The 55,912-nt window shown below is 73.5% G+C and carries 51 protein-coding genes and 2 tRNA genes; 23 read left to right on the forward strand and 30 right to left on the reverse strand.

The window, feature by feature from the left end; translation table 11 throughout:
• Window positions 1-233 precede the first annotated feature (233 nt).
• Window positions 234-689, reverse strand: coding sequence for a MarR family winged helix-turn-helix transcriptional regulator (locus ACFVVA_RS21685; RefSeq protein ID WP_387691717.1), 456 nt, complete (start codon window positions 687-689; stop codon window positions 234-236).
• Window positions 690-877: 188 nt separating this feature from the next.
• Between ACFVVA_RS21685 and ACFVVA_RS21690 the strand changes: the two genes are divergently transcribed.
• Entirely contained in the window at window positions 878-2,344 is a 1,467-nt protein-coding gene (locus ACFVVA_RS21690) for an MFS transporter (protein WP_387691881.1), read from the forward strand.
• A gap of 121 nt (window positions 2,345-2,465) precedes the next feature.
• On the opposite strand, the gene ACFVVA_RS21695 is transcribed toward ACFVVA_RS21690, so the two are convergent.
• Window positions 2,466-3,311, reverse strand: coding sequence for an SDR family oxidoreductase (locus tag ACFVVA_RS21695; RefSeq protein ID WP_387691719.1), 846 nt, complete (start codon window positions 3,309-3,311; stop codon window positions 2,466-2,468).
• Between the two features lie 117 nt (window positions 3,312-3,428).
• Between ACFVVA_RS21695 and ACFVVA_RS21700 the strand changes: the two genes are divergently transcribed.
• A complete protein-coding gene (locus ACFVVA_RS21700) occupies window positions 3,429-4,019 on the forward strand; it encodes a TetR/AcrR family transcriptional regulator (protein ID WP_387691721.1) in 591 nt (196 codons plus the stop codon).
• Window positions 4,020-4,255: 236 nt separating this feature from the next.
• Complete coding sequence (locus tag ACFVVA_RS21705) at window positions 4,256-4,978, forward strand: hypothetical protein (RefSeq protein WP_359901929.1); 723 nt, start codon at window positions 4,256-4,258, stop codon at window positions 4,976-4,978.
• On the opposite strand, the gene ACFVVA_RS21710 is transcribed toward ACFVVA_RS21705, so the two are convergent.
• Genes ACFVVA_RS21710 through ACFVVA_RS21720 form a run of 3 tightly spaced genes read right to left on the reverse strand, consistent with a single transcriptional unit; the run spans window position 4,959 to window position 7,047 of the window.
• Complete coding sequence (locus ACFVVA_RS21710; RefSeq protein ID WP_387691723.1) at window positions 4,959-5,477, reverse strand: NmrA family NAD(P)-binding protein; 519 nt, start codon at window positions 5,475-5,477, stop codon at window positions 4,959-4,961. The two genes, ACFVVA_RS21705 and ACFVVA_RS21710, sit on opposite strands and share 20 nt — an antisense overlap.
• Window positions 5,420-6,001 carry a hypothetical protein gene (locus ACFVVA_RS21715; protein WP_387691725.1) on the reverse strand — a complete coding sequence of 194 codons (582 nt, stop codon included), beginning with the start codon at window positions 5,999-6,001 and terminating at the stop codon, window positions 5,420-5,422. Before ACFVVA_RS21715 ends, ACFVVA_RS21710 begins: the two co-directional genes overlap by 58 nt.
• Before the next feature lie 59 nt (window positions 6,002-6,060).
• Entirely contained in the window at window positions 6,061-7,047 is a 987-nt protein-coding gene (locus ACFVVA_RS21720; protein ID WP_387691726.1) for a zinc-binding alcohol dehydrogenase family protein, read from the reverse strand.
• Between the two features lie 109 nt (window positions 7,048-7,156).
• Between ACFVVA_RS21720 and ACFVVA_RS21725 the strand changes: the two genes are divergently transcribed.
• The gene (locus ACFVVA_RS21725) at window positions 7,157-7,492 is read left to right on the forward strand and encodes an ArsR/SmtB family transcription factor (RefSeq protein WP_387691728.1); all 336 of its coding nucleotides are present in this window, start codon (window positions 7,157-7,159) and stop codon (window positions 7,490-7,492) included.
• A gap of 39 nt (window positions 7,493-7,531) precedes the next feature.
• On the opposite strand, the gene ACFVVA_RS21730 is transcribed toward ACFVVA_RS21725, so the two are convergent.
• The 3 genes from ACFVVA_RS21730 to ACFVVA_RS21740 all read right to left on the reverse strand — a co-directional run bounded on the left by ACFVVA_RS21730 (window position 7,532) and on the right by ACFVVA_RS21740 (window position 10,375).
• Window positions 7,532-8,359: a hypothetical protein gene (locus tag ACFVVA_RS21730; protein ID WP_387691730.1), complete on the reverse strand. Its 828-nt coding sequence runs from the start codon at window positions 8,357-8,359 to the stop codon at window positions 7,532-7,534.
• A gap of 162 nt (window positions 8,360-8,521) precedes the next feature.
• Window positions 8,522-9,337 (reverse strand): hypothetical protein, encoded by an 816-nt coding sequence (locus ACFVVA_RS21735; RefSeq protein ID WP_387691731.1) that lies wholly within the window; start codon window positions 9,335-9,337, stop codon window positions 8,522-8,524.
• Window positions 9,338-9,607: 270 nt separating this feature from the next.
• Window positions 9,608-10,375 carry a CDP-alcohol phosphatidyltransferase family protein gene (locus ACFVVA_RS21740; protein ID WP_387691733.1) on the reverse strand — a complete coding sequence of 256 codons (768 nt, stop codon included), beginning with the start codon at window positions 10,373-10,375 and terminating at the stop codon, window positions 9,608-9,610.
• Between the two features lie 409 nt (window positions 10,376-10,784).
• On the opposite strand from ACFVVA_RS21740, the gene ACFVVA_RS21745 reads away from it, so the two are divergent.
• Window positions 10,785-11,360: an NUDIX hydrolase gene (locus tag ACFVVA_RS21745; RefSeq protein ID WP_387691735.1), complete on the forward strand. Its 576-nt coding sequence runs from the start codon at window positions 10,785-10,787 to the stop codon at window positions 11,358-11,360.
• Window positions 11,361-11,471: 111 nt separating this feature from the next.
• Window positions 11,472-12,161: an HAD family hydrolase gene (locus tag ACFVVA_RS21750; protein WP_387691737.1), complete on the forward strand. Its 690-nt coding sequence runs from the start codon at window positions 11,472-11,474 to the stop codon at window positions 12,159-12,161.
• 64 nt (window positions 12,162-12,225) lie between these two features.
• On the opposite strand, the gene ACFVVA_RS21755 is transcribed toward ACFVVA_RS21750, so the two are convergent.
• The 5 genes from ACFVVA_RS21755 to ACFVVA_RS21775 all read right to left on the reverse strand — a co-directional run bounded on the left by ACFVVA_RS21755 (window position 12,226) and on the right by ACFVVA_RS21775 (window position 15,749).
• On the reverse strand, window positions 12,226-12,933 hold the full coding sequence (locus tag ACFVVA_RS21755; protein ID WP_387691739.1) for a YidC/Oxa1 family membrane protein insertase: 708 nt from the start codon (window positions 12,931-12,933) through the stop codon (window positions 12,226-12,228).
• A gap of 82 nt (window positions 12,934-13,015) precedes the next feature.
• A complete protein-coding gene (locus tag ACFVVA_RS21760) occupies window positions 13,016-13,309 on the reverse strand; it encodes a DUF6412 domain-containing protein (RefSeq protein WP_380538978.1) in 294 nt (97 codons plus the stop codon).
• A 95-nt stretch (window positions 13,310-13,404) separates the two neighbouring features.
• The gene (locus ACFVVA_RS21765; RefSeq protein WP_387691741.1) at window positions 13,405-13,935 is read right to left on the reverse strand and encodes a hypothetical protein; all 531 of its coding nucleotides are present in this window, start codon (window positions 13,933-13,935) and stop codon (window positions 13,405-13,407) included.
• Window positions 13,932-15,332 (reverse strand): hypothetical protein, encoded by a 1,401-nt coding sequence (locus ACFVVA_RS21770; protein ID WP_387691743.1) that lies wholly within the window; start codon window positions 15,330-15,332, stop codon window positions 13,932-13,934. The genes ACFVVA_RS21765 and ACFVVA_RS21770 overlap by 4 nt, the downstream gene beginning before the upstream one ends.
• A gap of 3 nt (window positions 15,333-15,335) precedes the next feature.
• Window positions 15,336-15,749: a hypothetical protein gene (locus ACFVVA_RS21775; RefSeq protein ID WP_387691745.1), complete on the reverse strand. Its 414-nt coding sequence runs from the start codon at window positions 15,747-15,749 to the stop codon at window positions 15,336-15,338.
• 137 nt (window positions 15,750-15,886) lie between these two features.
• On the opposite strand from ACFVVA_RS21775, the gene ACFVVA_RS21780 reads away from it, so the two are divergent.
• Together ACFVVA_RS21780 and ACFVVA_RS21785 are read left to right on the forward strand one after the other, a co-directional pair.
• Complete coding sequence (locus tag ACFVVA_RS21780; RefSeq protein ID WP_063349249.1) at window positions 15,887-16,171, forward strand: type II toxin-antitoxin system Phd/YefM family antitoxin; 285 nt, start codon at window positions 15,887-15,889, stop codon at window positions 16,169-16,171.
• A complete protein-coding gene (locus ACFVVA_RS21785) occupies window positions 16,164-16,586 on the forward strand; it encodes a type II toxin-antitoxin system VapC family toxin (RefSeq protein ID WP_380701554.1) in 423 nt (140 codons plus the stop codon). The genes ACFVVA_RS21780 and ACFVVA_RS21785 overlap by 8 nt, the downstream gene beginning before the upstream one ends.
• On the opposite strand, the gene ACFVVA_RS21790 is transcribed toward ACFVVA_RS21785, so the two are convergent.
• Window positions 16,573-17,175 carry a hypothetical protein gene (locus ACFVVA_RS21790; protein ID WP_387691748.1) on the reverse strand — a complete coding sequence of 201 codons (603 nt, stop codon included), beginning with the start codon at window positions 17,173-17,175 and terminating at the stop codon, window positions 16,573-16,575. The genes ACFVVA_RS21785 and ACFVVA_RS21790 overlap by 14 nt on opposite strands.
• A gap of 55 nt (window positions 17,176-17,230) precedes the next feature.
• Entirely contained in the window at window positions 17,231-18,307 is a 1,077-nt protein-coding gene (locus tag ACFVVA_RS21795; protein WP_387691750.1) for a Gfo/Idh/MocA family oxidoreductase, read from the reverse strand.
• A gap of 312 nt (window positions 18,308-18,619) precedes the next feature.
• On the opposite strand from ACFVVA_RS21795, the gene ACFVVA_RS21800 reads away from it, so the two are divergent.
• The 3 genes from ACFVVA_RS21800 to ACFVVA_RS21810 all read left to right on the forward strand — a co-directional run bounded on the left by ACFVVA_RS21800 (window position 18,620) and on the right by ACFVVA_RS21810 (window position 21,615).
• Entirely contained in the window at window positions 18,620-19,399 is a 780-nt protein-coding gene (locus ACFVVA_RS21800; RefSeq protein WP_387691752.1) for an HAD-IIA family hydrolase, read from the forward strand.
• Window positions 19,400-19,640: 241 nt separating this feature from the next.
• Window positions 19,641-20,369 carry a uracil-DNA glycosylase gene (locus ACFVVA_RS21805; RefSeq protein ID WP_359901874.1) on the forward strand — a complete coding sequence of 243 codons (729 nt, stop codon included), beginning with the start codon at window positions 19,641-19,643 and terminating at the stop codon, window positions 20,367-20,369.
• A gap of 187 nt (window positions 20,370-20,556) precedes the next feature.
• The gene (locus tag ACFVVA_RS21810) at window positions 20,557-21,615 is read left to right on the forward strand and encodes a glycoside hydrolase family 6 protein (protein ID WP_387691754.1); all 1,059 of its coding nucleotides are present in this window, start codon (window positions 20,557-20,559) and stop codon (window positions 21,613-21,615) included.
• A gap of 53 nt (window positions 21,616-21,668) precedes the next feature.
• Here the strand turns inward: ACFVVA_RS21810 and ACFVVA_RS21815 are convergent, their stop codons facing one another.
• The 4 genes from ACFVVA_RS21815 to ACFVVA_RS21830 all read right to left on the reverse strand — a co-directional run bounded on the left by ACFVVA_RS21815 (window position 21,669) and on the right by ACFVVA_RS21830 (window position 27,856).
• Window positions 21,669-23,600, reverse strand: coding sequence for a galactose oxidase-like domain-containing protein (locus ACFVVA_RS21815; RefSeq protein WP_387691756.1), 1,932 nt, complete (start codon window positions 23,598-23,600; stop codon window positions 21,669-21,671).
• 91 nt (window positions 23,601-23,691) lie between these two features.
• Window positions 23,692-25,794, reverse strand: coding sequence for a glycosyltransferase family 2 protein (locus ACFVVA_RS21820; protein WP_387691758.1), 2,103 nt, complete (start codon window positions 25,792-25,794; stop codon window positions 23,692-23,694).
• Window positions 25,795-26,376: 582 nt separating this feature from the next.
• Window positions 26,377-27,090, reverse strand: a complete 714-nt coding sequence (locus ACFVVA_RS21825; protein WP_387691760.1) for a 3-oxoacid CoA-transferase subunit B — start codon at window positions 27,088-27,090, stop codon at window positions 26,377-26,379.
• A gap of 4 nt (window positions 27,091-27,094) precedes the next feature.
• Window positions 27,095-27,856: a CoA transferase subunit A gene (locus tag ACFVVA_RS21830; RefSeq protein ID WP_387691762.1), complete on the reverse strand. Its 762-nt coding sequence runs from the start codon at window positions 27,854-27,856 to the stop codon at window positions 27,095-27,097.
• Between the two features lie 483 nt (window positions 27,857-28,339).
• Between ACFVVA_RS21830 and ACFVVA_RS21835 the strand changes: the two genes are divergently transcribed.
• From ACFVVA_RS21835 to ACFVVA_RS21860, 6 genes are all read left to right on the forward strand, one after another.
• Complete coding sequence (locus ACFVVA_RS21835) at window positions 28,340-29,611, forward strand: substrate-binding domain-containing protein (RefSeq protein WP_387691764.1); 1,272 nt, start codon at window positions 28,340-28,342, stop codon at window positions 29,609-29,611.
• A 5-nt stretch (window positions 29,612-29,616) separates the two neighbouring features.
• A complete protein-coding gene (locus tag ACFVVA_RS21840) occupies window positions 29,617-30,441 on the forward strand; it encodes an ABC transporter ATP-binding protein (protein ID WP_387691766.1) in 825 nt (274 codons plus the stop codon).
• 95 nt (window positions 30,442-30,536) lie between these two features.
• Complete coding sequence (locus tag ACFVVA_RS21845; RefSeq protein WP_387691884.1) at window positions 30,537-31,307, forward strand: ABC transporter ATP-binding protein; 771 nt, start codon at window positions 30,537-30,539, stop codon at window positions 31,305-31,307.
• On the forward strand, window positions 31,307-32,173 hold the full coding sequence (locus ACFVVA_RS21850) for a branched-chain amino acid ABC transporter permease (RefSeq protein ID WP_380539014.1): 867 nt from the start codon (window positions 31,307-31,309) through the stop codon (window positions 32,171-32,173). Before ACFVVA_RS21845 ends, ACFVVA_RS21850 begins: the two co-directional genes overlap by 1 nt.
• Window positions 32,174-32,382: 209 nt before the next feature.
• Complete coding sequence (locus ACFVVA_RS21855; protein ID WP_387691887.1) at window positions 32,383-33,510, forward strand: branched-chain amino acid ABC transporter permease; 1,128 nt, start codon at window positions 32,383-32,385, stop codon at window positions 33,508-33,510.
• Complete coding sequence (locus ACFVVA_RS21860; RefSeq protein WP_387691769.1) at window positions 33,507-34,412, forward strand: alpha/beta fold hydrolase; 906 nt, start codon at window positions 33,507-33,509, stop codon at window positions 34,410-34,412. Before ACFVVA_RS21855 ends, ACFVVA_RS21860 begins: the two co-directional genes overlap by 4 nt.
• Before the next feature lie 82 nt (window positions 34,413-34,494).
• On the opposite strand, the gene ACFVVA_RS21865 is transcribed toward ACFVVA_RS21860, so the two are convergent.
• Window positions 34,495-35,769 carry a hypothetical protein gene (locus ACFVVA_RS21865; protein ID WP_387691771.1) on the reverse strand — a complete coding sequence of 425 codons (1,275 nt, stop codon included), beginning with the start codon at window positions 35,767-35,769 and terminating at the stop codon, window positions 34,495-34,497.
• A gap of 507 nt (window positions 35,770-36,276) precedes the next feature.
• Complete coding sequence (locus tag ACFVVA_RS21870; RefSeq protein WP_387691888.1) at window positions 36,277-36,864, reverse strand: DedA family protein; 588 nt, start codon at window positions 36,862-36,864, stop codon at window positions 36,277-36,279.
• 629 nt (window positions 36,865-37,493) lie between these two features.
• Here ACFVVA_RS21870 and ACFVVA_RS21875 point away from each other — a divergent pair.
• The gene (locus ACFVVA_RS21875; RefSeq protein WP_387691773.1) at window positions 37,494-38,606 is read left to right on the forward strand and encodes an LLM class flavin-dependent oxidoreductase; all 1,113 of its coding nucleotides are present in this window, start codon (window positions 37,494-37,496) and stop codon (window positions 38,604-38,606) included.
• 111 nt (window positions 38,607-38,717) lie between these two features.
• Here the strand turns inward: ACFVVA_RS21875 and ACFVVA_RS21880 are convergent, their stop codons facing one another.
• Window positions 38,718-40,799 (reverse strand): putative bifunctional diguanylate cyclase/phosphodiesterase, encoded by a 2,082-nt coding sequence (locus ACFVVA_RS21880; protein WP_387691775.1) that lies wholly within the window; start codon window positions 40,797-40,799, stop codon window positions 38,718-38,720.
• 490 nt (window positions 40,800-41,289) lie between these two features.
• A complete protein-coding gene (locus ACFVVA_RS21885) occupies window positions 41,290-41,715 on the reverse strand; it encodes an OsmC family protein (RefSeq protein ID WP_387691777.1) in 426 nt (141 codons plus the stop codon).
• A gap of 349 nt (window positions 41,716-42,064) precedes the next feature.
• On the opposite strand from ACFVVA_RS21885, the gene ACFVVA_RS21890 reads away from it, so the two are divergent.
• Window positions 42,065-42,400 (forward strand): chorismate mutase, encoded by a 336-nt coding sequence (locus ACFVVA_RS21890; protein ID WP_387691779.1) that lies wholly within the window; start codon window positions 42,065-42,067, stop codon window positions 42,398-42,400.
• A gap of 142 nt (window positions 42,401-42,542) precedes the next feature.
• The gene (gene lepB, locus ACFVVA_RS21895) at window positions 42,543-43,331 is read left to right on the forward strand and encodes a signal peptidase I (protein WP_387691781.1); all 789 of its coding nucleotides are present in this window, start codon (window positions 42,543-42,545) and stop codon (window positions 43,329-43,331) included.
• Here lepB and ACFVVA_RS21900 read toward each other — a convergent pair.
• The 3 genes from ACFVVA_RS21900 to ACFVVA_RS21910 form a co-directional block, all read right to left on the reverse strand.
• Window positions 43,294-44,445, reverse strand: a complete 1,152-nt coding sequence (locus tag ACFVVA_RS21900) for a DMT family transporter (RefSeq protein WP_387691783.1) — start codon at window positions 44,443-44,445, stop codon at window positions 43,294-43,296. The two genes, lepB and ACFVVA_RS21900, sit on opposite strands and share 38 nt — an antisense overlap.
• Before the next feature lie 205 nt (window positions 44,446-44,650).
• Window positions 44,651-47,065 (reverse strand): transglycosylase domain-containing protein, encoded by a 2,415-nt coding sequence (locus ACFVVA_RS21905; RefSeq protein WP_387691785.1) that lies wholly within the window; start codon window positions 47,063-47,065, stop codon window positions 44,651-44,653.
• Between the two features lie 224 nt (window positions 47,066-47,289).
• Window positions 47,290-47,363, reverse strand: a tRNA-Lys gene (locus tag ACFVVA_RS21910).
• A 144-nt stretch (window positions 47,364-47,507) separates the two neighbouring features.
• Between ACFVVA_RS21910 and ACFVVA_RS21915 the strand changes: the two genes are divergently transcribed.
• Window positions 47,508-48,296, forward strand: a complete 789-nt coding sequence (locus tag ACFVVA_RS21915) for a DUF998 domain-containing protein (protein ID WP_387691788.1) — start codon at window positions 47,508-47,510, stop codon at window positions 48,294-48,296.
• The gene (locus ACFVVA_RS21920; RefSeq protein WP_387691790.1) at window positions 48,293-49,177 is read left to right on the forward strand and encodes an alpha/beta fold hydrolase; all 885 of its coding nucleotides are present in this window, start codon (window positions 48,293-48,295) and stop codon (window positions 49,175-49,177) included. The genes ACFVVA_RS21915 and ACFVVA_RS21920 overlap by 4 nt, the downstream gene beginning before the upstream one ends.
• Window positions 49,178-49,244: 67 nt before the next feature.
• Here the strand turns inward: ACFVVA_RS21920 and ACFVVA_RS21925 are convergent.
• The 4 genes from ACFVVA_RS21925 to ACFVVA_RS21940 all read right to left on the reverse strand — a co-directional run bounded on the left by ACFVVA_RS21925 (window position 49,245) and on the right by ACFVVA_RS21940 (window position 53,401).
• Window positions 49,245-49,318 (reverse strand) — tRNA-Lys (locus ACFVVA_RS21925).
• A 60-nt stretch (window positions 49,319-49,378) separates the two neighbouring features.
• Window positions 49,379-51,460, reverse strand: a complete 2,082-nt coding sequence (locus tag ACFVVA_RS21930; RefSeq protein ID WP_387691793.1) for a dipeptide ABC transporter ATP-binding protein — start codon at window positions 51,458-51,460, stop codon at window positions 49,379-49,381.
• The gene (locus ACFVVA_RS21935; protein ID WP_387691795.1) at window positions 51,457-52,404 is read right to left on the reverse strand and encodes an ABC transporter permease; all 948 of its coding nucleotides are present in this window, start codon (window positions 52,402-52,404) and stop codon (window positions 51,457-51,459) included. The genes ACFVVA_RS21930 and ACFVVA_RS21935 overlap by 4 nt, the downstream gene beginning before the upstream one ends.
• Before the next feature lie 16 nt (window positions 52,405-52,420).
• Entirely contained in the window at window positions 52,421-53,401 is a 981-nt protein-coding gene (locus ACFVVA_RS21940) for an ABC transporter permease (RefSeq protein ID WP_387691797.1), read from the reverse strand.
• A gap of 327 nt (window positions 53,402-53,728) precedes the next feature.
• Here ACFVVA_RS21940 and ACFVVA_RS21945 point away from each other — a divergent pair, with 327 nt between their 5' ends.
• Complete coding sequence (locus ACFVVA_RS21945) at window positions 53,729-55,429, forward strand: ABC transporter family substrate-binding protein (RefSeq protein ID WP_387691799.1); 1,701 nt, start codon at window positions 53,729-53,731, stop codon at window positions 55,427-55,429.
• Window positions 55,430-55,912 lie beyond the last annotated feature (483 nt).

A 55,912-nucleotide genomic window follows, 5' to 3' on the forward strand; every position in this document is an offset into this window, starting at 1 on the left:
CCGACACCACCCCGCCCGCGCGCGGGCCGCCGCCCCCCCCGCGCGTGAGGCGGGCCGGGCCTATGCCCCCCGCGGCCCTTCGGCGTTCTGGGCCAGGGGTCGGACCAGTTGAAGCAACGGCTTGCCCAGTAGTGCCGTCAGTTCGTCGAGTGTTGCCATCCTCTCCCCGTGACGCGTGGAACCGGTCGCAGGCTACGACCTTCCACTGACACGGGAGGGGCGGCCCCGGCGTCTCAACTCCGGGGCCAGGGGCGCCCGTCGAGCCGCTCGATGCCGGTGTTGAAGCGGCGCAGGAAGCCGGCGAAGGAGGCTATGTCCTCCTCCGGCCAGTCCGTCATCACGAGGTTCAGCGCCCGTACGTGGGCCTCGCGTTCCGCTTCCAGCCGGTTCCGGCCCTCCTCGGTGAGGCGGAACTTGCGGGCGATGCCGCCGTCCGGGTCCGGGATGCGTTCGAGCAGTCCCGCGCTCTTCAGGGCCGCGGTCTGCCGGTTGAGGGTGGAGACGTCCAGGGCGAAGGCGTCGCTCAACTGCCCGATGGACATGGGCCCCTCGGCGTCGACCCGGCTGAGCAGGATGTAGGAACTGCGTTCGAGCTGGCTGCCCTCGGGGCGGGCGTTGACCTGGCTCAGGTCGCGGTGCCGGGCGAACACCAGGAATTCGAGGGCGACCTCGTGCGTGGGGCTGGTCATGTCGAAGTCCCTTCATCACCGCTTCGACCTGCGGGTTCTCCGTGGATCACCTTTCAGTATGCCAGAGGTATGCGTGGCCCACATGATGTGCATGATGCACATCATGTGTAAGCTGACCATTCTGTGTTCCATGCACATTGTGTGTTTTCTGCACACTCCTGCTCTTCGACTGCCCGAGGAGGCCCGTCATCAACGGCCCCGCCCCCACCCCCCGCACCGGTCCGATCGTGGCGGTGCTCGCCTTCACCGGCACCGTCGCCGCGATCATGCAGACCCTGGTCACCCCACTGATCAGCGAGCTCCCGCAACTCCTGCACACCAGCGCGTCCAACGCCTCCTGGGTCATCACCGCGACCCTGCTCTCCGCCGCCGTCTTCGTCCCGATCAGCGGCCGCCTCGGTGACCTGCTCGGCAAGCGGACGATGCTCATCGCCTCCTGCGTCCCGCTGCTGCTCGGCTCGGTCCTGTGCGCGGTGGCCGACTCCGTGGTGCCGATGATCGCCGGCCGGGCGCTGCAGGGCATGGGCATGGGCCTGGTGCCGATCGGCATCAGCCTGCTGCGCGACGTCCTGCCGCCCGAGCGGCTCGGCTCGGCGATCGCCCTGGTCAGCGCCTCCATGGGCATCGGCGGCGGCCTCGGCCTGCCGATCGCGGCCGGCGTCGCCGACTACGCCAGCTGGCGCGTGCTGTTCTGGGGCACCGCCGTGCTGACCGTCGGCATCATCGGCATGCTCTGGACCGTCATCCCGGCCCCCGCCGCGGACGGCCGCCCCGCCGGCGGACGCTTCGACTTCGTCGGCGCGATCGGCCTCAGCGTCGGCCTGGTCTGCCTGCTGCTGCCCGTCTCCAAGGGCGGGGACTGGGGCTGGGGCAGCACCCGCACCCTCGGCCTGTTCACCGCCTCCGCCGCGATCCTGATGCTCTGGGCCCGCTGGGAGCTGCGCGTCCCCGAGCCGCTGGTGGACCTGCGGGTCACCGCACGGCCGCGGGTGCTGCTGACCAACGCCGCCTCCGTCCTGGTCGGCTTCGGCATGTACGCCCAGGCGCTGATCGTGCCGCAGCTGCTCATGCTGCCGAAGCTCACCGGCTACGGGCTGGGGCAGTCGATGCTGGCGATGGGCCTGTGGATGGCGCCCGGCGGGCTGATGATGATGGTCGTCTCCCCGTTCGGCGGCAAGCTGTCCGCCGCGCGCGGACCGAAGTTCACCCTGGCCGCCGGGGCGCTGACGATCGCCGTCGGCTACGGGCTGGCGCTGCCGCTGATGGGCTCCACCTGGGGCGTGCTGATCGTGACGATCGTCTGCAACAGCGGTGTCGGCCTGGCCTACGGTGCGATGCCCGCACTGATCATGAGCGCGGTGCCGCTGTCCGCGACGGCCTCGGCGAACAGCTTCAACACCCTGATGCGCTCGCTGGGCACCTCGGTGTCCGCCGCCGTGATGGGTGTGGTGCTGTCGCAGATGACCGTCGACCTGGGTGGGCACGCCCTGCCCTCGGAGGGCGGCTTCCGGGTCGGCCTGGTGATCGGCTGCGGCGTCGCGCTGATCGCGGCCGCCGTCGCCGCCGTCATCCCCGCGCCGCCCGCTCCCCAGCTGCGCGCCGTTCCCGCCCCGGAGGCGGGGGACGCCGAGGCGGCCAAGCCGGCCACGGCCTGAGGCCCGGCCGGGTGGGGCACGCCCGTTGCCCGCACGGGCGGGCCCGCCTGCCTGGGCCCGCCTGCCTGCGGGCCGCCCCGGGCGCGCTGTGCTCGCGCGCCCGGGGCGGGCCGCGCGGGCGCTACCGGAAGGCCGGCAGGTTGCGCTCGACCCAGGCCCGGAAGGGCGCGGCCGGGCGGTGCAGCACGGCCGCCACGTCGGGGCTGACCGCCTGCTCGGCGGGGAGCGGGAGGCCGAGGACGTCCAGCGTCCCGGCGATCACCTGCTCCGGCATGAACCGCGCCAGGTGGGCGTGGGCCTGCTCCCGGGACAGCTCCACGAAGGCCACCTCCTCGCCCAGGGCCTCGGCGATGACCTCGGCCTGCCGGCGCGGTCCGATCGGCTCCGGTCCGGTCAGTTCGTAGGTGCGGCCGCCGTGCCCGTCCTCGCGCAGCACGGCGGCGGCGACCGCCGCGATGTCCGCCGGGTCGACCACGGGCAGCGCCACCTCGCCGAACGGCGCGAAGACCGTCCGCTCCGCCCGGACCGTCCCGGCCCAGGCGAAGGCGTTGGAGGCGAAGCCGCCGGGGCGCAGGACGGTGAAGTCCCGTCCGGAGGCGCGCACGGCGGCCTCGAACTCCCGCAGCCGGGCGTGCGAGGGTGCGTCCGGCCGGGTGGCGCCCACCTGCGAGGAGACCAGGACGATCCGCTCCACCCCGGCGGCCGCGACCGTCCTCAGCAGGGTTTCCGGGCGCTCGCCGTGGCTGTTGAGCTCGCCGCCCAGCAGGACGAACAGCGCGCGGGACCCTTCGAGGGCCGGGCGCAGGCCGGCGGCGTCGCCGAGGCCGCCCCGGGCCCAGCGGACCCCGGCCGCCGGGTGGGCGGGCTGGGGCTGCCGGGACACGGCGACCACCTGCTCGCCCGCCTCGGCCAGCAGCTCCACCAGCGTCCGGCCGATGTTGCCGGTCGCGCCCGTCACTGTGATCATTTCCGCCCCCAGGAGTGAGATGTCAGGAGTTGAGATGTGCGGTCGAGCCAGTGAGTTAGTTGGCTGACTGAGAATGACCGTAGTCGCCTTCCCGGGCGGCTGTCTATAGTCAGTCGGGTGACTGACTCAGTGAACCGGCGCACGGCGGCGTCGCAGAAGCGCCGACGGCTCACCGCGGCCGCGGCCAAGGTCCTGCACGAGCAGGGCGTCGAGCGGACCACCCTCGCCGACATCGCGCGCGAGGCCGACGTCCCGGTCGGGAACGTCTACTACTACTTCAAGACCAAGGACGAGCTGGTCCGCGCCGCGCTCTCCGAGCACAGCGCACACCTGGACGAACTCACCGAGAGGCTGGAGCGGTCGCCCGACCCGCTGGACCGCCTCAAGGCGCTGGTCGAGGCCTGGGTCGGCCGGCGCGACGACGCCGCCCGGCACGGCTGCCCGACCGGCACCCTGGCCGTCGAGCTCGACAAGCGCGCCGACGGGGACCTCGACGCGGAGGCCGGCGCGGTGATCCGGCGGCTGCTCGACTGGGTCGCGGGCCAGTTCCGCGAGCTGGGGCTGCCCGACCCGGACGGCCTCGCCCTCACCCTGGTCGCCGGCTACCAGGGCATGTCCCTGCTCGCCAACGCGCTGCGCGACCCGGAGGTCATGACGCGCGAAGGGGACCGCCTGCTGCGCTGGCTCGACTCCCTGCGGGCCGTGTAGGCCCGGGCAGGGCCGCTCGGCACCGGCCCGGCCGGTCCGTGCCTCGTGCCGGGTCCGCCGCACCCGACCCGTCCGGGGCCGCCCCACCCGACCTGTCCGGGGCCGCGACGCACCGCCCGTGCGCGGCCCGCCCACTCGGACGGGTCAGGAGCTGTCGCTGTGGAGCGCGATGTTGCCAAGCATGGGGACGTACGGGCCCCTCGGCCGCCGAACACCGACCAGGAGAGGGATCCTCGGTGCGTGAACTCCACAGTCCCCCCAGCCACGGCCCCGGCCACCGTCCGCTGCCGGGGCGCCCGCCGCTCGGCCGCTCCCAGGGCGGCGACCGGCGACCTGGCCGCAGCTGGACCCCGCAGCGCACGATCGCGCTGATCGCGGCGGCGTCCGGCGCCGTCGTGCTCGTGGCCTGCAGCAGCAGCTCGTCGGGCACGTCGGCCGGCTCGCCGTCCGCCACCCTGCCCAACGCCAGCGCCTTCTCCGGCGAGCCCCCCTCCGCCATCGCCTCCGCCGCGCAGTCGCTGCTGGCCTCGGCGTCGGCCGCGGCGGTCTCGGCGTCGGCGGCCGCCTCCGAGGCCGCCGCCTCCCTCTCCGCGGCGGCGTCCTCCTTCCAGGCGTCCGTGTCGGCGCAGCAGGCGGCGACCCGGGAGAAGGCCGCCTCGGTGCTCAGCGGGGTGACGGACGGCGGCAACGCGCTGAACGACGTCACCATCACCGGCCTTCCCCGGCAGAGCACCGGCGGCCTGCACGCCGTGGTCGTCACGATCCAGAACCCGGGGCCCAACGCGGCCTCCTACGCGGTCCAGGTCGACTTCACCGACTCCAGCGGCAAGGCCGTGGACAGCTCGATCGTCGGCGCCGAGAACGTCCCGGCGAACGGCAAGGCCCAGCCCGTCGCCTTCAGCAGGCAGCCGGCCGACCAGCCGCTGACGCCCGTGGTGGTCAAGGCCGTCCGCTACTGACGTTCCACGGTGCGGCCCGGTGGCCCGACGGCCCGACGGTCCGACGGTCCGACGGCCCGGCACGCGGCCGCCGGGCTACCGGAAGTCCGCCGCGTGATCCCGCGCCCGGTCGCGGATGTCGCGCGGCGGACGCCCGGGCACCTCCCGCACGGTGCCGGTCACCCGCTCCGGTTCCCGCGCGAACGACTCCCAGGCGCGCAGCCGGGCGTCCACGAACGCCGCGTTCCCCCAGGCTCTCGGGCTCCGCCAGGTTGCCCTGGACGGCCTCGACCCCCGCGGGCAGTACGGTCTTCGCAACACCGCGCACCAACGCCCGTACCGGGTGGCCGCCTTCGACCAGTGAGGCCACAACGTGCCTGCCCGCACTGCCGGTTGCGCCGATCACCGGAATCCCGGTCAGGCCCGGCCCAGCGCCGCCCGGGCGGGGGCTGTGCCCGGGGACTACCAGCCGTGCTCCACCGGCCCGACGGGTGCCAGCCCGACCTGCCGGGCCAGCCACTCGGCACGCTCGACGTCGCCCTGGCGGAAGTGGATGAACAGGGTGTGGTCGTCCGCGGGCCGGTCGAAGTCGACGTTGTCGCTGCTGAGGGCGATCTGGACACCGGCGTCCTTGGCGCGGACGTCCAGGCCGAGTTCGGGGGCGGCCGGCCAGGCGAAGCCGTCCCAGGACAGCGAAGCGGGCGAGGAGCCGAGGAGGGCGAGGAACCTGTCCTCGATCGACCCGGCGGGCCGCTCGTCCAGTTGGAACCCGAACGGGGCCAGTGCGTCCACCCGGGGATCGCCCGCCGCCAACAGCCGTCGGAGCTCGTCGGTCCCGACGGTCCGCTCCTGGCCGCCCGGGTGCACGTGGTCGGGAAAGGCCTCGAACAGCCGCCGGGCCTCCGCCGCCGTGAGCTCGTCCGCGTACGCGTTCGCCTCCGTCGAGTGCCGGTGCACGGTGATGCCCAGCAGCCGTTGGGCGGCGTCGTAGGCGACCCACCGGTTGGTGGTGCGCAGGACCGGAAGGACGTGCGAGGTACTCATGGCGGTGAGTCAAACAGACCGGGCACGGAGCGTCATGCGGATTCTCCGGGCGGCCGGGCTCAGCCGCCGACGCGCACCACGTACTTGCCGGTCGCCAGCCCGTCCTGCATGGCGTCGTGGGCGGCCGGGACGGCGTCGAGGTCGGGCAGTTCGGTGACCGGCAGTTCGAGGCCCCCGTCGGCGAGCAGGTCGAGGGCCCGACGGATGGCGCGGGCCAGCCGCTCGGGGGCGGTGGCGGCCAGGCCGCGGTGGCTGAAGCCGGTGACGGTCAGGTTGCCCGCCATCAGGCGGCCGAGCGGGGGCAGGTCGGCGACGGTTCCGCCGCCCGCGTTGCCGAACAGCACGATCCGCGCGCCGGGCGCCGCCACGGCGAGGTCGAGGTCGAGCGCCGCGGTGCCCAGCGGGTCGAGCACCAGGTCGACGCCCCGGCCGCCGGTGGTGGCGCGAATCGCCCCGGCCGCCTCGTCGGTACGGGCGAAGGCGTGGTCGTAGCCGGAGGCGATCGCCGCCGCGGCCTTCTCCGGCCGGCCGACCGTGCCGATCAGCCGGCCGCCGCCGAGCAGTGGGACGAGCCGGGCGACGGCGTTGCCGATCCCGCCGCCCGCCGAGTGGACGAGGACGGTGTCCCCGGCGGTGAAGCGGCCCGCGTCGGTCAGCAGCAGCACCGAGGTGGCCAGGCCCAGCGGGACGGCGGCGGCCTCGCGCAGCGCCACCCCGTCCGGGAGCGGCACGGTGAGCGCGGCCTCCGCGACCACCACCTCGGCCAGGCCGGCGCCGACCGGCGCGGCGACCACGCGGTCGCCCACCGCGAGTCCGGTGACGCCGGCGCCGAGCGCGCGGACCGTGCCGGAGACCTCCTTGCCGGGCCGGTACGGCCAGTCGGCGGCGTACGCGGCGTCCCCGCGGCGGGTCATCACGTCCACGAAGTTCAGTCCGGCGTAGGCGACGTCGATCGCCACCTGCCCCGGTCCGGGGTGCGGCGCCGCGATCTCCCGGACCCGCGAGTTCTCGGCTCCACCGGGTGCGGTCATCACCAGTGCGCGCATGTCGGTCCCCCTCGACTACGATGTTCGACGAACGACGAAGTTGGTGCGGGTCAGTGGTACCACGCCGTTTCCATGGATGTCGAACATCGCAGATCGGAGAGGTCGACCCATGCCCCGCAGCACCCGCCGCCGACCGGCGCTCGCGCACCCCGCGACCGAGGAGATCGACCTCTTCGACGTCCTGCACGCGCTCTCCGACCCCACCCGGATGACCATCGTCCGCATTCTGCGCACCGAGCCCGAGCGGGCCTGCGGCACCTTCCCGGTGGACGTCGCGCCCTCCACCCTGAGCCACCACTTCAAGGTGCTGCGCGAGTCCGGCCTGATCGCCCAGCGCGAGGAGGCCAACCGGCGCTTCTCCGCCCTGCGCGCCGTCGACCTGGAGCGGCGCTTCCCCGGCCTGCTCGACACCGTGCTCGCCGCGCACGCCCGTACGGCGGGCTAGCGGCCGGGGCGTGCTCGGCGCCGGGCGTCCGGCGCCCGCTCAACGCCGGTGCCAGACAGCCCAGTTCTGCCCGGCGTCGAACCGCTCGACGTACCAGTCGGCGGGGTGCCCGGGCCAGTAGGCCTCCGGCGGCCTCCCCGCCTCGGGCAGCGGGAGGACCATGACGTTCGCCTCCGCCGGGACGGGCTGCCAGCGGGGGTCGCGGAACCAGACCCGACCGCGGTAGATCTCGAAGGTCTGGGTGGCGCGCAGCGACCAGTCGACATCCCAGGCGAACACCACGTTGTCGTCCGCGGTGATCCCGGAGGCGCGGGTGAAGCCGGTCGCCAGACCCTCCCGCCCCACCGCGTGCGGCCGGGCGACCTGCGCGGTGATCGTCGAGGTCGCGAAGGCGGCGAACAGCGCCAGCGAGACGCCGAGCGCCCCGAGCACCCGGCGCCCCCCGCTGTTGCGGACCAGCACCACCGTGCCGAGCGCGAACACCACGGCGGCGCAGGTGCGGGGCAGGTCGATCCGGCCCCAGTCCGCGGCCAGGAACGAGACGTCGGGCAGGGTCCAGGGGATGAACATCGACGTGTGCAGCCGCTCGCCGGCCGCCAGCGCCACGACCCCGGCGAGCAGCAGGACGAGCCCGGCCGCCACCGCCGCCGTCCGGACCAGTGCCCGGCGCCCGTACCCGGCGAGCACCGCGACGCCCGCCACGAAGGCCGCCGGGACGAGGTAGGAGGTGTAACGGGCGTACACCCAGTCGTCGACCCGGCCGTCCAGCGGCAGGGCGGCGGAGGCGGCCAGGGCCGTGCCGAACAGCAGCGCCACCAGCACGCCGCCGGTGATCCGCAGCGCCCGCGGTGGGCGGCGGTCGAACACCGCGCCCAGGCAGGCGACGACGGCGAGTCCGCCGATCCCCCAGGTGGAGGCGATGAAGTACCAGACCTGGCCGGCGGCCCGCGCGAGAGTCTGTGCGGCGATCGCCGGATCGGTCAGGCCCTTCCAGAGGGAGCCGCCGACATCGCTGTCCGGGACGGTGAACTACGCGTGCAGCCAGGCCGACAGCAACTCGGCGCCGAGCACGCCGAGGCCGAGTGCCGCGAGCCCGGCCGCCGTGGCGCGCCAGGGCGCCCGGCGCAGCAGCAGGATGCCGAGGAGGACGGCGGCGGTGAGCGCGACCACCACGCCGCCGCGGTCGTGCACCGCCATCGCACCACCGGCCGACGCCCCCGCCCCGACGGCGTGCCAGGTGCGCCGCCGCAGCGGGCCGTCGGCCAGCCAGCCGTGCAGGCAGAGCAGCCAGGCGAGCACCAGGACGGGCAGCACGGCGTCGGTCATCACGAACTGCGAGTAGAAGACCACCGGCGGCAGCAGCGCGGTCGCGGCGCCGAAGGCGTAGGAGCGGCGGCGGTTCAGGCCGAGGCGGCGCAGTGCGACGTAGGCGAGCGGGAAGACCAGCGCGTTGACGGCGGCGTTGACGCCCATGACCAGGTGGTAGGCGGTCGCCGGGTCGTCGGCCAGGCGCAGGGCGGGGGATATCAGCAGGGGGTAGCCGCCGGGGACGACCACGCCGACCGGGATCTCGGTGGCCGAGCCGCCGGCCAGCACCCGGGCCAGGGCGAGATAGGAGTCCTCGTCGGGGTGGACCGACGGGAAGCTCATGGACCGGACGAGGACGAGCCGGAACAGCAGCTCGGCGAGGTAGCCGGCGAGCAGCACGGCGGCGGGCCGGGTGGCGGCCGTCCGGACGGCGGCGGCGCGGGCGGTGGCGAGCAGGGCCGGGGCGGGCCGGTCCTGGGTGGGCCGGTCCTGGGTGGGCCGGGGAGGGTGCGGCCGGGTCGTCGTGCGGGGTGGCATGGGAGTGCCCCCTTCTGTCGGACTGTCGGACGACTGCATATGTCGATGGACTGCATATGTAGTCCGACTGGTTCCGAAGAGGGGGAGGTTCCCGGGATCCGTCCGGGCCGACCGGTCGCCGCGAAGTCCGGCACGACCTCGCGCGGCGGCGAGGCGACGCGGCGGCGGTAGTGGCGGGCCCGCCGCGTCCGCCCGGCGACGGGCTCGGCGCCGGTCCCTCCCCGGGCGGGGGAGGGACGCGTCAACCCGCCGTGAGTGCGCCCCGGCCGCTCAGCGCAGCCGCGAGGAGGACAGGATCGACGCCAGGTGCGCGACCACCATGCCCCAGGTGATCACCGCGATGCCCGCGAGCGTCCACCGGGTGGCGTCCAGATTGCCGAGCCCGGCGTCCACCACGGCCGCCGCCAGCAGTACCAGCGAGGCCTCGATGCCGTTCGTCACCCGGTGGATCTTGAACAGCGAGGCGACCTTGCGGGCCGTCGCGATGCCCTGGGAGCGCGGCTGCGTCGACTCCTCGGTGGCCGGAAGCTGCCCGCTGCGAGCCCGGGCCACGTCCACCAGGTCCGTCGACGCCTTGAGCAGCACCACGCCCAGCGCGGCCGCCAGCCCCGCCGACACCCACAGCTCCGAGCCGCCGCGCGCCGCCCGTACGCCCGCGCCGATCATCAGTGCGGCGTCCGCCAGGTAGGCGCCGAGCCGGTCCACGTACACCCCGGCCATGCTGAACTGGCGCTTCCAGCGCGCCACTTCGCCGTCCACGCAGTCGAACAGCAGGAACAGCTGGAACAGCACGACGGCCAGCGCCGCGCCGGTCACGCCCGGGATCAGCAGGGCCGCGCCGCCGCCGACCCCGCACACCACCATCACCCAGGTGAGGGTGTTCGGCGACACCGAGGTGCGCACCAGCTGCCGGGTGGTCCGCAGTGAGACGGCCCGCATGTACAGCCGGCCCGCCCAGTGCTCGCCGTTGCGGCTCTGAAGCTTGGCCTGCGGCTGGCACACCTCGCGCAGCTCGGCGAGCGCCGGAGCAGCCACCATGACGACATCCCTCCACCTGTCCCGAAACGATCACCACAGGCTACGGCCTCCGGGGAAACGCCCGGACCAGCCGGTATGCCGCCGGCGGTACGGGAGGTGTCCTCCGGGGGAACGTCTGCCGCGGACGTCCGCGGGCCGGGTGCGGACCGGGTGCGGACCGGCCGGGTACGGGCCCGCGCGGGCGTCGGTGGTCCCGTGCGGGCGGCCCGTGCCGGCGTCGGTGGTCCCGTGCGGGCGGCGGGGAAAACCGGTGGGCCGCCCGAGCGCCCCCGGGCTAGGCTGCGCGGGTTCGCCGGAACCCGAAGCCCCGGGGCCGAACGCCCGCCCCGACCTCCCGCTCCCGCACGCCGGTTGACGCGGTCCGCGCGGCCCGCACGGTCTCCCGGAACGGAACGAGGAGCGCAGACCCATGGTGACCACGGGCAGCCCGTCACAGAGCCCCGACCAGGCCCGACTGCTGGACGGCCACCGCCCGCAGGGCCCGGTGGAGACCGCCGACCACGAGCGGGCCCGCCGCCTCCTCGGCGTCGCCGACGCCTGGAACAGAAGCACCTTCCCGCTGCACTTCACCGCCTCCGCCCTGATCGTCCACCCGCCGACCCGCCGCGTCCTGCTGCGCTGGCACGTCCGCCAGCAGGCCTGGCTGCACGTCGGCGGCCACGGCGACCCGGGGGAGACCCGGCCGCTGGACATCGCCCTGCGCGAAGGCCTGGAGGAGACCGGCCTGACCGACCTCACCCCCTGGCCCGGCCCCGCCCTCGTCCACCTCGCCGTGGTGCCCGTCCCCGCCTCGCCCGCCGAACCCGCGCACGAGCACGCCGACCTGCGCTTCCTGCTGGCCACCGACACCCCGGAGCAGGCCCGGCCGGAGAACCCGGCGTCCCCGCTGGAGTGGCTCACCGTCGAGGAGGCCGGGCGGCGGACCACCGAGGAGAACCTCCGCGAGACCCTCCACCGCGCCGCCCGCCTGCTGCCGCCCGCCTGACCGGGCTCCACCGCCGCTCCTTTCCCGCGGCCCTTCCCTGCCGTCCTTTCCCACCGCCGTTCCCCGCCGCCGTTCCCTGCCGCCCGACCGACTTCCCCTGGAGACCATCGGATGATGCACACCGACCAGACCCTGATCTTCGACGCCGACGACACGCTCTGGGAGAACAACGTCCTCTTCGAGCGGGTCATCGACGGCTTCCTGGGCTGGGTCACCACCACCCCGGCCGAGCAGGAGCGCACCAGGGCCCTGCTGAACCGGATCGAGGCCGCCAACTCCGCCACCCTCGGCTACGGCGCCACCGTCTTCCGGCAGAGCCTCGCCGACTGCCTGGAGCAGCTCAACAGCCGCACCCCCACGGCCGCCGAGCAGACCCGGATCGACGACCTGCTCACCCCGCTGACCAGCCGCGACGTCGAACTGATCCCCGGTGTCGCCGACACCCTGGCCGCCCTCGCCGACCGCCACCACCTGCTGCTGCTCACCAAGGGCGACCAGGGCGAACAGCAGCGCAAGGTGACCGAGTCCACCATCGACCACCACTTCCGCGGCATCCACATCGTCGCCGAGAAGTCGGTCGACACCTACCGGCAGCTCACCGCCGACCTCGGCCTCGACCCCGGCCGGACCTGGATGATCGGCAACTCGCCCAAGTCCGACATCGCCCCTGCCCGCCGGGCCGGCCTGCGCACCGTCTTCATCCCGCACGAGCACACCTGGGTGCTGGAGCACGCGGAACTCGGCCCGGACGAGGCGACGCTGCAGCTCGGGACCTTCCCCGAACTGCTGCGCCACTTCTGACGACCGGGCCGTCGGGTCATTGCCTGTCGGGCCATCACCCGTCGGGTCGTCGGGCGATCGCCCGTCAGGCCAGCAGTGCGGCCGCCGGCACCGGCGCGCCGTCCCGGTACAGCCAGGCCCGCTCGGCGGCCGACCAGACACCGGCCGTCAGCAGGTACAGCACGGCGGCCACCGGCACCAGCGCCGCGAACAGCACCGACCCGAACGACAGGTACGGCAGCAGTCCCGCCCCCGGCTGCGGGGCGGGCTGCGCCGTCGCCTTCGCGGCCGCGGCCGCGCGTCGGGCCCGGCGGAAGTTGACGAAGCCGACCGCCGCCAGCCCGGCGAACAGCACCCCGAACACCGCCCACTGCCCGGCGCCGTGCGCACCCGTGACGTGCAGGCCCAGCGGCACACCGAACAGAGTGTGGTCCAGCAGATCGTTCGGCGTGGTGAACAGGCGGTACATCACCGAGAAGAACGGCACCTGCACCAGCAGCGGCAGACACCCCGCGAACGGCGACACCTGCTCCTTGCGGTACATCTCGGCCAGCGCCTCCCGCAGCCGCTCCGGCCGGTCCTTGTGCTTCCTCTGCAGCGCGGCGACCTTCGGCGCCAGCCGCGCCCGGGCCTTCTCCCCGCGCGCCGCCGCCCGCGCCAGCGGGTGCAGCGCCAGCCGGACGGCGACGGTGAACAGGACGATGGCGAGCGCGGTCGGCACCAGATGGGCGACAGCGGCGACGACGGCGTGCGCCAGGGCGACGGCCGGGTCGAGAACGGCGAGTACGGACATGGCGAAGCGAGCCCTCCGGGGTCTCAGGAATGAGTGAACGGCGGAGGACGGCTGCGAAGAACTGCCTACGGAAGAAGGGGGTTCACGCGGCCGCCAGGGCCGCCCCCGGCGCCCTCGGGCGTCGCCTGCCCCGGGCGTCCGGATCACGCTGCGGAAGGAACGCCGTACCGAACGCCCGACGCCGCAGCACCCCGCTGCGCACCGCCGCCGGCGCCCGCGCCCCCAGCAGCCGAGCCCCGGCCAGCGCCCCGGCGACCGCCCCGGCCACCAGCGCCACGGCCGCGACGGCGGCCACCGACGCCAGCGTCCCGCTGTCGGCCACCAACTCCCCGGTCAGCACCCGGAGCAGGCCCAGCAGCATCGCGACGACGGTCACGGCGCGCTCCCCCTCCCGGTGCCCCATCGGCTCCCTGACGTACCAGCAGGACGATCCTACGGCGCACCGGGTTCCCGCTCCATCGGGGACATCCCCTACGGCGCGTCCATCGAGTACACCCACACCCGAGCGCCTCCGTCCGCCTCCGACGCCAGCCACAGCCTCGCCGCGAGCCGCTTGGTGTGCCCCGGCAGCGGCTCGGCGAGGAAGGAACCCTCCCGCAAGGGGCCCGCCGCCCCCGGATCCGGTGCACCCGCGTGCCGGAACCCTTCCAGCGCACCGCTGTCGACCGGGTTCCCGTCGCTCGGCTTCACCGCCGCCCCGAGACCGGCCAGGAACCGCTCCTCCTCACCCGGCGGCAGCCGGAACGAGAGGTACGCGGTGTCGTCCTGGAACCCCTTCTGGTAGGCCCAACGGACCTCGCCCGCCGACGCGGGCGGCCGCACGCGCGAGAACTCCCCGACGAACTCCGACGTGACCGTCGTCCACGACCCGGGCCGCCCGCTGTCCGGCGCCGGATGTCGGTCCCACTCCCGCAGCCGGTGGAGCCCTCCCACGACGGCTCCCGCCAGCACCAGCGGCACCACGATCGCCAGCAGCAGCACCCACCATTGCTTCCGTGTCATGGCGTCCTTCCCCCGGGTGCGGTGGGTTCGTCGAGTCGGACGGTGATCGGCTTGGTCCTGCCGACGATGTCGAACTCCTGGGCCAGTCCCGTTTGGTGCAAGGTCGCCATGTCGTGGTCCGTGATGGTGGTTCCGGCGATCGGCGTGCTCTTGCCCTCGTCCCAGTTGTAGCGGTCCCAGACATTGACCTGGTACTGCAGTGACACCTGGGGCTTGCCGTCCGGCCCTGGGACGGCCGTCACCACTCCGGACGTGAGGTACTGGTGGCCTCCGATCGCGCGGTACCAGTTGAGATCGTCGAACCTCCGGGTGCCGACCGGACTCTCGACGGGGATCGCGACCGGCACTCCCCCCGACTTCTCGAACGCCTCCACTGCGGCCTGACGCCATGTGTCCCTGTTGGCGGCCAGCTGGGCATCCGCGCTCGCCCGGAAGCCGGCGTCGTCGCGAAGCATGGGCTCGACGGCCAGAATCAGGGGCTTTCCGTTGCCGTCAAGGTAGTGCGCCATGTTGCGGGCGGCATCGGGGTAGCCGGCGAGCGCACCGCCGCCGACCATGCTCGCGACTTCGACCCGCACCATCTGTTCGGCCACGCCCGGTTCCCGGGTTCCCCACGGTCCGGCCCCCTTGTCGGGCGACGACCACTCGTACTCGGTCGGCTCCAGGGCCCCGGCCTTGATCAGGTTGTCCGCATCGGCCGAGAGCAGCCCGGCCCGTAGCGCGGGGTCGAGCGCGGCCCACCAGGCCTTCCGGGCCGCGGGATCGGTGGGCATGCCCATGGCCGTCTCCAGATCGCTCAGGGCGTTGGCGGCCCCGTCCGGATGCGTCGCCGGGTCGACCTCCTCCGGGTCGAGCGCGCGCAGGGCCGCGGCCACGGCGTTGTCGGCCTCGGTGGCCGCCGTCAGTGCCGCGGTCATGTCCTGGACGTGGTGCTGCAGTTCGTCCCACTTCCGCTTCCGGTAGGCGATCGCCTCGGGGTCGTTTCGCTCCTCGGGCGGCAGGTCGGGCAGGGTGACCGTGCCGTCGTCGGCCACGGTGGCGCCCAGGCCCTCGGCATCGCCGATCGCTCGCAGCAGCTTCTGCTGGGCCTCGGTGAAGGCCTTCCGGGCACGGTGCAACGCGGCGGCGACGGCCAGCGCCTCGTAGTGGAAGGCGTGCAGTTCGTCGGCCAGGAAGCCGATCTCCCGTACGGCCTCGTCGGCGGCCGCGCCGGTCCAGGGCCGGCTTCCGGCGGCCGGGGGCGCGTACGGGCCGCCGCCTCCCGAGAGGGGATGGAGCACACCGGACCGCAGCTGGCCGGCGAGGTGCTCCAGGTGGCCGGAGACGCCGTTCCAGGTGCCGCCCGCATGGTCGAGGGAGGCGAAGGAAGCGTGGCGGAGCAGGGCGAAGGTCACCATGGTTCACGGCCCCTTGAAGCCGGCCGCGGCGGAGCCGTCGGCCGCCCGGTAGCCGCGTGCGGTGGCGTCGAGGCGGTCCGCGGTCAGGCCGAGCCGGTTGTCGAGGCCGGTCCAGCGGGCCTTCCACCAGGTGAGCGCCTGCGACAGCGCGGGTCCGGTGGCGAATCCGCCGGCCAGGGCCTGGACCGCCGCGGCGGTGTCGGGTTCGACGCGGCCGACCGAGAACTGCAGCTCACCCCGCATCCGCCGCGATTCACCGGCGGCCTGCTGGAGCACGGCCGGCTGCACCAGGACGGACGGGCCCGCGGTGCCCGTCCAGGGCCCGGCCGTGCGGGGCGGGCTGAACGGATCCTGTGGTGGTGGCGCGTCCTGGCCGTAGAGCCAGGGATTCAGGTCCTTCTCGCTGGTTCCGGACACGACAGAAGCCCCCCTCTGTGCGAATGATCGGTGGTCGAACCTAGCCGATCGGGCGCGGGCGGGGGCGGGTTTCGGGGGAAGGGGCGGGGGTTGTTCGGGGTGTAGCCGGAGGGGCTACGCGGGGCTACCTTGGAAGGGTGAAGACGATTACCCAGCGGGAGTTCCGGAACAACTCCGCCGCGGTGATGGACGCGGTGGAGGCGGGCGAGACCTTCCACATCACCAGGAACGGGGTCGAGGTCGCCGAGCTGCGGCCGGTGTCCGGGCGTCGGCGGCTCACGGCGGAGGAGCTGGTGGCGCGGCACGTGAAGCTGCCGCGGGTGGACTACCAGCAGATGCGCAAGGAGGCCGAGGAGTACTTCGGGCCCGAGGAACTGGTCGGGGACGAGGGAGACGACCCGTTCGAGCGGCGGCGTGGCTGAGCGCCGCAGGGCGTCCCGGAGGCGGCCGGCCGGGGTGCTGGACACCTGCGTCTACATCGACCTGGCGCTGCTCAACGCGTCCGACCTGCCGGCGGTGCCGGAGCTGACCGCGATCACCTTCGCCGAGCTGCAGCAGGGCGTGTCGATGGCCCGGGACCCGGCCAGCCGGGCGGCCCGGCTGGAGGTGCTGGGCGCGGCGATGGCGGACTTCGACCCGCTGCCCTTCGACGCGGCGGCCGCCGCCCGCTACGGGACGCTGGTCACCCTCACCATCGCCGCCGGGCGGCAGCCGCGCCCGCGCCGGATAGACCTGATGATCGCCGCGGTCGCCTCGGCCCACGGGCTGCCGCTGTACACCCGCAACGTCGCGGACTTCCGGGGGCTGGGCTCGGCGGTGGAGGTCATCGGGGTGTGAGGGCGGCGGCCCCCTCCTGCTCGACCCGGTCGGCCAGGGCGGCCGCGTGCCGCAGTGCCACCGCCCGGTCCCGGGTGCGCAGCAGGACGGTGTTGCCCCCGCGCTTGTCCCGGTCGCTCCCCGCCTTGGCGGCGACGGCCCAGAGCGGGCGGCCGAGCAGTCGCAGGACGAGCCAGCGGAGCCCGGAGTCCAGGCCCACGAGCACGGCGTACGGAACGAGGACGATCAGTCCTTCGCCGCTGCCCGGATCGACGTTCCGGAACGGGTTGTAGTCGTTCAGCCGCTTCCGGGTCGCCCTGAACCGCCCGAGCCACACCACCGCGATCCGTACGGTCACGGCGTCGGGCCCGGTGACGTCGATGTACCCGAGGGCGTCGGCTCCGGTCCGGCGGCCCTCCGCCCAGGCCGCCCGGTTCGCGGCGATGGAGGTGACCAGTTCGTGTTCGCGCGCCTCGGCCTGCTGCGCCTTCTGCCGCGCCTCGAACTCCGCGGTCCACGCGCTCTCGCGCTTCTTCTGTTCGGCGGACCACGCCCGTTCGCGGTCACGACGCTCGTCGGCGCCGATCTGCCGCCCCCGTTGACTGCTCATCCGCTCATCGTAGGAGGCGGGTCCGTGGGGGCGGCAGGTTCCGGCGAGGGGTTCCTCAGCCCGGGCGGACCGCCGTCCCGGTCGCGGCGGAGGCGCGGGCGGCCTCCAGAACGGCCAGGGCGGCCACCGCGTCGCGCGGGTCGACCGGGGGCGGGGTGCCCGGGTCGGTCAGGGCGGCGGCGATGCCCGTGTAGAAGGCGGGGTAGTCGCCCGGGTCGGTGGGCAGCGAGATCGCGGACTCGTCGGTGCCGAGGGTGCCGTACTGCGCGGGCCGGTCGGCGCCCCAGGGGTGGGTGCCGTCGGGGCGCAGGCCGGCCCGCAGGTCGGCCTCCTGCGGGTCCATGCCCGGCTTGACGTAGCCGGCGGTGTCGCCGAGGACCCTCAGCCGGGGCCCGATCAGCGGGGTGACGGCGCTGGTCCACAGGTGCGAACGGGTGCCGCAGGTGTGGGTGAGGGCGAGGAAGGCGTCGTCGTCCACCACCGCGCCGTCGCGCCGCACGTCGATCTCCGCGTACACCGTCTCGACCGGTCCGAACAGGGTGAGTGCCTGGTCGACCAGGTGGCTGCCCAGGTCGTACAGCGTGCCGCCGACCTCGGCCGGGTCGGCCAGCTCCCGCCAGCCCGGCTTGGGCTTGGGGCGGAAGCGCTCGAAACGGGACTCGAAGCGGTGCACCCGGCCGAGCGCGCCGCCGCGCACCAGCCGGGTCGCGGTGAGGAAGTCGCCGTCCCAGCGCCGGTTGTGGAAGACGGAGAGCAGGACGCCCCGCTCCTCGGCGAGCCGGCACAGCTCCCGTGCCTCGGCGGCGGTGCCGGCCAGCGGCTTGTCCACCACGGTGGCCAGGCCGGCCCGCAGCGCGGCGCGGGCGAGCGGCGCGTGGGTGCGGTTGGGCGAGGCGATGACGACCAGGTCGAGCGCGTCCGGGTCGGCGAGCAGCTGTTCGGGCGTGTCCACGGCGCGGGCGCCGGGGTGCTCGCGCGCGAGCTGGGCGCGCCGGTCGGGGTTGGCGGTGACCACGGCGTCCAGCCGCAGCCCCGGGGTGGTGGCGATCAGCGGCGCGTGGAACGCGGAGCCGGCCAGGCCGTAGCCGATCAGGCCGACGCGGAACGGGCCGGGGGTCGTCTTCGGGTTCATGCGCCTACTCAATCACGAGGTGCCCGATTGCTCCCGGTTCGGTGAACGGCGCCGGGGAGTACGGAGGGCGCCCGGGCGGGAGGGTCCTCGCGGTGGGCGTCGGGGAGGGTCCTCGCGGTGGGTGTCGGGGAGGGGCGTCGGGGTGGGCGTCGGGCCGGTGGAAGCGGCAGGTGACGCGGGTGCGGGAGGCCGGGTCGGCGCCGGTCCGGTGGGCGGGACGTCCTGTTCCCGCACACCCGGGCGGATTAGGCTGTGCCGGGTCAGGGCCCTCGTTACGACGCAAGACGCTGCAACACTTCGGGAGAAACGCACGTGGCAGACCGCAAGCCCATCGAGTCCTGGCTGACCGACATGGACGGGGTCCTCATCCACGAGGGCACGCCGATTCCCGGGGCGGAGGAGTTCCTGCGCAAGCTGCGGGAGTCCGGCAAGCCGTTCCTGGTCCTCACCAACAACTCCATCTACACTCCGCGCGACCTCAGCGCCCGGCTGGCCGGGATGGGGCTGGAGGTGCCGGAGGAGTGCATCTGGACCTCCGCCCTGGCCACGGCCAAGTTCCTCAAGAGCCAGCGGCCGAACGGCACGGCGTACGTGATCGGCGAGGCGGGGCTCACCACCGCCCTGTACCAGGCCGGTTACGTGCTGACCGACAACAACCCCGACTACGTGGTGCTCGGCGAGACCCGCACCTACTCCTTCGAGGCGCTCACCAAGGCGATCCGCCTGATCAACCAGGGCGCCCGGTTCATCTGCACCAACCCGGACGAGACCGGCCCCTCCCCGGAGGGCGTGCTGCCGGCCACCGGTTCGGTCGCGGCGCTGATCACCAAGGCGACCGGCGTCGAGCCGTACTTCGTCGGCAAGCCCAACCCGCTGATGATGCGCGAGGCGCTGAACACCGCCGGCGCGCACTCCGAGACGGCGGTGATGATCGGCGACCGGATGGACACCGACATCGTCGCGGGCATGGAGGCCGGCATGGAGACGATCCTGGTGCTCACCGGCCTGACCGCCGCGTCCGACGTGGAGCGGTTCCCGTACCGGCCGACCCGCGTGGTCCAGTCGATCGCGGACCTGGTCGAGCTGGTCTGACCTCCGCGGTGCTGTCGTGGGCCCCGTTCCGGCCGGTCGCCGGGGCGGGGCCGCTGCGTGTCCGGGGAGGGGGCGCTGCGTACCCGGGGCAGAGCCGCTGCGTACCCGGGGAGGGGGTCGGGCGGACGCCGGCCGTAGCCCGGAACCCGCTCCGGGGGCGTGAGTTGTCGGTGGTGCTGTGTAGCGTTCGGGGTGAAAGAGGGCGTGCGGCGCAGCAGCCGCGGTGTTGGAGGTAGATGTCGTGACGGACACGGTCGAGGCGGGCGTGGTCGAGGCCGGCGAGGGCGGCGGGCTGGAACTGCCCGAGTCCTGGCGCGGGGTGCTGGGCGCCGAGACGGAGAAGCCGTACTTCGCGGAGCTGGCGGCCTTCGTGGCGGCCCAGCGCGCGGAGCACGAGGTGTTCCCGCCGAGCGGCCAGGAGTTCGCCGCGCTGGACGCCACCGCGTACGACAAGGTCCGGGTGCTCGTGCTCGGCCAGGACCCGTACCACGACAACGGGCAGGCCCACGGCATGAGCTTCTCGGTGCTACCGGGCACCAGGACGCCGCCGTCGCTGCGCAACATCTTCAAGGAGCTGGACGCCGACCTGGGCATCCCCGCCCCGGACAACGGCTACCTGATGCACTGGGCCGAGCAGGGTGTGCTGCTGCTCAACGCGGTGCTCACGGTCCGCGCGCACGAGGCCAACTCGCACAAGGCGAAGGGCTGGGAGAAGTTCACCGACGCGGTGATCAAGGCGGTGAGCGACCGCGAGGAGCCCGTGGTCTTCGTGCTGTGGGGCAACTACGCGAAGAAGAAGCTGCCGCTGATCGACACCGCCAAGCACGTGGTGGTGCAGGGGGCGCACCCGTCGCCGCTGTCGGCGAAGCTGTTCTTCGGCAGCCGCCCGTTCTCGCAGATCAACGCCGCGCTGGACTCCTTCGGTGCCGAGGCCATCGACTGGCAGGTGCCGAACCTGAAGGAGGCGTGAGCCCCCGCCGGAGCGCCGCCGCGCGTTCCTGAGCACTTCCGGGTGCCGGTGGCCGTGGACCGGACGGGTTCGATGTCCCGTCCGCCCACGGCCACTTGGCGTTCACCGACGGTGAGCGTCGACCGGTGCCGGGTGTGCTTAGCTGGTGCCGACCGGTCGCCGGACCGGTCCCGGGGAGGAGCGGTACGTGCACGGGCTGGGGCGGGCAGGGGCGTTGCGCGGGGCCGTGGGGGCGCTGCTGGCCGGGGTGGTACTGGCGGCCGTGTCCGGCTGCAGCGGGTCGGACGGCGGCGAGCCGCGAACCGGGTCCGCGCCGTCCGCCGCGGGTGCGGCCGGCGGCGCGGCGGCGGGCTCGGGCTTCGCCCAGCTTCCCGGCCAGGCCTTCTACGTCTCCGACCGGACCAACGCCGCCCACCAGGTGTCCGCGCTGCGCGGGCAGGGCCGGACGGCGGAGGCCGACGAACTGCTGCGGATCGCCGCCCAGCCCTCCTCGCAGTGGCTCGGCGAGCAGGGCGCCGGGGAGATCGCCGAACAGGTGAGCCGACGGGCCGCCGAGGCGGGCCGGACGGCGGTCTTCGTCGCCTACGACATCCCGCACCGCGACTGCGGCCAGTACTCGGCCGGCGGCGCCCCCGACGCGGCCGCCTACCGGGCCTGGATCACCGGCGTCGCCCAGGCCCTCGGCGACCGCAAGGCCTGGGTGGTGCTGGAGCCGGACGCCGTCGCGCACACCCTGGACACCTGCGGGATCAAGGGCGATCTGGCCGCCGAGCGGTACGGCCTGCTGGCCTTCGCCGTCCAGGAGCTGAAGAAGAACCCGAACGCGCGGGTCTACCTGGACGCGGGCAACCCCGGCTGGGCGCAGGACCCGGAGGAACTGGCCACCGCCCTGCGCAAGTCGGGCATCGCGGCGGCGGACGGCTTCGCCGTGAACGTCGCCAACTTCTACGACACCGCGCGGAACGCGGCGTACGGTGCCAGGCTCTCCGCGGCCCTGGGCGGGAAGAACTTCGTCATCGACACCAGCCGCAGCGGCAACGGGGCCCTGGGCGGCGACTCCTGGTGCAACCCGCCCGGGCGGGCGCTCGGCGAGCGGCCGACCACCGAGACCGGCCGGCCCGGGGTGGACGCCTACCTGTGGATCAAGAACCCGGGGGAGTCGGACGGCGACTGCGGACGGGGCGAGCCCCGGGCGGGCGAGTTCTGGCTGCCGTACGCGCTCGGGCTGGCGCAGGCGGCGCGCTGAGGCCGCCCGCGCCGACCCGCGCGTGACCGCGCGGCGGCGCGGAGCCGTTGCGGCTACGCGGTGACCTGGATCCAGCGGGCGACCGACGGGGTGCCGGCGGCGTCCGTCAGGAACAGCATGTACCAGCCCGGCGGCAGCAGGTCGGGGTTGCGGGGCAGGGTCAGCGAGACGCCGTCCGCCGTCCGTCCGGCGATGTCCAGAGCCACCGAGCGCTGTTCGACGTCCGTCACGTGGGTGACCGAACTCGGCCGGATCAGCTTCGCGCCGGCGACCGCCTCCGGCCGTGCGGTGCCGACGGCCAGCGTGCCGCCGAGCCCGGCCGCCTGCGGAACGGCACCGACCTGCGGGCGTTCGCCGTGGTACAGGTACGGCGGGGTGTAGATCTCGATGCGCTGCTCGAAGCCGCCCGGCCGGGTCTCGGCCTTGTCGGCGAAGAGCGGGTTGGAGCCCAGCACGGCGACCCGGCCGTCCGGCAGCAGGAGCGCCTCGGAGTGGTAGTCGCGGCCGACGGCCGGTTCGGCGGCGGTGCTGAAGCTGTTGGTGTCCGGGTGGTACACCTGCGCCTTGAGCAGATCGCTGTCGCCCCGGCCGCGGTAGCCGCTGGAGCCGCCGGTGGTGAAGACGGTGTCGTCCGGGAGGATCACGCTGTTGAGGTAGCGGGTGCCGCCGGCCGGCAGGTCCGGGCCCGGGGTGAAGGCGGGCGCGGCGGAGGACAGGTCCGCGATGTCGGTGCGGGCCGTGGACAGCGGGGACTCGCCGACGCCACCGCCGCCGAGCACCATCACCTTCTGCGCCTGCGCGGGCGGCAGCAGCACCGATGAGGAGGTCTCGGTGAGGTTGGGGTCGCGCAGGCCGGGGACGGGCTGGAAGGCCCCGGTCGACACGTCCCACAAGCCGGGCTCGCGGCCCTTGTCGCCGGGGCCGTAGCCGCCGTTGGAGCCGGAGTAGAAGAGCTTGCCGGAGGCGGTCAGGAAGATCGCCGGGTAGGTCGGGAAGTAGTGGTCGGGGCCCTTGGACCAGGACTTGGTCCTCGGGTCGTAGACCTCGTTGTCGTTGCCGTCGAGGATCTCCCCGGTGTCGTCCAGGCCGGAGACGGTGACCACCCGGCCGTCGCCCAGCCCGGTCAGCGTCGGGTACCAGCGGGCGTGGGCCATGTCGGTGACCGGCTCGTAGAGCTCGGTGTCCGGGTTGAACTCGAAGGCGGAGCGGATGCCCTGGTACTCCTGCTTGTCCAGGGTGAGCTTCTCGTTCTGCCCGTACAGGTTGTGGGCGTCGGTGCCGCTCAGGCCCTTGATCCGGTACTGGGCGGGGGAGTCGGAGACGTAGTCTGGGCCCGAGCCGACCGCCTCCACGTACACCCGCTGCTCGCCGGCGATGACCACGGTCTCGCGGCCGGAGCCGGTCTTGGTCGCGGCCGGGACGGTCACCGGGGCGGTGCTGGCGTACTCGTGGCCGTTCGGGGCGACGAAGACGGTGCCCTTGGGGAAGGTCCGGTCGCGCTCCGGGCTCTCGTTGCGCACCCGCATGATGCCGGCTGCCTTCTTCACGGCGGCGGCCAGCTTCTCGTAGCGCTGGGTGCCGCCGGCCACCAGGACGCGGCCGTCCGGCAGCGAGGTGTGGCCGCCGCAGAACATGTCGGCCGGGGTGGGGACCAGCTTGTAGGTGTTCGCGGCCGGGTCCCAGAGCAGGCTCTTGAAGGTGCCCGCGTTGAACTGCTTCTCGTCGTTGCCCGAGCCGGCCACGATCAGGACCTTGCCGGTGCGCAGCAGGGTCGCGTGCACGGCGTTGACCCGGAACTCGGCGGGCAGCGACAGGGTCTGCCAGTGGCCGTACTGCGCCTTGTACTCGGGGCGGTTGATCACGTAGTGGTGGTACTGCTCGGAGGCGAAGCCGAGGACGGCCGGCGCGTTCATCCCGGCCACGGTCAGCGCGACGGTGCTGCCGAGGGCGAGGCGCTTGGTGCGGCCGGCCTTGTGGATCTTCACGGTGGGTGCTCCCCTCGGGAGGCGGTCGGGTGCCGGGCTGGGGCTGCTCGGGGTGGGCTCTGTTCGGTGGGGGTGCTGTCCGCGGGTGCTGTCAGTGGGGGGATGTGCCGCTGCCGGCGCGGTCGGGTGCGGGGCGGTCGGGTGCGGGCCGGGTGGGCGACGGGTCCGGTGCCGTGTGTGCGGGCGGCGAGGTGCGGGGGTCGCGGGCGTGGCGCGGGCGGCGCTTCTCCAGCAGGACCGTCGGGGTGGCCGTCGGTCCGCCGGTGACGGTGAGGTTGGCGGTGGGGCGGGTCCGGCGTCGCCGGACGGCGTCGCCGGCGGTGATCAGGACCGGCAGGAGGGTGAGCACCAGGGCGATCCAGGCCCAGGCGCGCATCGCGGCGTGGTCGTAGCCGGTGACGTAGGAGGCGGTGATCGCGCCGCCGAACACCAGCGTCCAGAACAGGTGGAAGCGGAAGGTGCCGAGCCGGTCGGTGCTGGCCGAGCGGCCCTTGGGCGTCACCACGAAGCGGCTGCGCACCCGCAGCAGCGACTGGAGCAGCGAGGCCGCGTAGACCGGGCCGCAGAGCGCCGACATCACCATCCCGGCGACCCCGGAGGAGCCGGCCGGCTCGTGCGGGCTCACGTTGTGCTTGCGGTTCCAGGTGTAGAGCAGGAGCTGGAGCGCGGCGGCGTCGCTGTAGAGCATCATCCAGATCTCCGAGGAGACGTGCACGCCCGATGCGCCGAAGCCCAGGTAGAGGACGCTGGACAGGCCGCCGAGCAGCCAGGTGAGCGCCGCCATCGGGTAGAAGCCCACCATCAGCGTGTAGTTGAGCAACCGCCCGGGGGACAGCTGCCACAGCACCCGCCAGTACTGGGTGAAGAGGGTCTCGTAGGTGCCGCGGCTCCAGCGCAACTGCTGGGAGAAGAAGTCGGTCCAGGAGGACGGTCCTTCGCCGACCGCGAGCACGTCCGGGGTGTACACGGACTTCCAGCGCTCTCCGGTCTCCGGGTTTCGGCTGCGGTGGAACTCCAGACCGGTCGCCATGTCCTCGGTGATGGAGTCGTACAACCCGCCGATCGACTGGAGCGCGCTGATTCTGACGGCGTTGTTGGTGCCCACGAACATGGGCGCGCCGTAACGGTTTCCGGCGCGTTGGACGAGGGCGTGGAAGAGGTACTGCTGGCTCTCGGAGAATTTGGTGACGGCCGAGCCCGAGCTGCGGTAGTTCCCGTACACCTGGGGGCCGACCACGAATGCCACGTCGGGGTCGCGGAAGTAGCCGAGCATCCGTTCGCAGAAGTCCGGCAGCGGAACGTGGTCGGTGTCCACGGACACCCAGAACTCGTAGTCGTCGCCGTGGGCCTGGAGCCAGGCGTTGTAGTTGCCGTGCTTGGTGCCGGCGCGGAACCTGCCCTTCGGCCGGTTCCACTGCGGCCGGCCGGCGCGGCTGAAGTGCCGCACGCCCAGCTCGGCGCAGAGCTCCCGCATTGCAGGATCGTTTCCCTCGTCCAACAGCCAGACGTCGTACGGTCCGTTGTGCCGTACGGCGCGGGCCGCGGTCAGCGTGGCCCGGACCATCTCCGGCGGCTCCTTGCCCGGCACGCAGGTGGTGAGGAAGGCGACCCGGGTGCCGGGCACCGGCGTCACCGGGACCGGGTCACGGGCGACCAGCGTGGCGTGGGTGTTGGAGACGACGTTGACCAGCCGGAACACCTCGACGACGGCGATGATGCCGATCATCACCTTGTCGCCGAGCAGCACCAGGGCGTTCGTCTCGTCCAGCCGCTCGGGCCAGTGCTCCGGCAGCAGCAGCCAGACCAGCAGCACCGTCTCCACCACCGGGGCGGCGACCATCAGCAGCGCGGCGCGGATCCGGTGCGGCTCGCGGCGCAGCAGGCTGCGGTACCGGACGCGGTAGGGCGCCGCGGGCGGTGGATCGTACGGGGCGGAGGCGTACGGGGGAGAGGCGTGCGGGGCGCTCGCCGAAGCGGGGTCGTACGGGGCGGCCGGTTCGGGCCAGTAGACGCCGCCACCGAGGTCGTCGTCCTCGTCCGGGTCGTACGCCGGGCCCGCGAGACGGCTGAAGTGGCCGTAGTCGTACGGGGCTTCGGGTGCGGGAACGGCACTGAGGGCGGCCTCGTCCAGCTGCCCGGCACCTCGCCCGCCGGCCGTTCCGGCGCCCTTTCGCCGCGAGAACGGCGTGGTCATGGCTGCTCCCCCCGGGAGTTCGCTCCGTGCTCGGCTCGCTCGGCCTTCGCGTGGGCCTGCCTCGACTCGGAGCCGTCCGGGTGGAACTCGGTGGTACCGGCCGGAATCGGCTGGAACGGGACCGGGTGAACTGCGCTTCTCAGGCAGTTCCCGGGCCGTCCAGCGCATTCGCCGGGTTCCGCCGGTTCTGTCGCGCGTCGGTACGGGGGCTTCGAATCCGGGATCCCGATGCACTTTCCAGCTTCCCCTCCGGGCGCTCCGGGATCCTTGGCCTCATCAACTCTCCCCGAGTGCACCGGTGATCGCAACCAATCCGGGAGATCGCCGCCGCCCAAGCATGAAGATGCCACGGTTCCCGGCCGGTCCGGCGGGCGTTGGTGCTATTGCGGTGAATTCGCCCGGTCCCGGGCGGCGATCCGTGGAACTCGGGTGCGGCGGAGGACTGTTGAGGGGGCGGTCGCGGTCGCGGTCGCGGTCGCGGTCGCGGGGGCGGGGCGGGGGCGGGGCGGGGCGGCTGCGGGGCAGCGCAACGGCCGGACCGCCCCACGGGCGATCCGGCCGGCGCGCCCGGGGCCGGGCCGGTCAGCGCGGAGGCAGCAGGGCGGCGCCGGTCGCGGCCCGGACCTCCGCGAAGTTCACGCCCGGCGCCGTCTCCACCACCCGCAGCCCCTCCGGGGTCACGTCGATCACCGCGAGGTCGGTGACGATCCGGTCCACGACTCCGCGACCGGTCGCCGGAAGTGACAGCTCGTCGACGATCTTCGGCGAGCCGTCCCGGGCGGTGTGCTCCATCACCACGATCAGCCGGCGGGCCCCGTGCACCAGGTCCATCGCGCCGCCCATGCCCTTGACCATCTTGCCGGGGATCATCCAGTTGGCGAGGTCCCCGGTGGCCGACACCTGCATCGCGCCGAGCACCGAGACGTCGATCCGCCCGGCCCGGATCATGCCGAAGGAGAAGGCGGAGTCGAAGTACGAGGCGCCGGGCGCGACCGTCACCGTCTCCTTCCCGGCGTTGATCAGGTCGGCGTGCTCGGCGCCCTCCTCCGGGTACGGGCCGACGCCGAGGATGCCGTTCTCCGAGTGCAGCACCACCTCGACGCCCGGCGGGAGGTGGTTGGGGATCAGGGTGGGCAGGCCGATGCCCAGGTTCACGTACTGGCCGTCGCGCAACTCGCGGGCGGCGCGGGCGGCCAGGGCGTTGCGCGGGTCGAGGGCGGTCGCGGGCGCGGAGGCGGGCGCGGGTGCGCAGGTTCGGGCGGAGGTGGGTGCCGGGGCGGCGGTCTCGGTGGGCATCGGGTCAGGCCTCCTGGAGTGCGGGGCGGACGGTGCGGCGCTCGATGCGGCGGTCCCCGGGGTCGGCGGCCACCACCCGGTCGACGTACACCCCGGGCAGGTGCACCGCGTCCGGAGGGAGCTCGCCCGGCTCGACGATCCGGTCCGCCTCGACCAGGGTGATCCGGCCCGCCGCCGCGCAGAGCGGGTTGAAGTTCCGGGCGGCGGCGTGGAACACGCAGTTGCCGTGCCGGTCCGCCACCTCGGCCCGGACCAGTGCGAAGTCCGCCGTGATCGCCTCCTCCAGCAGGTACCGGCGGCCGCCGAACTCCCGGACCTCCTTCGGCGGGGAGGCCAGGGCCACCGAGCCGTCGGCCGCGTAGCGCCAGGGCAGCCCGCCCTCCTCGACCTGGGTGCCGACCCCGGCCGGGGTGAAGAACGCGGGGATGCCGGCGCCACCCGCCCGCAGCCGCTCGGCCAGCGTGCCCTGAGGGGTCAGCTCCACCTCCAGCTCGCCGGAGAGGTACTGCCGGGCGAACTCCTTGTTCTCCCCGACGTACGAGGAGGTCATCCGGGTGATCCGGCCGGCCCGCAGCAGCAGGCCCAGCCCCCAGTCGTCCACCCCGCAGTTGTTCGACACCACCCGCAGTCCGGTGGTGCCGGAGTCGGCCAGGGCGCCGATCAGCGTGCTCGGGATGCCGCAGAGGCCGAAGCCGCCGACGGCCAGCACCGCGCCGTCGGGGATGTCCCCGACCGCGTCGGCGGGGGAGTCCAGGACCTTGTCCAAGGGATCACCTCATGAGGGAGTGGGAGGAGAGGAGTGGGAGGAGAGGGGAGGGGCGGAACGGCGGGGCAGGGGGCAACGGGCCAGGGGGTGACGGGGAGCGGGGAGGGGCGGGGAGCGGGGGCGGGACGGCCGGCGGGCCCGGGAACCGCGCGGAGCCCGTGGCCGTACCAGGCCGGGCTGGGGTCCTGCCTGGGCCGGACCGGGCGGGCACGCCGCTGGGGTGGCTGCCGCCGGACGGGCTCCGCGCCCCTCCACCGTCACCGGGCGGGGGCCGCCGCAACCATGGCGGCCACCCCCATGGGCGGGTGCGGAGTCGTGTCGAAAGGCCACACCCGGGCGCCCGGAGGGCGGCGGAGGCCCGGCGGTATGTCGGCCGGAGCCACATCCGGGCGGGCTGATGCGTCAACTGGGCACATGTCGCCACTCCCACCGCACACCTACGGTTCCCGCAATCACCCCGCCGCACCTCAGGAGTCGGTCACCATGCGCAGCTCGACAGCCCCCTCCCGGACCGCCGCCGGCGCCCGTCCGGGCGACTCCCTGACCGGCGGACCGGCCCGGAAGCTCGCCGCCCTCGCGGCCTGCGTCCTGCTGGCCTCGGGCTGCGCCAAGGCCGGAACGGCCGGGACGAGCGCGGCGGACGGTGGCGCGAAGGGCCCGATCAAGGTCGGCCTGGTGTACTCCAGGACCGGGCCGCTGGCCGCCTACGGCAAGCAGTACCTGGAGGGCTTCAAGGCCGGCCTGAGTTACGCGACCAAGGGCACCGGCGCGGTCGACGGGCACAAGATCGAGTTCGAGGAGCAGGACGACGCCGGCGACCCGGCCAAGGCGGTGTCCGCCGCCAAGGACCTCATCGGCAAGGGCTACAAGGTGCTGGCCGGCTCCACCGCCTCCGGCGTGGCCCTCCAGGTCGGCCCCATCGCCGCGCAGAACAAGGTGCTCTTCATCAGCGGCCCGGCCGCCGCGGACAAGGCCACCGGTCTGAACAAGTACACCTTCCGATCCGGCCGCCAGTCCTACCAGGACATCAAGACCGCGGCCTCGTTCGTCGGTGACGCCAAGGGCAAGAAGGTCACCGTGCTCGCTCAGGACAACGCCTTCGGCCAGGCCAACGTGGCCGCGGTGAAGGCGGTGCTCGGCGGTGAGGGCGCGACCGTCGACCAGGTGCTCGCCCCGCCGAGCGCCACCGACCTCACCCCCTTCGCCACCCAGGCCAAGACCGCCAAGCCCGACCTGCTGTTCGTCGCCTGGGCCGGCGACACCGCGTCGGCCCTGTGGACGGCGCTCAACCAGCAGGACGTGTTCGCCGACACCAAGGTCGTCACCGGCCTCGACCTGGCCGCCTCCTACCCGCTGTTCGGCCCGGCCGGCGAGAAGATCTCCTTCCTGAACCACTACTTCGACGGCGCCGCCGGCACCCCGGTGGAGAAGGCCATGACCGAAGCCGTCTCCGCCGCCGGAGGGAAGACGGACATCTTCACCCCGGACGGCTTCACCGCCGCCCAGATGATCGTGCACGCCGTCGAGTCCAACCACGGCTCCGCCGACGACACTTCGGCCCTGGTCAAGGCCCTGGAGGGCTGGAGCTTCGACGGGGTCAAGGGGAAGACCACGGTCCGCGCCGAGGACCACGCCCTGCTCCAGCCGATGTTCCAGGTACGGCTGACCGGCAGTGGCGCCGCCGCCAAGCCCTCGGTGGAGAAGACCCTGACCGCGGACGAGGCAGCGCCCCCGGTCACCCCGATGGCGGGCTGATCCCGATGCCCGCCCGTACCGCCTCCACTCCTTCCTCCTCCTCCGCTCAGGGCTCCTCGTCCGTGCGTTCCTCCGCGTCCTCCTCCCCGGTGCTGCGCCTGGACGGGCTCGGCTGGGCCGTCCGCGGCGTGCCGATCGTCGAGGACGTCTCCTTCTCGGTCGGCGAAGGCGAGTTCATCGCCTTCATCGGGCCCAACGGCGCCGGCAAGACCTCCCTCTTCAACCTGATCTCGGGCATCTACCCGGCGACCCACGGCAGCCTCCACCTCGATGGCGCGGACGTCACCACCGAGGCGGTGCACGCCAGGGCCCGCCGCGGTCTCGGCCGCACCTTCCAGACCTCCTCCCTCTGGCCGGGGATGACGGTCGCCGACCACGTCCGCCTGGCCGCCCAGGCGGCGGCCGGGCCGCGCGCCTCGTACCGGCTCTGGCGCCGCGCCGACCGTTACGAGCAGCAGTTGGCCGACACCCTGGAACGCACCGACCTCACCCACCGCGCCGACACCCTGGCCAGTGCGCTCTCGCACGGGGAGAAGCGCAAGCTGGAGCTGGCCGTTCTGCTGGTCTCCGAGCCCCGGCTGATCCTGCTGGACGAGCCGATGGCCGGTGTCAGCGCGGAGGAGGTGCCCGCCCTCACCGAGCTGATCCGTTCCGTGCACCGGGACCTGGGCCGGACCGTCCTGATGGTCGAGCATCACATGGACGTCCTGCTCGGCCTGGCCGACCGGCTCGCGGTGATGCACCACGGCACGCTGCTCGCCCTGGACACCCCCGAGGCCGTGATGGCCGACCCGACCGTGCAACAGGCCTACCTGGGTGAGGCGTTGTGACCTCCTCTCCGTTCTCCGCCCAGCGCCCCACTCCTTCGGGGCGCTCCGCCTCCTCACCGTCCTCCGACACCGTCCCCCTCCTCTCCGTCCGCGATCTGCGGGTGGTCATCGACGGGCTGCACATCCTGCACGGGGTCGACTTCGACGTGGCCCCCGCCGGGGTGACCGCACTCCTGGGCCGCAACGGCGCCGGCAAGACCACCACCGTCAAGGCCGTCATGGGCCTGGTGCCGCGCACCGGAAGCATCCAGCTCTCCGAATCCGAGCTCTCCTCCCTTCCCACGCATCTGGTCGTTCGTCACGGCATCGGCTACGCGCCCGAGGACCGGGGGATCTTCGCCGGCCTGACGGTCGCCGAGAACCTCCGCCTCGCCGAGCGCGCCGCCGGGAGCGGGGGCGGAGGCGCGGCCGGTGAACCGGACTACGCACTCGTCCACGAGCTCTTCCCCGAACTCAAGCAGCGGGCCGGGCAGTTGGCCGGAACGCTCTCCGGCGGCCAGCAGCAGATGGTGGCGATCGGCCGGACGCTGCTCAACCGCAACCGGCTGATCATTGCCGACGAGCCCACCAAGGGCCTGGCCCCGAAGATCGTCGCCGAGGTGGCCGAGGTGCTGGCGCGCGCGGCCGAGGCCGTGCCCGTCCTGCTGGTCGAGCAGAACCTCGCCCTCGTCCGCCGACTGGCCGGCACCTGCGCCGTCCTGGCCGACGGCCGGACCGCCCACCGCGGCGACACCGCCGAGCTGTTGGCCGATGAGGAAGCCGCCCGCCGCCTGCTCGGCGTCGGCTCCCGCCACCCGCTCGCCGGCGGGCCCCGGCCCGCCGCCTCCCCGGCCGCCCCCGTCGTCACCGCCGAGGTGAAGCCCTGATGGACACCGTCGTCCTCCTTTCCTGTACCGGACTCGGTCTCGGTGCGCTGTACTTCCTGGTCGCCTCCGGTCTGTCGCTGATCTTCGGTCTGATGGACGTGCTCAACTTCGCGCACGGCGCCCTGCTCTCCATCGGCGCCTACGCCACCTGGTGGGCCGGCGCCGAGGCCGGCTTCTCCTTCTGGCTCGCGGTGCCGTTCGGCACCCTGGTCGGGACGGCCGCCGCCGTCCTGTTGGAGCTCTTCCTGATCCGGCCGCTCTACAGCCGCCCGCGCGACCAGATCCTCGCCACCGTCGGGGTCGGGCTCGCCGTACCCGCCCTGCTGATGGGGGTCTGGGGCGCGGATTCCCGTCCCTTCCCCCAGCCGGAACTGCTGTCCGGCACCTGGCACGTGCTCGGGGCGACCGTCCCGGTCAACCGCTTCGTGCTGGTGGCCGCCGCCGCACTGCTGCTGCTCGCTCTTCGGTTGTTCCTCGCCCGCACCCGCTACGGGCTGATCGTCCGGGCCGGCGTCGAGGACCGGGCGATGGTCACGGCGCTCGGCATCGACGTCCGGAGGGCGTTCACCCTCGTCTTCGCCCTCGGCGGGGCGGCCGCCGCGCTCGGCGGCGCCCTCGGCGGCCTCTACTTCGGTTCGGTCAATCCCGGCCAGGGGACCGGCCTGCTCATCTTCGCCTTCGTCGTCGTGGTCATGGGCGGCATGGGCTCCGTGACCGGAGCCGCCGTCGCCTCGGTGGGCGTCGGCCTCGTCCAGCAGTTCGCCAACTACTACACCGGCGCCGGTCTCGGCGACCTCTCGGTCGTCGTCCTGCTCGCCGTCCTGCTTCTCGTCCGACCCCGTGGACTCACCGGGAGGCTCGCGTGAGCGCCGAAACACCGATCACGAGCACCGGTGGCCCCGCGGCGAGCCGCAGCGCCGCCGCTCCGGCAGGGGGGACTGACACCGGCCCTGCCGTGACCGCCGTGCCGGAGGAGGGGACTGACACCAGCTCCGCCGACACCGCCACTGTGGCAAGGGGGACTGACACCGGCCTTGCCGAGACCCATTGTGAACACAGGAGCGGGCCCGGCGCCATCCCTCGAACAGGTGATTCAGTCACTAACCGCTGGACAGGCGTGCACAGAGCGCTACGCTGGTGGCCGATCGCCCTGCTGATCACGTTCCTTGTCGCCCCATACAGTGCGCTTCCCGTCCCGGGACTGCTCGACGGCCCGCTCGGCAGCCCCGGCAGCCTCCAGCTGCTCGCCCTGTGCCTGCTCTACGGGGCCCTCGCCACCGGTTACGACCTCCTGCTCGGTCGGACCGGACTGCTCTCCTTCGGCCACGCGCTCTACTTCGCGACCGGCCTGTACGCCACCGATCTCGGCATGCTGGAGCTGCGGCTGCCGTTCGCCGCCGCCGCGGTGTTCGGCGTCGCCTGCTCCGTGCTGCTGGCCCTGCTGCTCGGCTCGGTCAGCCTGCGCGTCACGGGCATCGGGTTCTCCATGGTCACCCTCGCCTTCGCCCAGGCCGGCTCGATCCTCGTCCAGCGCAACCCCGGCGGCGTCACCGGCGGGGAGGAGGGCCGCTCTGCTCCGGCCGACCTGCTGCCCGCCGGCCTCCTCGGGATCGAGAACACCGCCAACCTGTACTGGATCGCCGTCGGCTACCTGGTGCTGACCGTCGCCGCGGTCCACTGGGCCGTCAAGTCGCCGATGGGCCGGGTCTGGGAGGGCATCAAGGAGAACGAGCGCCGGGTCGAGGTGCTCGGACTGCGGCCCTACGGCTACAAGCTGGTCGCCTTCGTGCTGGCCGGCGGGCTCGCCGGGCTGGGCGGGGTGGTCTACCTGCTGCTGACCGGTGGCGCCACCCCGCAGGCCGCCACCTCGGACGCCACGCTCGCGCTCCTGGTGATGGTCGTCCTCGGCGGCTCCGGCAGCCGCTGGGGACCGCTGCTCGGCGGTGTCCTGTACACCTGGGCGAGCCACCGGCTCGGCGACCTCGCCAACTCCTCGACCGTCGCCGACCTGCCGGCGGTGCTGCGGGTGCCGCTCTCCCAGCCCCTGTTCCTGCTGGGCGCCCTGTTCGTCGCCGTGGTCTACCTGCTGCCAGGCGGCCTGGCTAGACTGCCTGCCCGCATCCGCGCCGCCCGGTCCGCCCGCTCCGCCTCGGTGCCGGCCGGCCTCGGAACCGCCCACCCCACCGGAGGTACCCCCGCGTGAGCCAGTCGCCGCTGAAGCCCGAGGAGTTGACCGTCCCCGTGCCCGGTGGGGACCTGGCCGTCCTGCGCTGGCCCGCAGACGACCCGCAGGCCCCCACGATCGTGGCGGTGCACGGCATCACCGCCAACGGCCTCGCCTGGTACGAGGTCGCCCGCCGGCTCGCCGGCCGGGTCACCCTGCTCGCGCCCGACCTGCGGGGCCGCGGAGCCAGCCGCTCGGTCGCCGGACCGTACGGGCTGGCCCGGCACGCCGACGACGTGGCCGCGCTGATCGGCGCCCTCGGCCCGGGGCCCGTCACGGTGGTCGGCCATTCGATGGGGGCCTGGGTCACCGCCCTGGCCGCCGTCCGGCACCCCGGCCTGGTCCGCCGCGTCCTGCTGGTCGACGGAGCGGTGACCTTCCCGCTGCCGCAGGGCGTCCGCGAGGAGGACGCCCTGGCCGCGGTGCTCGGCCCCGCGCTGGCCCGGCTGTCCACGACCTTCCCGGACCGGGACGCCTACCGGGAGTTCTGGCGCGGGCATCCCGCCTTCGCCGGCGAGTGGACCGAGGGGATCGACGCCTACACCCAGCGCGACCTCGTCGGCACGGAGCCCGAACTGCGCTCCTCCTGCGTGCTGGAGGCCGTACAGATCGACGGCGCCCAGGTCCTGCTGGACGAGGACGCGGCCGGCGCCGTGCACCGGCTGCCCTGCCCGGCCGACCTGCTCTGGGCCGAGCGCGGCCTGCTCGACGAGCCGCAGGGCCTCTACGACCGCGCGCGGCTCGAACTGGCCCGGCTGGACACGGAACGGGTGCCCGCCGCACCGGTGCCCGGCACCAACCACTACTCGATCCTCTGGGGCGCGGCCGGGGCGGACCGCATCGTCCGCAACCTGCTCGCGGACGCCCCCGCCGCCGGGTAACCGGCCGGGACGACAGCGGCCGGCGAGGGCTCCGACCCCCGCCGGCCGGTGCCGGTGGCCCGCTCCCGCGCCCCTCGGCGCGTCAGCCCGCCGTGCCGAGGAAGCTCTCCCAGCCGCCCGCCGGCGCCTGGCCGACGTTGAGCGAGCGCAGCTTGCGCAGGGTGGACTGGTCCTGCACCTCCAGCCACTCGACCAACTGCTTGAAGGAGACCAGTCGGACGTCGGGCTTGCCCGCGACGGTCTTGAGGGTCTCCTCGACGGCGTCCATGTAGATGCCGCCGTTCCACTGCTCGAAGTGGTTGCCGATGAAGAACGGCGCGCGGTTGCTGTTGTAGGCGCGCTCGAAGCCCGCCAGGTAGGAGTTGGTGGCCTGGGTGCGCCAGTCGCCGTACTTGGCCGGGTCGCCCTTGGTGCTGCCGCTGGACTGGTTGGCCAGGATGTTGTAGTCCATCGACAGGACCTGGAAGGTGTGCCCGGGGAACGGGATGGACTGCAGCGGGAAGTCCCAGACCTTGCCGTCCTGCACCTTCTGCGGCCATATCTGCAAGCCGCCCGAGGAACTGGCGTCGTACTTCCAGCCCAGCTTGGCGATGGTCGGCAGCAGCGCCTTCTGGCCCTCCAGGCACGGGGTGCGGCCGCCGATGAGCTCCTTCTTGTAGTCGAAGGGGAGCGGGTCGACGTCGGTGAAGCCGGTGTTGGTCCGCCACTGGGTGACGAAGCCGATCGCCTGGTCGATCTCGCTCTGCCAGTCCTCGGGGGTCCACATGTTGACCCCGTTCTTGTCCGGACGGCTGGAGCAGAAGTGCCCGTTGAAGTGGGTGCCGATCTCGTGCCCGGCCAGCCAGGCCTGGCTGATGAGCTTGAGCGTGCTCTTCACCGCGCCGTCCGACAGGTACGGGATGTCGGAGGCGCCGACCGAGTGCTTCGGGGGGTGGTACAGGTCGGCCTTGCCCTTGGGGAGGGCGTATATGCCCGAGAGGAAGAAGGTCATCGTGGCCTTGTGCTGCTCCGCCAGCTTCAGGAAGCGGGGGAACTGGCCGTCCTCGGTGCCGCCGGCGCCGTCCCAGGAGAAGACCACGAACTGCGGCGGCCGCTCGCCCGGCTTGAGCTTCTCGGGCTTGGGCTGGTTCGGCTGCGGTCCGGTGTCCGCGTTGGAACCGTCGCCGATCGGGGTGCCCTTGGGCACCGCCTGCTGGGGGCCGGGGCTGCCGCCCTGGGTGGTGCCGGTACCGCCGGGGCCGGGGGAGGAGGCACCTTGTCCCGAGCCGGATCCGCCGCTGGAGCAGGCCGCGACCGCGCCGAGGGCCGCGGTCGCGGCGGTTGCACTGAGCACCGTCCTGCGCGAGATGCTGGTCATGGTCTCCCCTGGGTGCCGATGCCGGTGGTGGGGGCGGTCCGCAGCCGCACCGGTCAAATCGGGCAATTGATGAATATTCCGCCGTTAGCATGTCATGTCGCCGCGACGGCTTCCAAGGTCGCCGAGCGCTGACGACTTCCAACACGCCTGGCGCATCCGGCTGGGCTGCGGGGATGCGCCGACTGTTGCCGTCCTGTGACGCTTCCCGCCCCGTGCGGCCCGGTCAGTACGCTACCGCCGGTCGATCGGCCCGCCGCCGGAGTTCGTCGTCGTCCGGCCCGATCGGTCGCCCTTTTGGGAAAACTTTTGCCCCTTGCAGGGGCGGGCGGCCCGAAGCCCGCCAGTGGAGGGCCGGCCCGGGCGGGCGTGCGGAAAGACGTGCGGGAAGAGGTGTGCCGGCCCGGGCGGGACCACGGAAGCCGCGCGGGACCACGGGCAAGGGGGCCGCCGCAGCGGGACCGTCACAAGGGGCGGAGGGCCGGCCGGGAGCGGCCGCCGGGCGGACCGTCAGAGTGCGGCGAGCCGCCGGGTGCGGCGCACCATGCGGGCGATCGCGGTGCTGATGGCGGTGGCCGCCGCGCAGGAGACCACGAGGCTCAGCCAGGCGGTGTTGAACCAGTGGCTGTTCAGCCAGCCCAGCGTCACGATGTAGGCGGCCCAGACCAGCGCCGCCAGTGCCGACCAGTGCAGGAACCGGTGCGGATGGGCGGGGGAGTGGCCGATGGCCAGGTCGAGGACGGTCCGCCCGGCCGGGACGAACCGCGCGACCACCACCATCGCGGCGGCCGCCCCGTGGGGGCGTTCGATCAGGGCCTCTTGGACCCGGGCCACGCTGGCCGCCAGTTTGGGGCGCCGGGCGAGCCGGCGGTGCAGCACCGGGGCGCCGCGCCGGGCCAGGTTGAGCAGCAGCAGGTCGCCCAGGAAGGAGGCCACCGCCACGCCCAGCCCGAGCATCAGGGGCGCACCGTCGATCTGCGAGGTCTTGAGCACGGCCAGGATGACCAGCGTTCCGCTGGGGATGAACGGAAGGAGGGCGTCCCCGAGCACGGCGACGAGCGCCAGCGCGCAGATCCACGAGGATCCGATCGCCGCCACGAAGTTCAAGGCCCTTTACTCCCTCCACGCCTCCCGAGGGAGCAGGTGGCTGCAGGGGTCAACGCTAGCGCCTCGACTTTTCATGCCATGAAGCACCCCGGTATGGCATGGGTCACGGTCGCTGATTCCGGCCGCGCCGCGGGGCGGGGAACCGCGCGTCCGGGCCGGTCCGGGGGCCGGGGCGCCCGGGTGGCGGACCGCCGCCGAAACCGAACGAGCCCCCGGGGCGGGGTGCCGCGCCGAGGGCTCGCAGTGATCGTCCGGTGCTGGTCCAGCCCGACGATCTTGCTGGTGGAGTGCGGATCCCGCTCCGGCGACCCGCTCCCGGCCCCAGCCTGCCGGACGCCGGCCCCCGGTCGCGAGCCCTGGCGCTGGCGACTTCCGGCGCTGGCGGGAAGTCGCCAGCCGTGTTCGCCCGCTGGCTCTGCGTCAGCCGAACGGTCGGTCGACTTCCGCGCGAAATGGCCGAAACCCGCTCGGACCGTGGCCGGACGACACTCCGGAGGCGGGAACAGCGAGGCCCCGGCCGTGGTTGACCCCCCTCGGCGACAGCGACCGGCGGGCCATCCGGGACCGCGCGGTCACCCACGACGGCCGGCCCGAGGACGGCGGCCAGAAGGGCGGACGGGATGACCACCGAGGACCACCAGGAGCACGGGACCGGACCGGAGGCCGGACCGCAGACCGGACCGGCGGCCGGCGCGGCGATCCGCGGCACCGCCCGCGGGACCGCGCCCGCGCCGCTCTCGATCCTCGACCTCGCCACCGTCGGCGTCGGCCACACGCCCGCCGAGGCCCTCGCCGCCACCACCGAACTGGCCCGCCGGGCCGAGCAGTGGGGCTACCACCGCTTCTGGGTGGCCGAGCACCACGGCATGCCCGGCGTGGCCAGTTCCACCCCGGCCGTCCTGCTCGCCCACCTCGGGGCCAACACCACGACGCTGCGGCTGGGCTCCGGCGGCGTCATGCTCCCCAACCACGCCCCGCTGGCCGTCGCCGAGCAGTTCGGCCTGCTGGAGGCCCTGCACCCGGGGCGGATCGACCTCGGACTCGGCCGCGCCCCCGGCACCGACCCGGCCACCGCCCGGGCGCTGCGCCGCGGCCTCGCCGAAGGCGCGGACGACTTCCCGCAGCAGCTCGCCGAGCTGACCCACTTCCTCGACGGCGACTTCCCGGACGGTCACCCGTACGCCCGGCTGACCGCCGTCCCCCGGGGCGAGGGCCGCCCGCCGGTCTGGCTGCTCGGCTCCTCCGGTTTCAGCGCCCAGCTGGCGGGCCGCCTCGGCCTCCCGTTCGCCTTCGCCCACCACTTCAGCAGCACCAACACCATCCCGGCGCTGGACCTCTACCGCTCGTCCTTCCGCCCCTCCGCCGTGCTCGCCGAGCCGTACGCGCTGATCGGCGTGAGCGCGGTCGCCGCCGACGACGAGCCCTCGGCCCGGCGCCTCGCCCGCTCCGCGGCCCTCGGCATGCTCCGCCTGCGGCGCGGCAACCCCGGCCCGATCCCCACCCCGGAGGAGGCCGAGGAGTACCCGTACAGCCCGGTCGAGGCCGACTTCATCGACAGCTGGCTCGACAACGTCGTGCTCGGCGACCCGGGCCGGGTCGCCGACGGGCTGGAGGCGCTGCGCAAGCGGACCGGCGTGGACGAGCTGATGGTCACCTCGCACATCCACGGCCACGAGGCCCGGCTCCGCTCGTACGGCCTGATCGCCGAGGCCTACGGCCTGACGGCGGCGTGACCTCGACGGCGGCGGCGTGAGCTCGACGGCCTGACGGCACCGGGACCGACGGCGCCCGGCGTGACCGGGCACTCGGACCGCCGGCCCGCCGGTCGCCCGCCCGTCCTGCGGCTACCGGCCGTTCAGGGCGGGGCGGCCCTCACGGAGTATGGCCGCGACCAGCTCGGCCTCCCCGGGGCGGGCGAAGTACCAGCCCTGGGCGGTGTCGCAGCCGGTCAGCCGCAGGCGCTCGGCCTGGGCGGCGCTCTCGATGCCCTCGGCGGTGACGGTCAGGCCGAGGGTGTGGGCGAGCTGCACCATCGCGCCGACGATCTGCTCGTCCGCATCGCTGCGCCGGGAGCGGAGCTCCGGGCGGCCCGGACGGTCCGTCGGGGCGGGCTCGCGGAAGCCCTCGATGAAGGTGCCGTCGAGCTTGAGCACGTGCACCGGCAGCCTGGAGAGGTAGGCCAGGTTGGAGTAGCCGGTGCCGAAGTCGTCGATCGCGATCCGCACACCCATGTCCGCGAGTGCCTGGAGGGCCTGGAGCGGGCGGCCGCCGGGGCCGAGCAGGGCGCTCTCGGTGATCTCCAGCTGGAGGAGCCGGGCCGGCAGCCCGGTGCGTTCGAGCGCCCGGGCGACGTCGGCGACGATGTCGGAGTCCCAGATCTGGCGGGCGGCCAGGTTGACGCTCACGAAGGTCTCGGTGTCGGGGAACTCGGTGAGCCACTGCCGGGCCTGCCGGCAGGACTCCTCCAGCACCCAGGTCCCGAGCGGCACGATCGCGCCGGTCTCCTCGGCGAGCGGGATGAAGCGGTCCGGGGAGAGCGTCCCGTAGCGGGGGTGGCGCCAGCGGACCAGCGCCTCCGCGCCGTGCACCGCACCGTCGGCCAGGCCGACCAGCGGCTGGTACTCGATGGTGAACTCACGGCGCTCCAGGGCCGGGCGCAGTGCGGTGGCAAGCAGCTGCCGGGTGAGCTGGTGGGCGCCGCGGTCCGGGTCGTAGAGGGTCCAGCGGGCGCGGCCGTCGGCCTTGGACCAGTAGAGCGTGGCGTCGGCGTCCTTGACCAGGTCGGTCGGGGTGGTCTCGTGCACGGACCGCTCGACCACGCCCACGCTGGCGGTGATCACCAGCCGGTGCCCGGAGACGTCGAAGGGACGTTCCAGCACCTCCAGGATCCGGGCGGCCAGCTCGGTCAGCTGCTCGCTGCCCAGGCTGTCGGTGACCAGGACGGCGAACTCGTCGCCGCCCATCCGGGCCACCAGGTGGGTGTCCCGCCCGTCGAACCCGCGCCGCAACCGGGTGGCGACGGCGATCAGCAGCTGGTCGCCGATGTGGTGGCCGAGCGCCTCGTTGATCGCCGCGAAGCCGTCGAGGTCCAGGTAGCAGACCCCCACCCGGCGTTCGTCCGCGGCCTCGGCCAGGGCCGGTCGGTCGTCCGGCGCGAGGCAGGCGGCGTCGAGCCGCTCGAAGAAGTAGGCCCGGTTGGGCAGTCGGGTCAGCGGGTCGTGCAGGGCCTGGTACTCCAGCCGGTCGCCGAGCCGCCGCTGCTCGGTGATGTCCTCCACCAGGGCGAGGGTGTAGAGCGGATCGCCGGCGCCGTCCCGGATCAGCGAGACGGTGACCTTGCTCCAGACGGTGTGGCCCTCGCGGTGCTTGAGCTGCTTCTCCACGCGGAACCGTTCCCGCTCCCCGTGGACGAGCTCGGGGAAGAGCCGGTCCGGCATGCCCTCCGGGTCGATGATCTCGTGCAGGTGGGTGCGGGCCAGTTCGCCGACGCCCCGTCCGATCAGCGTGGCGAAGGCCGGGTTGACCTCGATGATCCGGTCCTCGGCGTCGATCAGGGCCATGCCGATGACGGCGTCGCAGAAGGCGGCCCGGAACCGGGACTCGCTGGCCCGCAGCGCCGCCAGCAGCCGGTCGGTGCCGACGCCCTCCCGGTCGGTGCCCTCGGCCGCCCGGCCGCTGCGGCTGGCGAGCCCCCGGTCCCGGTGGGCGTCGTCGGTGAGCGGGGCCGAGCAGGTGGGGCAGAGCAGCAGCTCCGGCTCCGCGAGCGTCCCGCAGGCGCCGAGGGCGGTGGCGGCTCCCGCAGCGGGGGCGGGGGCGGTGGCGGTGGCCGGTCCGCCGGATCCGACGGTCGGTCCGCCGGGGCCGGCGGCCGGTTCCAGGACCGGTGGGGCGAGGTGGCGGTGGCGCGGTGATTCCTCGTGCCGCACGCCCGGGTGGTGTGCGTCGGCCCCCTCGTTCCGGCCCGGCACGGCATGCTCCCGTCCGCTGCTGACGCTTGACGATGGTCCGGCCGGCCGGTCGGGACCCGGCGGTCGGCTCCGCACTCTGTCGTGGTCCTCGGAGTCGGCCGCTGCGGGGGCTGCCCGTCGTGGGGCGCCGGCGCGCGGGGACCCGCCTGAAGGACAGGGCGCTGCGGCCGATCATAGGCCGCGACGACAACACGCGGTGACCGCCGCCAGGGTGATTCGCCCGCTTTGTGATCATGAATGGCGGTACGTGCGGACGCCCCCGGTGCACATCACATGATGTGCGCCAGGGGCGCGTGCGCCGAAGCCGCGCCCCTGGGCGCCGGTCGCGCGCCGGATTCGGAGCGGAGCGGGCCGGGAGCCCGGGGGCGGAAGGGGCCGTCGGGGGTGATGGAGAAGAGGGCGGAAGAGATGAAGAGGGCGGAGAAGAGAAGGGGGAAGACGGGCGGGCTCAGGCCAGCGAGGCCGTGAGGGTGATGGTGGTGCCGGTCAGGGCCTGGCTGACCGGGCAGTTGGCCTTGGCGTCCTCGGCGGCCTTCACGAAGCCGGCCTCGTCCAGCCCGGGGACCTCGCCGACGACGGTCAGGTGGATGCCGGTGATGCCCGTGCCGGGCTGGAACGTCACGTCGGCCCGGGTGTCCAGCTTGGTCGGCGGGGTGCCGGCACCGGCCAGGCCGTGCGAGAGGGCCATCGAGAAGCACGCCGAGTGGGCGGCTGCGATGAGCTCCTCCGGGCTGGTCCTGCCGTTGGGGGCCTCGGCGCGGGACGGCCAGGAGACGGGGTACTCGCCGATCCCGGAGGAGGCGAAGGTCACCAACCCCTTTCCGTCGAGGAGGTTGCCCTCCCACGCGGTGGTGGCGGTGCGGGTGGTTGCCACGATCGGTTCCTCCAGTACTGAGGGAGTGTTCGAACGGTCACGTCCGGTCATGCACGCCCCAGCCTACGGGCAGAGCCCTCCCGGCCCGGTGCGTCACGCCGCCGGGGCCGGGCGGAGCACCGGGTCGCCGCCCGGTCCAGTCCAGTCCGGTCCGGTCCGGTCCGGTCCGGTCCAGTCCGGTTCGGTTCGGTCCTGTCCTGCTCACCGTCCGGTCCGGCCCGCCGTCCGGATCGTGGACGGTTCCGTCCGACGGTGCGGGGCCGGAGCGGGGGCCCTGTTAGATTTGCCCGGGCCCGAGCCCGGCCGCCGTACGGTCGGGCGCCCACTGCAGACACCGGGAGCCGCCCCGATGACGGACCACTCCACGACCCCCGACTCCGGCCTGACCGAGGGGATCGACGACGCCGTACGGGCCGAGCTGACCGGCCTGCGCGAGAGCATCGACAACATCGACGCCGCGGTGGTCCACATGCTGGCCGAGCGCTTCAAGGCGACCCAGCGGGTCGGCCGGCTCAAGGCCGAGCACAAGCTGCCGCCGGCCGACCCGGCGCGCGAGCGGGACCAGATCAAGCGCTTGCGGGAGCTGGCGGCGGGCGCGAAGCTGGACCCGGTCTTCGCCGAGAAGTTCCTGAACTTCATCATCGCCGAGGTCATCCGCCACCACGAGGCCATCGCCCGCTCCTGAATCCCCGGGGCCGAGCGGCCCCGGGCCCGAGTGGCCCCGGGGTCTCCGGCGATGTCGGCGGCGGCTAAATGACCGATTTCGTCAGGCTCCACGGTTGGCGTAGCGTGCAGGTTTCCCCAGCCGGAGAGGTGGAGCAGCGACGATGGCGGTGAACCTGCCCGAAACGCCGAGCGGAACCGGAGCTCCCGGCGATTCCGCGTCGAACGCCCACGCGGTGCCCGGCGGTCGCGCCGAGGCCCGCCGCCGGGCGCGCGGTTCGCGGGGCCGCAAGGCCGGCGGTTCGGGTCGGCGGCCGCGGCCGTGGTGGATCGAGCTGCCGGTGATGGCGGCGGTCGGCCTGGTGGTCGCACTGCTGATCAAGACCTGCCTGTTCCAGGTGTTCACCATCCCTTCCGGCTCGATGGAGAACACCCTGCGGATCGGCGACCGGGTCGGCGTGAACAAGCTGGCGCCGCTGACCGGCTGGGAGCCGGAGCCGGGGCAGCCGGTGGTGTTCAAGGATCCGGGGGGCTGGCTGCCGCCGCAGCCGACCGATCCGAACCCGGTCACCAACACCGTGAGCTCGGTGCTCAGCTTCGTCGGCCTGGTCCCGCCGAAGGACGACAACTACCTGGTCAAGCGGGTCATCGCGACCGGTGGGCAGACCGTGCAGTGCGAGGGCAGCACGCTGAGCGTCGACGGACGGAAGGTCGACGAGCCGTACCTGCACCCCGGGGACGATTCCTGTGCGGGGCTGGACTTCGGGCCGGTGAAGGTGCCCTCGGGCTACATCTGGGTCGAGGGCGACCACCGCAGCGACTCCGCGGACTCGCGCTACCACCAGCACGGCCCGGGTGGTGGCGCCGTGCCGGTGGACAACGTGGTCGGCCCGGTGTCGGCCGTCGTGTGGCCGCTCAATCACCTCGACTGGTTCGGCTGGACCGGCCGCTGACCCCACGCTCGGCGGTCACCCGGTCGGCAGCCCCGGCCCCGGCGGCCCCGGCCCCGGAAGCCTCGGGCCCGGCGGCCTCGGATCCGGCAGCCCCGGGCCCGTCGGCCGGTGGACCCGCGAACACCTCGACCGTCCCGGCCGTCCCGGCTTTCGAACCCGTGCCCGCGCCCGCCCCCGTGCCCGCCTCCGCGGGTTTGCTCGCCTGGGCCGCGAAGGCGCCGGTCAGCACCAGCAGGCCGCCCGTGATCTGCGGCAGCCCGAGGTGTTCGCCGAGCAGCACCCAGGCCGTCACGGTGGCGACCACGGCCTCCAGGTTGGCGACCACCCCGGCGATCGGCGGCGAGAGGTAGCCGACCGAGATCACGCCGGTGACGTAGGCGAGCACGGTCGCGATCAGGACCATCCACACGGCCGGGAGGAACGCGGGCAGGGTGTGCCCGTTCATCACCACCGACCCGCCGAGCCGGCTCCAGTCGGCCTGCCACGGCCGGGTGAGAGCGGTGAGCAGCACGGCGCCGATGAGCAGCCCGAACGCGCTGACTGCGAGGGGGTCGACCGGGCGCTCGCCGTGCCGGCCGGCGTCGGCGAGCACGAAGTAGCCGACCTGGCACAGGGCCGCGCCGAGGGCGAAGAGCACGCCCAGCGCGTCGAAGCCCAGGCCGTTCCAGACCTCGACCACGCAGGCCAGCCCGGCCACCGCGACGCCGGCGCCGACGGCCGCGCCGCGGGTGATCGGCTTGCGCTGGACGAACTTGACGTAGCCGATGAGCAGTGGCGGCCCGAGGTACTCGATGAGCAGGGCGACGCCGACCGGGATGCGGGAGATCGCCGCGAAGTAGCAGGCCTGGACGCCGGCCACGGCGAGCAGGCCGAAGCCGAGCAGCAGGCCGGGGCGGCGCAGGACGGCGTCCCGGTGCCGGTAGGCGACCGGGAGGAGCGCCACCGCCGCCCCGGTGACCCGGAGCCACACCACGTGCAGTGGGGAGAGCCCGGCCTCGATCAGCGGTTTGGCCGCGGTGCCGGAGCCGCCGAAGGCGACGGCGGAGACCAGCGCGAGGCCGAGGCCGAGGGTTCTGCCCGAAGGGAGGGTGGGCGAGGCCGTTGATCTGTGCACCGCCGCATTGTGACAGTCATACCGGTGATCGGGTAAGGCGCCATTCCGTCATTCGGTCCTGCCCCCGACTGTGCGCAATGGCGCAATCACCGGCTCCGGCACGGCCCCGTGACCGTGCCGGTCCCCGTCAGCCGTCAGCCGTCAGTTACCCGGCCCTCAGCCACCGCCCGTCGGCCACCGCCCGTCGGCCGCCGGCAGTCAGCCGTCAGCCACCGGCCGAGGCGCCCGCCCCCGTGAGCGCGTCCGCCCCGCCCGTGGGCTGGGTGGTCGGCCGGCTGGTCGGGGGCGCGGTCGGCTGGGTGGTCGGCGTCGTCGGCTTCGAGGTGGGCCGGGGCGGCCGGGTGGGCTGGGTGGTCGGCTGGCTGGTCGGCGGAGCCGTCGGTGCGGTGGTCGCACCGCCGTCGGTGCCGCCCGGCGAGGTCGAGCCGTCGCCCGGCGCCGTGGTGGGGCCGGTGGTCGGGGCGCCGGTGGGGGCGCTCGTCGACGGGGTGCCGCTCGGCGTGCTCGGGGCGGTCGGCAGGTCGATGGCGCCCGAGGAGTCGCCGCCGGCCGGGGTCGGGAAGTCGCCGACCGGCTGACCCTTGAGCGCGGCCTTCATGTAGCTGGTCCAGATCTGGGCCGGGAACTGGCCGCCGGCCGCGCCGTCGATGCCGCCGACGCCGCTCAGGCTGACCTGGGCGCCGGTGCCCGGATCCTGGCCGAACAGGCCGACCGAGGTGACCAGTTCGGGGGTGTAGCCCACGAACCAGACCGACTTCTGGTCGTCGGTGGTGCCGGTCTTGCCGGCCACCGGGCGGCCGAGCGCCTTCGCCCGCCAGCCGGTGCCGCCCGGGTCGCTCACCACGCCCTGGAGCATCGAGGTGACCTGGTTGGCGGTGTCCTCGCTGATCGCCTGGGTGGTCTTGTGCGCGGGCAGTGCCACGTTCTCGCCCTCGCGGTCCACCGACTGCACCAGCCACGGGGTGATCTGCTTGCCGCCGTTGTCCAGCGTGGCGTACACGCCCGCCATGTCGAGCACGCTCGGGGTGGCCGCGCCCAGCGGGATGGACGGCACCGGGTCGAGCCCCGGGATGTTGCCGGGCAGGCCCATCGCGACGGCGGTGTCCTTGACCTTCTGGAGCCCGGTGTCCTGCGCGAGCTGTGCGAACGCCGAGTTGACCGACCAGTCGGTGGCCTGCTGGAGGCTGATCTGGCCGTAGCTCTTGTCGCCCTCGTTCGGCGGCGCGTACGGGGTGCCCTTGCCGCCGCGGACCTTCCGGCCGCTGGTGCCGTCGTAGACCGTGCGCGGGGTGATGGTGCGGCCGTCCTGGGTCTTGGCCTCGTTCTCGAACGCGGCGGCCAGCGCGATCGCCTTGAAGGTCGAGCCGGCCTGGTAGTCGCGCCGGGTGGCGTTGTCGACGTAGTGCTTCACGTAGTCGACGCCGCCGTAGAGGGCGACGACCGCACCGGTCTTCGGGTCCACCGAGGCGGCGCCGGCCTGGGCGGACGCGTCCTTCTTCCGCTTGTCCGGGTTCAGGCTGTCGTGCAGCTGGGCCTGGACGGAGTCCTGGAGGGCCTGCTGGCGGGCCGGGTCGATGCTCAGCTTGATCGTGTAGCCGCCCTTGGCCAGCTCGGTCTCGCTGATCACCCCGCTGGAGGTGAGGTACTGGGTGGCGGCGTCGACCAGGTAGCCGGCCTGGCCGGACAGGCCCGGGTTGGGCTGCGGGTCCCGGACCTCCGGGAAGGTGGTCGCGGCCCGCTCGTCCGCGGAGAGCCAGCCCTCCTTGACCATGCCGTCGAGCACGTAGTTCCAGCGGTTGACGGCGTTCTGCTTGCCCGCCGCGGTCGCGGTGGCGACGTCGTACGCGCTCGGGGCGTTCAGCAGGGTGGCCAGGTAGGCGCCCTGGGCGGCGTCGAGGGCCGACGCGTCGATGCCGAAGTACGCCTGGGCGGCGGCCTGGATGCCGTAGGCGCCGCGGCCGTAGTAGGAGGTGTTCAGGTAGCCGGAGAGGATGTCGTTCTTGCTCTCGGTGGCGTCCACCTTGATGGCGATGAACAGTTCCTTCACCTTGCGGGTGATCGACTGCTTCTGGTTCAGGTACGTGTTCTTCACGTACTGCTGGGTGATGGTGGAGCCGCCCTGGGTCCCCTGGCCCTTGGCGGTCTTGATCGCGGCCCGGGCCAGGCCCTGGACGTTGACCGCGCCCTCGTTGTAGAAGTTCCGGTCCTCGGCGGCCAGCGCGGCGTGCTGGGCGGCGGGGGAGACCTTGTCCAGGGAGACGTTCTGCCGGTTGGTCTGACCGGTGCGGGTGAGCACCGAACCGTCCGAGTAGAGCCAGGTGTTGCTCTGGGCGGTCGCGGCGGCGTGCGCGTCCGGCACCTTCACCAGGGTGATCCCCAGCGCGAACAGGCCGATGCCGAGCAGCAGGGCCGTGCAGAAGCCGAGCAGGGTCATCCGCCAGGTGGGTATCAGCCGGCGGATGCCGGTGCGCTTCGGGCGACGCGACTTCCTGCCGCCGGATCCGTCGGAGCCGCCGGTGCGGCCCGACCCGCCGGCCGGGCCGGTGGAGCGCTTGAACCGCTTGACCGGGCGGAGGCTGATCGACGGCGTGCTACGGCCGCTCTGGGCGTTTCTGGACAATGCGCGGCCTTTCCTGCGGGCGCATCGAGGCAGCCGGCACGGACGGGGACATCGGCGGTTGGGGACCTTTGTCCCGATTCAGGTTCTACTGCCCTGGACGAGCAGAATGGGCCGGATGGCTCCGGTGAATCGCCGATCGAGACCGACATCACACGCAAATCGGACGTCGGAGGCCAAAAAATCGGGGAGCCCCTCGCTGCTGCGAGAGGCTCCCCAACTGTCTGTGCGCCGCCAGGGACTCGAACCCCGGACCCGCTGATTAAGAGTCAGCTGCTCTAACCAACTGAGCTAGCGGCGCTTGCTGACCTGGAAAACAATACACGCTTCCGGGGGGTGCCTCGAACCGGCCGCGGGTAACCCCCGGACCGGCCGGACGGTGGCTGCCCGACCTGCCCCTTTCCTTCCGGTTGGTCCGGAGTTCGCCGCTGGTTAGGGTGGAACGGTGCCCCGCCTCCAGCCCGGCCACCGCACCGCACGGACGGCGGTCGCCACCCTGCTGCTGCTCAGCGCCGTGGCGTACACCGCCTGGGTGCTGGAGGTCGTGCTGAGCACCGGGCTCGACCCGGTGCAGGCGTACATCAGCGAACTCGCCGCCGAGGACCAGCCGCTGGGCGGCCTGTTCCGGGTCACCGACCTGGCCGCCGGACTCTGCCTGCTCGCCGCCGCCGGCACCGCCCTCGCCACCGGGCGGGTCGGGGCCTCCCGCCGGCACCGCTGGGCGCTGGCCGGCTGGTCGGCGCTGGCCCTGTTCGGCGCCGCGACCGCCGCCGACTCCAGGCTGCCGCTCAGTTGCGCTCCCACCAGCGACGAGATGTGCGCCGCCCGGGAGACCGCCGGGCTGGTCCCCGCCACCCACACCGCGCACGCCGTCACCAGCAGCCTCGCCATGGCCGGGGCGCTCACCGCGCTGGTCTCGCTCACCGTGGCGGCCCGCCGCTACCGCTGGTGGCCGGGGGTGCGCCGGTTCGGGCCCTGGCTGCTGGGCGCCGAACTGCTCGCCACCGGCTGGAGCCTCGCCTCGATCGCCGCCTTCCAGGCCGGGCGCGGCACCTGGGCGCTCGGGGCCGGGCAGCGGCTGCAGGTGCTGCTGGTCGCGCTCTGGCTCGGCCTGCTGGCCCTGGACGTCGCCCGCTCCGCCCGCGCGGGCGCGCCCGACCCGTCGGGCGGGGGCGCCGGGGACGGGGAGCGGTGCCCTCCGACCGGGCCGTTCCAGGAGCGGAGGCCGGCATGAGCACTCCCGGAACGCGGACCGCCGGCCGGGCGCGCTTCCTGCGCGTCGACGGCGTCCCGCTGCACGTCCGCGTCGAGGGCGGTGGCCCGGTCTGCCTGCTCTCCGGCGGCCTCGGCAGCAGCTGGTTCGACTGGGACCTGGTCGTCCCCTTCCTCACCCCGTACCGCACCGTGGTCCGCTTCGACCGGCCCGGCTACGGGCTGAGCGCCCCCGAGCCCGCCACCGGGCGGCCCGCGCCGACGGCGGCCGGCGAGGCCGGTCGCATCCGGGCGGTGCTGGACGGCCTGGGGCTGCGGGAGCCGTGCACCGTGGTCGGGCACTCGATCGCGGGCTTCCACGTGGAGGCCTTCGCCCGGCTGCACCCCGAGCGGACCGCCGGGCTGGTGCTGGTGGACGGCAGCGTGGAGGCGGCGGCCCGGCCGTACCCGGCGCCCGGCGCGCGCGACCTGGCGGCCCGGGCGGTGGCCGGCGCCGCCACCGCCCTCGCTGTGCCGTACCTGCTGGGCCCGTCCGTCCGCCGGGCCATGGCCCGGCTGTCCACCGTCCGCCGTGAGGACCTCGCCCCGGCGCCGCTGGTGCGGCACTGCTACCGCACCGGGCGGGCCCTGCGCGCGCTGCTGCGGGAGAACGGCCGCTACCTCGACACGGCCGCCGAGCTGGACGGGCTGCGGAGCACCCGGCCGCTGGCGGAGGACCTGCCGGTCACCGTGCTGGCCGCCGACGACGGCTGCCGGACCCGCCGCACCGAGGAGTGGCTGGCCCGGCAGCGGGAGCTGGCGGCGCTGCTCGGGGCGGACTTCCGCACCACCGCCCCGGCCGGGCACCTGGTGATGTTCGACCGCCCGGACGCGGTGGCCTCGGCCGTGCTCGACACCCGCTGAGCGGTCCACCGGGGCCGGAAATGCCTCAGGCCGCCCACCGGAGTGGACGGCCTGAGACCTTGCCATGTGCGCCGCCAGGGACTCGAACCCCGGACCCGCTGATTAAGAGTCAGCTGCTCTAACCAACTGAGCTAGCGGCGCCTGCTGACGTCGAAGACTTTACACGGCGCCGACCGGATCCACCGAATCGTGTTCGAGTGATCACTCTGTGTAGTTTCCTCCGGGGTCCGGGTGGTGGCAGGCCGCACTGTGGTCCGCCCCCGGCGCGCCGCCGACCAGGGCCGGCCGTTCCCGCTCGCAGCGGGCCCGGTCCGCCGGGGACGTCAGCCCGGCGTAGCGCGGGCAGCGGGTGCGGAAGACGCAGCCGGTGCGGCGCTCGGTGGGCGGGGGAGGGTCGCCGGCCAGCAGGACGCGGTCGCGGGCGCGTTCGGCGGCGGGGTCGGGGAGCGGGACGGCCGAGAGCAGGGCGCGGGTGTACGGGTGGCGGGGGCGGTCGAAGACGGCGGCCACCTCGCCCTGCTCGACCGTCCGGCCGAGGTACATCACGCTGACCCGGTCGGCGAGGTGCCGGATCACCGAGAGGTCGTGCGAGACGAACAGGTAGGACAGGCCCAGCTCGGCCTTGAGCGCCTGGAGCAGGTTGAGCACGCCGGCCTGGATGGAGACGTCCAGCGCGGAGACCGGTTCGTCCAGCACCAGCAGGCCGGGCCGGACGGCGAGTGCCCGGGCGATGGAGACGCGCTGGCGCTGGCCGCCGGAGAACTGGTGCGGGTAGCGGACGGCGTGCTCCGGGTCGAGGCCGACCTGGCGCAGCAGTTCGGGCACCCGGCGGGCGATCTCCTCGCGCGGGGTGCGCTGGGCGAGCAGCGGTTCGGCGACGATGTCGCCGATCGGCATCCGGGGGTCCAGGCTGGCCATCGGGTCCTGGAAGACGATCTGCACCCGGGCGCGGAGCCGGTGGGCCTCGGTCCGGGTGAGGGCGGCGGTGTCCCGGCCGAACAGTTCGATCCGGCCGGTCTCCGGGGCGCCGAGCCGCAGCAGTTCGAACAGGGTGGTGGACTTGCCGGAGCCGGACTCGCCGACCAGGCCGAGGGTCTCGCCCTCCCGCAGGTCCAGGTCGACGCCGTCCACCGCGTACACCTCGCCGACCTTGCGCTTGAACACGGTGCCCTTGAGCAGGGGAAACGTTTTTCCGAGGCCGCTCACCGACAGCACCGGCGTCCGGGTGGAGCGGTCGCCCGGGCCGACGGCGGTGGAGGGCAGCTCCGGGACGGGATAGACCTCGGCCGGCGCGGGCCGCCGATCGGCGAGCTCCGCCGAGCGCACGCACGCCGACAGGTGGCCGTCCGCCCCCTCCAGGGCGGGCTCGGCCGTCGCGCAGCGCTCCTGCACCAGCGGGCAGCGCGCCGCGAACGGGCAGCCCGGGGGCAGTTCGGCCATCGGCGCCGGGGTGCCGGGGATCGGCACGAGCGGACCGCCGCGCCCGTCCAGCCGGGGCAGCGCGCCGATCAGACCGAGCGAGTAGGGGTGGCGGGGGGCCGCGAACAGTTCGTCGACCCCGGCCGTCTCGACCACCCGTCCGGCGTACATCACCGCGACCCGGTCGGCCGTTCCGGCGATCACCCCGAGGTCGTGGCTGACCAGGACGAGGGCCGCGCCGGTCTCCCGCCGGGCGGTGCGCAGCACGTCCAGCACCTGGGCCTGGATGGTGACGTCGAGCGCGGTGGTGGGCTCGTCGGTGAGCAGGATGTCGGGTTCGTTGGCGATCGCCATGGCGATCATCGCCCGCTGGCGCATGCCGCCGGAGAACTCGTGCGGGAAGCTGTCCAGGGCCCGGTCGGGCGCCGGGATGCCGACCAGGTCGAGGAGTTCGGCGGCCCGGCGGCGCGCGGCGGCCTTGTCCACCCGCTGGTGGATGCGGACCGCCTCGGCGATCTGGTCGCCGATCCGGTAGACCGGGGTGAAGGCGGAGAGCGGGTCCTGGAAGACCATGGCGATCCGGCGGCCGCGGATCGCGGCGAGCTCCCGGCCCGGCAGCCCGACCAGTTCCCGTCCGTCCAGCCGCACCGAGCCGCTGACGCTCGCCGTGCCGGGCAGCAGCCCGAGCACGGACAGCGCGGTGACGGACTTGCCGGAGCCGGACTCGCCGACGATGCCGAGGGTTTCGCCGCGCCGCAGGGTGAGGTCCACCCCGCGGACGGCGGGGACCGGGCCGTCGGGCCCGGCGAAGTCCACCCGCAGGTCCCGGACGGCGAGCAGCGGGGTTTCGACGGTGGTGGTCACGGGTGCTTCCTACGGCCGGCGGAGCGACGGGTACGGGGCGAACGGCGGGGCGCGGCCCCGGAGGTGGGGTCGAGCGCGTCGCGCAGCCCGTCCCCGATCAGGTTGACGGCGAGGACGAACAGCACCAGCAGGGCGGCGGCGAAGTAGAACAGCCAGGGGAACACCGGGGCCTCACCGGTTCCGGCGGCGAGCAGGGTGCCGAGCGAGACGTCCGGCGGCTTGACCCCGAAGCCGAAGTAGGAGAGCGCGGTCTCGCTCATCACGGCGCCGCCGACCGCGATGGTGGCGTCGATGATGAGGAAGGAGGCGACGTTCGGCAGGATGTGCCGGCTGATGATCCGCAGCGGCCGGACTCCCATGAACTGTGCGGCGAGGACGAATTCGCGCTCGCGCAGCGAGATGGTCATCGAGCGGACCACCCTGGCGGTGATCATCCAGTTGAACAGGGCGAGCAGCAGGACGAAGGCGATCCAGCCGGCGCCCTTCAGCCGGGCCGAGACGATGGTGATGATCAGGAAGGCGGGGAAGACCAGCAGCAGGTCCACCAGGAACATCAGCGCCCGGTCGGCCCAGCCGCCGAAGTAGCCGGCGCAGGCGCCGACCACGGAGGCCAGCACGGTGGAGAACAGCGCCACCAGCAGGCCGATGACCAGCGACTTCTGCAGGCCGCGGACGGTCTGCGCGAAGACGTCCTGACCGACCCCGTTGGTGCCGAACCAGTGCTGGGCGGAAGGGGGTTGGTGCAGTGCGGAGAAGTCGGGAGTGGCGTAGTCCCAGGGTGTGAGGTACGGGCCGCCGAAGGCGAGCAGGAACAGCAGCAGGACGACGACGGTCCCGGCGACGGCGCCGCGGGCGGCGAGCAGCCGCTTGAGCACGAGCCGTCCGCGACCGGTGGCCCGGGGGGCGGTGGCCGGGGCGGAGGGATCGGCGACGGTGGTGGTCATCTCAGGTCACCTCCGGTCAGGACCGCACGCGCGGGTCGAGGGCGGCGTGCAGGGTGTCGGCGAGGAAGCCGGAGGCGAGGACGACGACGGCGGTGAACAGGTTGACGGCCACCACGGAGTTGACGTCCTGTTCGTTGATCGACTGGATCAGCCACTCGCCCATGCCGTGCCAGCCGAAGATCGTCTCGGTGAAGATTGCGCCGGTGAAGATGCCCAGGAAGCTGTAGGCGAACATGGTCGACATCGGGATCACCGCGGTGCGCAGTCCGTGCTTGAGCAGCGCCCGGCCGCGGGTCAGACCCTTGGCCTCGGCGGTGCGCAGGTAGTCCGAGCCGAGCACGTCGAGCATGGTGCCGCGCTGGTAGCGGCTGTACGTGGCGAGGCCGCCGAGGGCCAGCGAGATCGTGGGCAGCAGCAGGTGCAGCGCCCAGTCGGCGAGGTGGGCGCCGAGGCCGCCGGTGAGCCCGGGGGTCTCGTAGCCGGTGAACGGGATCACCTCGTGGCCGACCGCGTCCTTGGCGGTGATCGCGCCGTTCTTGAGGAACAGCGCGACCAGGAAGACCGGGGTGGAGAGCAGCACGAAGGACATCACGGTGAGCAGCCGGTCGGAGACCCGGTACTGGCGCACCGCGCTCCAGGCCCCGGCCGCGACGCCCAGGACCATGCCGAGCAGGCTGCCGATCAGCAGCAGGCGCAGCGAGACCCGGACCCGGCGGCCGAAGTCGTCGGTGACCGGGGTGTCGTGGATGGTCCGGCCGAGGTCGCCGTGGAGCAGCCCGCCGGCCCAGTGGCCGAAGCGCTCGACGACCGGGGTGCGGTCGTTCAGGTTGAGCGCGGTGAGCTGGCGTTCGACCGATTCGGCGGCCGGGCGGGGGACCTTGGCGTCGAAGTAGGTGCGCGGCTGCAGGGCGGTCGCGGAGATCGCGTACGCCAGGAAGACGGCGGCGATCAGCAGCACCGCGTAGTAGCCCAGGCGTTTCGCCAGGTAGCGGAGCATCAACGGCCGCCCGCTGCGGTGCGGGTGGGGCCGACGCGTCTGGTGGGCATCGGTTGGCCTTCGGTCCGGGCCCGTTGGGGCGTCAGTCGGGTGGTCTGGCACGGGAGTTGGGAAAGCGCAGGTCAGAGTGAAGCACCGGGGCACTGAGCTGGTGTTGCGCCCGTGTTGCCGTGTGTGACTTTTGGATCAGACGTGCGTTCCTCCCCCTGGTGGTCGGTCTGATCCGCTGTTACGTTCTGCTCGCTCGATGCCGAATTGGCTGCCCACGCTCAAGCCTCGTCACACCTCGCGCGCCCCACATCCCGTCATCGATCCCAGGGGACCCTCATGGACGCTTCCACCACGGCCGGCCGTCTCGGCCGGGCGGCCGCCCTCGCCGTCGCCGTCGCGCTCGCGGTCACCGCGTGCACCTCGGGCGGGGGTGGCTCCGTCGACGGCGCGGCCAGGAGCGAGCCGCCGGGGCAGGGCTCCAACGACCTCAACCCCAAGCCGCTGGACCAGATCAAGGACGGCGGCGAGGTGCGCTTCCCGCTGTACCAGTGGATCACCCAGTGGAATCCGCTGCAGGTGGACGGCTACTACGGTTCCGCGGTCTCGATCATGCGCAACCTGGAGCCTTCGCTCTTCACCACGGACGCCGCCGGCACCTTCCTGCCCGACCCGGACTACCTGGTGGACGCCAAGGTCACCTCGACCTCGCCGCAGGTGGTCACCTACAAGCTCAACCCCAAGGCCAAGTGGTCGGACGGCAAGCCGCTGAGCTACCTGGACTTCAAGGCCGACTGGCAGGCCGCGAGCGGCAAGGACCCGGCGTACAACCTCTCCGACCCGTCCGGCTACGAGCAGATCTCCGCGGTCGAGCAGGGCGCCGACCCGAGCGAGGTCAAGGTCACCTTCGCCGAGCCGTACGCCGACTGGCAGAACCTGTTCCGCCCGCTGATGCCGGCGGCCGGCATCTCCACCCCGGACGACTTCAACAAGGGCTGGGTGGAGAAGATCCCGATCACCGCGGGCGCGCTGAAGGTCGGCACGGCGGACAAGACCGCGCAGACCCTGACCCTCGTCCCGGATCCGGCCTGGTGGGGCACCAGGGCCAAGGTCGACAAGGTCACCTTCCGGGTGATGTCCCAGGCGGCGACGACCCAGGCGTACCTCAACAACGAGATCGACTACGCCGCGGCCGGCACCGCCACCGCGTACGGGCAGCTCAAGAGCGCCAAGGACACCGTGATCCGGGCCGCCAGCCCGTGGGACGAGGTGCACATCTCCTTCGGCGGCACCGGCGCGCTGGAGGACCGGAAGGTCCGCCAGGCGCTCGGCAGGGCGCTGGACCGCTCGGCACTGATCAAGATCGCCAACAACGGGGTGCCGGTGGAGTTCAAGCCCCTCGGCAACCACATCTTCATGCCCAACCAGACCGGGTACCAGGACACCTCCGGCGACTGGGCGAAGTTCGACCCGGCCGCGGCCAAGAAGCTGCTGGACGAGGCGGGCTGGAAGGAGTCCGGCGGCCAGCCGCGGACCAAGGACGGCCGGCCGCTGGAACTGCACTGGGTGCTCAACGACTCCACGCCGCAGGCCCAGATCGACCTGGCCACCGCGGCGGTGGCGATGTGGCAGGCGGTCGGGGTCAAGGTCAGCCTGGACAAGGTGGCGGCCAACGACTTCTTCACCAAGTACGTGAACCCGGGCAAGTTCGAGATCGCGAGCTGGCGCAACACCGACTCCTTCCCGCTGTCCAAGAGCCTGACCAACTTCCGGCTCCCGGTGGGCGACAACAGCTTCAGCAACCCCTCGCGCCTGGGCAGCCAGGAGATCGACGACCTGCTGAAGAAGGCGGCCGGGACGGTCGACCCGCAGGAGGCGGCGAAGCTCTACAACCAGGCGGACGCGAAGATCTGGGAACTCGGCCACACCGTCGAGCTCTACCAGCGGCCGGAGGTGGTGGCGACCCGCAAGGGCCTGGCCAACTACGGGGCCTTCGGCCTGGCGAGCGAGGACTACAGCAGGACCGGCTGGGAGAAGTAGCCGCCGCCGGGACGGGACGGGCCGCACGGCAGGCGCTGGCGAGCAGCGCGGTGATCACGAGGCCGGTGGCGCGGACGCGGGAGGATCGGCTCTGCCGCCCCCGCTGTCCCGCCACCCGCCTTGACCTTCCGCGTTGCCCGCAGGCCGCCCGTGTCATGGGGCCCGGCAGGGCCCGCGCTCTTCCAACCGGGGAAGAATCTAGCGGCGTGCCGGTCGCCCGCCGGGCAGCGCGCGGGGCGCGCCCGGAAACCCGCCGCGCTGTCACCCGGTTCGCGCACCGGAGCGTCAACTGGGGCTGACGGCAAGGAAAAAAGGGATATTCAGGGCCATCGTGACCGGCGGCGCGCGGGGTTCCCGCCACGCGCCCGAGCGTGCACACCTGTCCTGCCCGAGCCTGCCCCCTGCCCTGCCCTGCCCTGCCCTGCCCGAGCCCGCTCTGCCCGAGCGTGCACTTGCCGTGCCGGTGCGTGCACACCTGCCGCG

The organism is Kitasatospora sp. NPDC058048, from assembly GCF_042885555.1.
GTDB lineage: Bacteria > Actinomycetota > Actinomycetes > Streptomycetales > Streptomycetaceae > Kitasatospora > Kitasatospora lactacystinica.

Bases quoted from the DNA above. Each gene is read 5' to 3' on its own strand.
- ACFVVA_RS21695 (WP_387691719.1), bottom strand. From the start codon at position 3,311: ATGATCACAGTGACGGGCGCGACCGGCAACATCGGCCGGACGCTGGTG.
- ACFVVA_RS21890 (WP_387691779.1), top strand. From the start codon at position 42,065: ATGACGGACCACTCCACGACCCCCGACTCCGGCCTGACCGAGGGGATC.
- ACFVVA_RS21685 (WP_387691717.1), bottom strand. From the start codon at position 689: ATGACCAGCCCCACGCACGAGGTCGCCCTCGAATTCCTGGTGTTCGCC.
- ACFVVA_RS21740 (WP_387691733.1), bottom strand. From the start codon at position 10,375: ATGGTGGCTGCTCCGGCGCTCGCCGAGCTGCGCGAGGTGTGCCAGCCG.
- ACFVVA_RS21720 (WP_387691726.1), bottom strand. From the start codon at position 7,047: ATGCGCGCACTGGTGATGACCGCACCCGGTGGAGCCGAGAACTCGCGG.
- ACFVVA_RS21755 (WP_387691739.1), bottom strand. From the start codon at position 12,933: ATGTCCGTACTCGCCGTTCTCGACCCGGCCGTCGCCCTGGCGCACGCC.
- ACFVVA_RS21745 (WP_387691735.1), top strand. From the start codon at position 10,785: ATGGTGACCACGGGCAGCCCGTCACAGAGCCCCGACCAGGCCCGACTG.
- ACFVVA_RS21835 (WP_387691764.1), top strand. From the start codon at position 28,340: ATGCGCAGCTCGACAGCCCCCTCCCGGACCGCCGCCGGCGCCCGTCCG.
- ACFVVA_RS21820 (WP_387691758.1), bottom strand. From the start codon at position 25,794: ATGACCACGCCGTTCTCGCGGCGAAAGGGCGCCGGAACGGCCGGCGGG.
- ACFVVA_RS21940 (WP_387691797.1), bottom strand. From the start codon at position 53,401: ATGCTCCGCTACCTGGCGAAACGCCTGGGCTACTACGCGGTGCTGCTG.
- ACFVVA_RS21795 (WP_387691750.1), bottom strand. From the start codon at position 18,307: ATGAACCCGAAGACGACCCCCGGCCCGTTCCGCGTCGGCCTGATCGGC.
- lepB (WP_387691781.1), top strand. From the start codon at position 42,543: ATGGCGGTGAACCTGCCCGAAACGCCGAGCGGAACCGGAGCTCCCGGC.
- ACFVVA_RS21715 (WP_387691725.1), bottom strand. From the start codon at position 6,001: ATGAGTACCTCGCACGTCCTTCCGGTCCTGCGCACCACCAACCGGTGG.
- ACFVVA_RS21725 (WP_387691728.1), top strand. From the start codon at position 7,157: ATGCCCCGCAGCACCCGCCGCCGACCGGCGCTCGCGCACCCCGCGACC.
- ACFVVA_RS21765 (WP_387691741.1), bottom strand. From the start codon at position 13,935: ATGACACGGAAGCAATGGTGGGTGCTGCTGCTGGCGATCGTGGTGCCG.
- ACFVVA_RS21735 (WP_387691731.1), bottom strand. From the start codon at position 9,337: ATGCCACCCCGCACGACGACCCGGCCGCACCCTCCCCGGCCCACCCAG.
- ACFVVA_RS21850 (WP_380539014.1), top strand. From the start codon at position 31,307: ATGGACACCGTCGTCCTCCTTTCCTGTACCGGACTCGGTCTCGGTGCG.
- ACFVVA_RS21840 (WP_387691766.1), top strand. From the start codon at position 29,617: ATGCCCGCCCGTACCGCCTCCACTCCTTCCTCCTCCTCCGCTCAGGGC.
- ACFVVA_RS21770 (WP_387691743.1), bottom strand. From the start codon at position 15,332: ATGGTGACCTTCGCCCTGCTCCGCCACGCTTCCTTCGCCTCCCTCGAC.
- ACFVVA_RS21750 (WP_387691737.1), top strand. From the start codon at position 11,472: ATGATGCACACCGACCAGACCCTGATCTTCGACGCCGACGACACGCTC.
- ACFVVA_RS21920 (WP_387691790.1), top strand. From the start codon at position 48,293: ATGAGCACTCCCGGAACGCGGACCGCCGGCCGGGCGCGCTTCCTGCGC.
- ACFVVA_RS21875 (WP_387691773.1), top strand. From the start codon at position 37,494: ATGACCACCGAGGACCACCAGGAGCACGGGACCGGACCGGAGGCCGGA.
- ACFVVA_RS21945 (WP_387691799.1), top strand. From the start codon at position 53,729: ATGGACGCTTCCACCACGGCCGGCCGTCTCGGCCGGGCGGCCGCCCTC.
- ACFVVA_RS21935 (WP_387691795.1), bottom strand. From the start codon at position 52,404: ATGACCACCACCGTCGCCGATCCCTCCGCCCCGGCCACCGCCCCCCGG.
- ACFVVA_RS21790 (WP_387691748.1), bottom strand. From the start codon at position 17,175: ATGAGCAGTCAACGGGGGCGGCAGATCGGCGCCGACGAGCGTCGTGAC.
- ACFVVA_RS21825 (WP_387691760.1), bottom strand. From the start codon at position 27,090: ATGCCCACCGAGACCGCCGCCCCGGCACCCACCTCCGCCCGAACCTGC.
- ACFVVA_RS21865 (WP_387691771.1), bottom strand. From the start codon at position 35,769: ATGACCAGCATCTCGCGCAGGACGGTGCTCAGTGCAACCGCCGCGACC.